51 protein-coding genes and 1 tRNA gene (2 of these 52 cut by a window edge) are annotated in these 57,671 nt (G+C 42.8%); 24 read left to right on the forward strand and 28 right to left on the reverse strand.

The window, feature by feature from the left end:
* The 8 genes from DWW52_RS17435 to DWW52_RS17470 all read right to left on the reverse strand — a co-directional run.
* Positions 1 to 1,686, reverse strand: partial view of a zinc-dependent metalloprotease gene (locus tag DWW52_RS17435; protein ID WP_118716774.1) — the 5' portion only. The gene continues 909 nt to the left of window position 1, outside the view; only the first 1,686 of its 2,595 coding nucleotides appear in the window; the start codon lies at positions 1,684 to 1,686; its stop codon lies beyond the left edge, outside the window.
* 26 nt (positions 1,687 to 1,712) lie between these two features.
* Complete coding sequence (locus DWW52_RS17440) at positions 1,713 to 4,367, reverse strand: zinc-dependent metalloprotease (RefSeq protein WP_118716776.1); 2,655 nt, start codon at positions 4,365 to 4,367, stop codon at positions 1,713 to 1,715.
* A 273-nt stretch (positions 4,368 to 4,640) separates the two neighbouring features.
* Positions 4,641 to 6,182: a PKD-like family lipoprotein gene (locus DWW52_RS17445; protein WP_118716778.1), complete on the reverse strand. Its 1,542-nt coding sequence runs from the start codon at positions 6,180 to 6,182 to the stop codon at positions 4,641 to 4,643.
* Between the two features lie 16 nt (positions 6,183 to 6,198).
* A complete protein-coding gene (locus DWW52_RS17450) occupies positions 6,199 to 6,891 on the reverse strand; it encodes a DUF4843 domain-containing protein (protein ID WP_118716780.1) in 693 nt (230 codons plus the stop codon).
* Positions 6,892 to 6,907: 16 nt separating this feature from the next.
* Positions 6,908 to 8,401 (reverse strand): RagB/SusD family nutrient uptake outer membrane protein, encoded by a 1,494-nt coding sequence (locus DWW52_RS17455; RefSeq protein WP_118716889.1) that lies wholly within the window; start codon positions 8,399 to 8,401, stop codon positions 6,908 to 6,910.
* A gap of 17 nt (positions 8,402 to 8,418) precedes the next feature.
* Complete coding sequence (locus DWW52_RS17460) at positions 8,419 to 11,859, reverse strand: SusC/RagA family TonB-linked outer membrane protein (protein ID WP_233556968.1); 3,441 nt, start codon at positions 11,857 to 11,859, stop codon at positions 8,419 to 8,421.
* Between the two features lie 106 nt (positions 11,860 to 11,965).
* Positions 11,966 to 13,120 carry a FecR family protein gene (locus tag DWW52_RS17465; RefSeq protein WP_118716782.1) on the reverse strand — a complete coding sequence of 385 codons (1,155 nt, stop codon included), beginning with the start codon at positions 13,118 to 13,120 and terminating at the stop codon, positions 11,966 to 11,968.
* A 104-nt stretch (positions 13,121 to 13,224) separates the two neighbouring features.
* Positions 13,225 to 13,785 (reverse strand): RNA polymerase sigma-70 factor, encoded by a 561-nt coding sequence (locus DWW52_RS17470; protein ID WP_158582653.1) that lies wholly within the window; start codon positions 13,783 to 13,785, stop codon positions 13,225 to 13,227.
* Between the two features lie 294 nt (positions 13,786 to 14,079).
* On the opposite strand from DWW52_RS17470, the gene DWW52_RS17475 reads away from it, so the two are divergent.
* Positions 14,080 to 14,153, forward strand: a tRNA-Asn gene (locus tag DWW52_RS17475).
* Between the two features lie 93 nt (positions 14,154 to 14,246).
* Here DWW52_RS17475 and DWW52_RS17480 read toward each other — a convergent pair.
* Positions 14,247 to 16,898 carry an ATP-binding protein gene (locus DWW52_RS17480; RefSeq protein WP_118716786.1) on the reverse strand — a complete coding sequence of 884 codons (2,652 nt, stop codon included), beginning with the start codon at positions 16,896 to 16,898 and terminating at the stop codon, positions 14,247 to 14,249.
* A gap of 414 nt (positions 16,899 to 17,312) precedes the next feature.
* Here DWW52_RS17480 and DWW52_RS17490 point away from each other — a divergent pair, with 414 nt between their 5' ends.
* The 5 genes from DWW52_RS17490 to kbl all read left to right on the forward strand — a co-directional run bounded on the left by DWW52_RS17490 (position 17,313) and on the right by kbl (position 22,268).
* Positions 17,313 to 17,630 (forward strand): TusE/DsrC/DsvC family sulfur relay protein, encoded by a 318-nt coding sequence (locus DWW52_RS17490; protein WP_118716790.1) that lies wholly within the window; start codon positions 17,313 to 17,315, stop codon positions 17,628 to 17,630.
* 11 nt (positions 17,631 to 17,641) lie between these two features.
* Entirely contained in the window at positions 17,642 to 18,304 is a 663-nt protein-coding gene (locus DWW52_RS17495) for a hypothetical protein (RefSeq protein ID WP_118716792.1), read from the forward strand.
* Complete coding sequence (locus DWW52_RS17500; protein ID WP_118716794.1) at positions 18,294 to 19,607, forward strand: (Fe-S)-binding protein; 1,314 nt, start codon at positions 18,294 to 18,296, stop codon at positions 19,605 to 19,607. Before DWW52_RS17495 ends, DWW52_RS17500 begins: the two co-directional genes overlap by 11 nt.
* Positions 19,608 to 19,687: 80 nt before the next feature.
* On the forward strand, positions 19,688 to 20,851 hold the full coding sequence (locus DWW52_RS17505; RefSeq protein ID WP_118716796.1) for an aminotransferase class V-fold PLP-dependent enzyme: 1,164 nt from the start codon (positions 19,688 to 19,690) through the stop codon (positions 20,849 to 20,851).
* 226 nt (positions 20,852 to 21,077) lie between these two features.
* The gene (kbl, locus tag DWW52_RS17510; RefSeq protein ID WP_118716798.1) at positions 21,078 to 22,268 is read left to right on the forward strand and encodes a glycine C-acetyltransferase; all 1,191 of its coding nucleotides are present in this window, start codon (positions 21,078 to 21,080) and stop codon (positions 22,266 to 22,268) included.
* Positions 22,269 to 22,459: 191 nt separating this feature from the next.
* Here the strand turns inward: kbl and DWW52_RS17515 are convergent, their stop codons facing one another.
* From DWW52_RS17515 to DWW52_RS17525, 3 genes are all read right to left on the reverse strand, one after another.
* Complete coding sequence (locus DWW52_RS17515) at positions 22,460 to 23,134, reverse strand: hypothetical protein (protein ID WP_118716893.1); 675 nt, start codon at positions 23,132 to 23,134, stop codon at positions 22,460 to 22,462.
* A 438-nt stretch (positions 23,135 to 23,572) separates the two neighbouring features.
* Positions 23,573 to 23,767: a hypothetical protein gene (locus tag DWW52_RS17520; RefSeq protein WP_118716801.1), complete on the reverse strand. Its 195-nt coding sequence runs from the start codon at positions 23,765 to 23,767 to the stop codon at positions 23,573 to 23,575.
* Between the two features lie 6 nt (positions 23,768 to 23,773).
* Entirely contained in the window at positions 23,774 to 24,673 is a 900-nt protein-coding gene (locus tag DWW52_RS17525) for an AraC family transcriptional regulator (RefSeq protein ID WP_118716895.1), read from the reverse strand.
* Positions 24,674 to 24,834: 161 nt separating this feature from the next.
* Here DWW52_RS17525 and DWW52_RS17530 point away from each other — a divergent pair, with 161 nt between their 5' ends.
* The 18 genes from DWW52_RS17530 to DWW52_RS17620 all read left to right on the forward strand — a co-directional run bounded on the left by DWW52_RS17530 (position 24,835) and on the right by DWW52_RS17620 (position 43,466).
* Positions 24,835 to 25,686 carry an aldo/keto reductase gene (locus DWW52_RS17530; protein WP_118716803.1) on the forward strand — a complete coding sequence of 284 codons (852 nt, stop codon included), beginning with the start codon at positions 24,835 to 24,837 and terminating at the stop codon, positions 25,684 to 25,686.
* Between the two features lie 75 nt (positions 25,687 to 25,761).
* Positions 25,762 to 26,289, forward strand: coding sequence for a flavodoxin (locus tag DWW52_RS17535; RefSeq protein ID WP_233556970.1), 528 nt, complete (start codon positions 25,762 to 25,764; stop codon positions 26,287 to 26,289).
* A 323-nt stretch (positions 26,290 to 26,612) separates the two neighbouring features.
* Entirely contained in the window at positions 26,613 to 27,539 is a 927-nt protein-coding gene (locus DWW52_RS17545; RefSeq protein ID WP_118716807.1) for an AraC family transcriptional regulator, read from the forward strand.
* A 263-nt stretch (positions 27,540 to 27,802) separates the two neighbouring features.
* Positions 27,803 to 28,447, forward strand: a complete 645-nt coding sequence (locus tag DWW52_RS17550) for a CoA transferase subunit A (RefSeq protein ID WP_118716809.1) — start codon at positions 27,803 to 27,805, stop codon at positions 28,445 to 28,447.
* 77 nt (positions 28,448 to 28,524) lie between these two features.
* Positions 28,525 to 28,911 (forward strand): hotdog domain-containing protein, encoded by a 387-nt coding sequence (locus DWW52_RS17555; RefSeq protein ID WP_027201909.1) that lies wholly within the window; start codon positions 28,525 to 28,527, stop codon positions 28,909 to 28,911.
* 14 nt (positions 28,912 to 28,925) lie between these two features.
* The gene (locus tag DWW52_RS17560; protein ID WP_118305606.1) at positions 28,926 to 29,753 is read left to right on the forward strand and encodes a 3-keto-5-aminohexanoate cleavage protein; all 828 of its coding nucleotides are present in this window, start codon (positions 28,926 to 28,928) and stop codon (positions 29,751 to 29,753) included.
* Between the two features lie 32 nt (positions 29,754 to 29,785).
* Entirely contained in the window at positions 29,786 to 30,829 is a 1,044-nt protein-coding gene (locus tag DWW52_RS17565) for an L-erythro-3,5-diaminohexanoate dehydrogenase (protein ID WP_118716811.1), read from the forward strand.
* A gap of 103 nt (positions 30,830 to 30,932) precedes the next feature.
* On the forward strand, positions 30,933 to 31,970 hold the full coding sequence (locus tag DWW52_RS17570) for an L-erythro-3,5-diaminohexanoate dehydrogenase (RefSeq protein WP_118716813.1): 1,038 nt from the start codon (positions 30,933 to 30,935) through the stop codon (positions 31,968 to 31,970).
* A gap of 141 nt (positions 31,971 to 32,111) precedes the next feature.
* Positions 32,112 to 33,356: a lysine 2,3-aminomutase gene (ablA, locus tag DWW52_RS17575; RefSeq protein WP_118716815.1), complete on the forward strand. Its 1,245-nt coding sequence runs from the start codon at positions 32,112 to 32,114 to the stop codon at positions 33,354 to 33,356.
* Between the two features lie 92 nt (positions 33,357 to 33,448).
* On the forward strand, positions 33,449 to 34,459 hold the full coding sequence (locus DWW52_RS17580) for a hypothetical protein (protein ID WP_118716817.1): 1,011 nt from the start codon (positions 33,449 to 33,451) through the stop codon (positions 34,457 to 34,459).
* A gap of 97 nt (positions 34,460 to 34,556) precedes the next feature.
* Positions 34,557 to 35,972: a DNA mismatch repair protein MutS gene (locus DWW52_RS17585; RefSeq protein WP_233556971.1), complete on the forward strand. Its 1,416-nt coding sequence runs from the start codon at positions 34,557 to 34,559 to the stop codon at positions 35,970 to 35,972.
* A gap of 15 nt (positions 35,973 to 35,987) precedes the next feature.
* Entirely contained in the window at positions 35,988 to 37,544 is a 1,557-nt protein-coding gene (locus DWW52_RS17590) for a lysine 5,6-aminomutase subunit alpha (RefSeq protein WP_118716821.1), read from the forward strand.
* 141 nt (positions 37,545 to 37,685) lie between these two features.
* Positions 37,686 to 38,474: an OAM dimerization domain-containing protein gene (locus DWW52_RS17595; RefSeq protein WP_118716823.1), complete on the forward strand. Its 789-nt coding sequence runs from the start codon at positions 37,686 to 37,688 to the stop codon at positions 38,472 to 38,474.
* Between the two features lie 92 nt (positions 38,475 to 38,566).
* On the forward strand, positions 38,567 to 39,226 hold the full coding sequence (locus DWW52_RS17600; RefSeq protein WP_118716825.1) for a 3-oxoacid CoA-transferase subunit B: 660 nt from the start codon (positions 38,567 to 38,569) through the stop codon (positions 39,224 to 39,226).
* On the forward strand, positions 39,223 to 40,428 hold the full coding sequence (locus tag DWW52_RS17605; RefSeq protein ID WP_087420718.1) for an acetyl-CoA C-acetyltransferase: 1,206 nt from the start codon (positions 39,223 to 39,225) through the stop codon (positions 40,426 to 40,428). The genes DWW52_RS17600 and DWW52_RS17605 overlap by 4 nt, the downstream gene beginning before the upstream one ends.
* 46 nt (positions 40,429 to 40,474) lie before the next feature.
* Positions 40,475 to 41,614, forward strand: a complete 1,140-nt coding sequence (locus tag DWW52_RS17610) for an acyl-CoA dehydrogenase (RefSeq protein WP_118716827.1) — start codon at positions 40,475 to 40,477, stop codon at positions 41,612 to 41,614.
* Between the two features lie 12 nt (positions 41,615 to 41,626).
* Entirely contained in the window at positions 41,627 to 42,409 is a 783-nt protein-coding gene (locus DWW52_RS17615) for an electron transfer flavoprotein subunit beta/FixA family protein (RefSeq protein ID WP_087420716.1), read from the forward strand.
* Between the two features lie 64 nt (positions 42,410 to 42,473).
* Entirely contained in the window at positions 42,474 to 43,466 is a 993-nt protein-coding gene (locus DWW52_RS17620; RefSeq protein ID WP_117722580.1) for an electron transfer flavoprotein subunit alpha/FixB family protein, read from the forward strand.
* A 226-nt stretch (positions 43,467 to 43,692) separates the two neighbouring features.
* On the opposite strand, the gene DWW52_RS21075 is transcribed toward DWW52_RS17620, so the two are convergent.
* From DWW52_RS21075 to DWW52_RS17690, 16 genes are all read right to left on the reverse strand, one after another.
* Entirely contained in the window at positions 43,693 to 43,869 is a 177-nt protein-coding gene (locus DWW52_RS21075) for a hypothetical protein (RefSeq protein WP_158582654.1), read from the reverse strand.
* Positions 43,870 to 43,891: 22 nt separating this feature from the next.
* A complete protein-coding gene (locus DWW52_RS17625) occupies positions 43,892 to 44,524 on the reverse strand; it encodes a hypothetical protein (protein WP_118716829.1) in 633 nt (210 codons plus the stop codon).
* Positions 44,525 to 44,689: 165 nt separating this feature from the next.
* Positions 44,690 to 45,295, reverse strand: a complete 606-nt coding sequence (locus DWW52_RS17630; RefSeq protein ID WP_118716831.1) for an N-acetylmuramoyl-L-alanine amidase — start codon at positions 45,293 to 45,295, stop codon at positions 44,690 to 44,692.
* 48 nt (positions 45,296 to 45,343) lie between these two features.
* The gene (locus DWW52_RS17635) at positions 45,344 to 45,718 is read right to left on the reverse strand and encodes a 3TM-type holin (protein WP_118716899.1); all 375 of its coding nucleotides are present in this window, start codon (positions 45,716 to 45,718) and stop codon (positions 45,344 to 45,346) included.
* A gap of 7 nt (positions 45,719 to 45,725) precedes the next feature.
* Positions 45,726 to 46,349, reverse strand: coding sequence for a DUF6266 family protein (locus tag DWW52_RS17640; RefSeq protein ID WP_118716833.1), 624 nt, complete (start codon positions 46,347 to 46,349; stop codon positions 45,726 to 45,728).
* Between the two features lie 294 nt (positions 46,350 to 46,643).
* The gene (locus DWW52_RS17645) at positions 46,644 to 47,048 is read right to left on the reverse strand and encodes a hypothetical protein (RefSeq protein ID WP_118716835.1); all 405 of its coding nucleotides are present in this window, start codon (positions 47,046 to 47,048) and stop codon (positions 46,644 to 46,646) included.
* Positions 46,984 to 47,262 (reverse strand): YvcK family protein, encoded by a 279-nt coding sequence (locus DWW52_RS20960; protein WP_148315397.1) that lies wholly within the window; start codon positions 47,260 to 47,262, stop codon positions 46,984 to 46,986. Before DWW52_RS20960 ends, DWW52_RS17645 begins: the two co-directional genes overlap by 65 nt.
* A 71-nt stretch (positions 47,263 to 47,333) precedes the next feature.
* A complete protein-coding gene (locus DWW52_RS17650) occupies positions 47,334 to 48,509 on the reverse strand; it encodes a DegT/DnrJ/EryC1/StrS aminotransferase family protein (protein WP_118716837.1) in 1,176 nt (391 codons plus the stop codon).
* A gap of 196 nt (positions 48,510 to 48,705) precedes the next feature.
* Complete coding sequence (locus tag DWW52_RS17655; RefSeq protein WP_118716839.1) at positions 48,706 to 49,800, reverse strand: hypothetical protein; 1,095 nt, start codon at positions 49,798 to 49,800, stop codon at positions 48,706 to 48,708.
* 310 nt (positions 49,801 to 50,110) lie between these two features.
* Positions 50,111 to 51,313 carry an NAD/NADP octopine/nopaline dehydrogenase family protein gene (locus tag DWW52_RS17660; protein ID WP_118716841.1) on the reverse strand — a complete coding sequence of 401 codons (1,203 nt, stop codon included), beginning with the start codon at positions 51,311 to 51,313 and terminating at the stop codon, positions 50,111 to 50,113.
* An 89-nt stretch (positions 51,314 to 51,402) separates the two neighbouring features.
* Positions 51,403 to 52,695, reverse strand: a complete 1,293-nt coding sequence (locus DWW52_RS17665) for an ATP-grasp domain-containing protein (RefSeq protein WP_158582655.1) — start codon at positions 52,693 to 52,695, stop codon at positions 51,403 to 51,405.
* A 102-nt stretch (positions 52,696 to 52,797) separates the two neighbouring features.
* Complete coding sequence (locus DWW52_RS17670) at positions 52,798 to 53,865, reverse strand: hypothetical protein (RefSeq protein WP_118716845.1); 1,068 nt, start codon at positions 53,863 to 53,865, stop codon at positions 52,798 to 52,800.
* A complete protein-coding gene (locus DWW52_RS17675; RefSeq protein WP_118716847.1) occupies positions 53,862 to 54,950 on the reverse strand; it encodes a hypothetical protein in 1,089 nt (362 codons plus the stop codon). The genes DWW52_RS17670 and DWW52_RS17675 overlap by 4 nt, the downstream gene beginning before the upstream one ends.
* Positions 54,931 to 55,599, reverse strand: coding sequence for a sugar transferase (locus DWW52_RS17680; protein ID WP_118716849.1), 669 nt, complete (start codon positions 55,597 to 55,599; stop codon positions 54,931 to 54,933). Before DWW52_RS17680 ends, DWW52_RS17675 begins: the two co-directional genes overlap by 20 nt.
* Before the next feature lie 2 nt (positions 55,600 to 55,601).
* The gene (locus DWW52_RS17685) at positions 55,602 to 56,798 is read right to left on the reverse strand and encodes a glycosyltransferase family 4 protein (protein WP_118716851.1); all 1,197 of its coding nucleotides are present in this window, start codon (positions 56,796 to 56,798) and stop codon (positions 55,602 to 55,604) included.
* 22 nt (positions 56,799 to 56,820) lie between these two features.
* Positions 56,821 to 57,671: the 3' portion of an EpsG family protein gene (locus DWW52_RS17690; protein WP_118716853.1), read on the reverse strand. 184 nt of this gene lie beyond the right edge of the window; 851 of the gene's 1,035 nt are visible here — the last part of the coding sequence; its start codon lies beyond the right edge, outside the window; it ends in the stop codon at positions 56,821 to 56,823.

Below are 57,671 nucleotides of genomic sequence, written 5' to 3' on the forward strand. Positions count from 1 at the left end.
AGCAAAAGACGTGGGATCATAGTAATAATAAGGCATTTTCCCGAAACGATAATTCGGGTTATCCCGTCCCTCTCTGATCCAACAATCCAGCGTAGCAAGCTCATCTTTAAAACTCACGGCTTCGGGAATAGGCGCATACAACCATTTAATCACGTAATGATCATATTCACCCAAACCGCCCGGCGTCATGCGTACACCTTTCTCTACATCGCCCGGCTGGGCTATATAATTACAAGGCACATGATCCATTACCGACGGGCTTAAACCATATTGCCGGGTAAACGACGGGGAGCGCAGGGAATCAACAGAGTAAGCCCCGGATGCGCCTGCATTATAAACCAGTCCTAAATTGATCCCGATTTCCCGCATGATCTCTGCCCGCACGAGTTCCCCGATCATCTGTTCGGAAAACCGATTCGTGCGCACACCGGGATCGGCTGCCATTGTCGTCATGATCCGATCGGTCTTTAATCCGGAAACCATCCCGTCATACACGTAAAGCGAAGCATTCAGTATCTCTCCCGTACGGGGATCAACGTGCATCGTGCTTTGCATATCCAACCACAGGGGAGCGTAACGAATGGTTGAATATTTGATATTATTCGCATTAAAATCCGGATCATTTCTCGGAAAATCCACCACTTGTACCACATTTTTAAACCCTATTTTCTCGAAAGCCGCATTCCAAGCCTCCGCACCTTCCCGGATATAAGATTTCCATTCCCGGGGCATTAAGGTATCCATGTAAAACACGATCGGCTTTTTCACCTCGACCAAATCCCCCTGACGAAAAGCGATTTCATCCACGGGTTCCAACCGCCACCGTTGCGTGTAGAATGTAGATTCCAATCCTTTTCGATCATGCTTGAAATGAGCGACTTTCATAAAAGACACCCCCAAACGAGGATCGGCAACCCGGGGACGCATCGGTTCTTCCGGCAACAACATCAACATTTTATTCGCCGTCACGGACACTTTTACATCTCCGGGTACCACTTTAAAAGCCCCGAACAAATATTGATTCATCAGGAAACCGAGTTCACAGGTTATCATGATATTATTATCAAAAGCATTCACGTCTTTCAAAAACGAACGTTCCTTTTTATACTCGTGATCGCGGGTGATATACCCGAAAAACGAATTCCCGGCATACGGGGAGAAAGGCGTCGTGTACGGGGAATACTCCATGAATAAAGAAGTCATATCTACCACAACAGCCGTGCTGTCCGGGGTATAAGCCTCTATTTTAAAAGAAGTATAAACACCCCCGGCATTCGAACGGGCTATTGCCGGGTTCAAGTTTGTCTCCGCACTATTATTTAATGGTTTATCCATCAGGAATAATCTTGCCTGTAATGTCGAATCCAGCCGGGTAAAACAGAAAGGCAGCGAATACCCGGCAAACTGACCGACAACCCCTTCTCCATTGTCACTGATGTCCTCGATTGAGGAAGTCAACATCATATCTTTTCCCAGCAAGGACAACGGGAACTCGACAAGCACTTTTTCCCCGACTTTGTGTACCGTCATCAAACCTTTCACGGTTTTTGCTTGTTTTCCGCTAAAAAGCTTCTCGTAGGGAGTTTGAGTTTCTTTCTTTACCTCCTTTTTCTTTCTCGCTTGCACCTGCCCCGAAAGTCCAATCATGAAAAAAGAAATAAAACAGATATATAATATATTTTTCATACCTAATAATTTACAATAAATCCGAACTACTTCAACGCCTGTTCAATCTTGTACAACAGCAAACGATAGTGCTGACGGGTATCCTCCGCCCCCGTATTCTCCTTACTCTTCAACAACGACTGAATCTTTTTCAGCATATCAAAATACAAGTGATCCAAAGGTTCTATTACCATATTGGAGTTCACATTTACCCAGTAACCGAAGCCCTGACGCTGCAAGACGCTTTCCGGCAAATGCCCCACAACGGGAGCATTCCCGCAAGATTCCAATTGTTCCGCATTCGTAAAACGTCCCATGATTTCTGCCGGAAGCACACCGTAACGTTCCCTGCTTTTCATTTTCACTTGTTCCGGAACATCCACCATCCGGCAGACATCCGTGATCGTCAACGGGCTTCCCGACATTCCCTTCTTTCCTAAACCGGAAAAAAGAAGTATCTGTCTCAATAACTCCATTTGCATCTTTTTCTCTTGTACCGTCAGCGTTTTCCCCTTTCGGGTCGGGGCAAAAACGTAATCCTGCACATCCTTTAAAAATTCTTTCGTCGTGTAAGTATCCTTATTATTGTCCTTTGCCGCGGCCAAGGCGACAGACCAAGAACGGGACATCAACGCTCCGAATATTTTCTCCTCCAATTCGGTAGAAATATCACTCATTAAAGGAAACTTCTGTTGTAATTCAGGCGCGTTCAACCACGCCAGATCACGTACCTGTCCCAGCAAGAAATCAAATGCGCTTTTCTGTTTTTCTTTCGGGACCACCGAGTAACTCGGCAACAGATCCCCGTCATAACGTTCATTCAAGTAAAGTCCCCCGATATTCAACAAGACATGGTTCACGTAACGTACATACTGGTAAATAATCTCGTTATACATGTTTTGACGGAAAGTATAATCCGGATCATCCTCACCGACCCAATCATTCATATTTGCCAACACGTATTTCAGATTTCTGATCCCGTAAGTAGCTGATTTTACAGCATCATCACCCAAATCTTCCTCTAAAGAACTCGGATCAAGTTTCCCGTTTATTTGTTGTTTCCCATAACGATAGACCGGATTCCCGGAAGTCTCCGTAATCCAACGATTCAACACGGGAACCTCCTCTCCCGCCGTTTTCGCATCCAACAAAGGAGTATACAGCCATTTAATCGTGAACAAATCATACTCACCCAAATCCGGCGGAGTTAATTTTACACCCCGCTCTTTATCGCCGGGCTGGGCCACGTAATTGTTACGGGCATAATCCATAATAGAATAAGTCGTTCCATACTTCCGCGTGAAAGAGGGGGAACGCAACGAATCGGTCGGAATTGCCGCCGAACCCGACATATTATGCATCAAGGCCAGACAATGACCGATCTCGTGTGAAACCACGTAACGAATACAATTACCTAAAGTCTCTTCATCAAAAATAACTTTTCTAACCTCCGGGTCTGCGGGAGAAGTCTGCAAAAAACGCCAGTCCTGAACCAACTGTACCAGATTATGATACAGATAAACCGAAGCATTCAGAATCTCCCCGGTTCTTGGGTCCGTCCACGAAGGTCCCATGGCATTCGCCACCCAGGAAGGAGAATAACGCACGCAAGAGTACTTCACGTTATCCGGATCAAATTCGGGATCATCCGTCGGGAAATCCCTAGCCACGATCGCATTCTTGAAACCAATTTTTTCAAAAGCAGCCTGCCACTCTTCAACTCCCGTCTTTATATATTTTTTCCAACTTTCCGGAAAAGCATGATCCACGTAGAAGATGATAGGCACTTTCGGCTCTACCAGCTTCCCGGCCCGATAAGCAGCCTCATCCGCAGGTTCCAAACGCCAGCGCTGAGCATAATAAATAGTCTTCAATCCCGTATCCCCATTTCTGAAATCGGACAATTCCTGATAGAATATCCCGATCCGGGGATCAGCCATTCTCGGCCTCATCGGTTCTTCCGGCAACAAAATAAAACTCCGGGTCATCAAAGAAGTAAACGGCATTTTATACACGTAATAATAACTCCCGTCTCGCACGTTTACCTCGTAACTTAAAGAAGTTTGCACGCTCACGTTATCCGCAAAAGCTTTCACCTTCCCCAGTTGAGACTTATCTTTCTTAAAATCTTTAACGAGCCACCACCCACCCCAAGTTATCGGGGCATAAGCGGAAAAAGGACTTAATTGTTCATCATCCGTCAAGAAAAATTCGGTCATGTCAAACACGACAGCCGTACTATCAGGCGAATAAGCTAACACCCCACTATTATACATCACGGCAGGTTTCATACTCTCCTGAATCCGGTGGGCAACATTCTCCAATTCCGTCGTGTAAGCATGATTCACTTGTCGTAAACTAATAATCGTATCCGTTTTCGTAAACTGCACGCACAAGGGTTCTGTCGGTTTCTCTCCCACGCTACCAAATAGATTATTTGTCGTTTCCGTGATCGTGGACCCCAGCAACATATCTTTTCCTAACACCCCCAACGGAATTTCAAAATACACCTTCCCATCCATCTTGTGAATAGTAAATAATCCCTTAACCGTCTCGTGGGCCTTATTCTTAAATAACTTTTGATAAGGCGTTTCTTTCTCCGCCTTTTCCGTTTTCTTCTTTTTTCTCGCATATCCCTCCTGTTCGAAACAGGTCACCAAAAGAACAGGGATTAAGAAAAAAATCACAGACAATTTCCTCATAATTAACTCATTTTAAATTTACACAAAACATCAAACTCCCAAATTATAGACAAAGAACATCTAGGAGACTGTGCAAAAAGTCCACATTCAAACTCCCTCCCGGCTTCGCCGTACTCCCTCTATAAACAGAGGGAGAGCTAAGTTACTCACAGTCTTCGAAAAGAGTCACCAGCTCCTCCTCTGTTTATAGAGGAGGTGGCGGCGAAGCCGACGGAGGAGTTTATTGAACTTTTAACACAGCCTATTAGCTATCAAATTATTAAAATCAACTTATCAATACCGACCGAACGCCCAATTATACGAACCTCCCCACTTCCATTCGACATCCACGATCTTTCCTAACCCGGAAACAGAGAACAACAATCCTTTCTCTCCCGGATTATCATCGGCCAAAACTTCGGTACTTAGTTTATAGATATAGAAATTACCGTCATCCAAAGCTACCCCGATACCTCCGGCATCTGCATCCTGCAAAATCTCGACAATATTACCGGTCGTGTAACTCGTAAACAGTTTCACTCTCTTCGTGTTCACATCATAGAAATACAAGCGATTTCCTTCTCCCATAAACAAATAAGAGCTATTCCGTATCCGGAAATACACCGTGTTATCAGAGATCACGTCACTCCCCGCGAAAACCTCCTGCGTGCAATTCATGATATTAAAATCAATCCAACTATCCATCTCCATATTCTGGTATAGATATTTACCGGTACTCTCCTCTTTCAACATAGCCATCAATCCGCTACCATCCCCGTAATCCCCCAGATACAACACTTTATAACCGGTCAGATCGTAAAATTTCACCACATCCGGCTCATCCGGGGTATAGATAAAGTTCAGCGGCCCGCTATCACTATTACTGTTGAAACTTGTAATACGTCCCACGATCCGGCTATTTCCCTCGTCATACATTAACACCGCCCCACAAGCTTTCGTATCCAAATCAAACAACTTGGTGATTTTCCCTCCATCCTGCGCACCTTCAAAATAAAGCGGGATATCAATAAAAGCGGATACATGTTGCGTTTCAGAACCGACATTTCGTCTCCAATATACTTCCCCGCCAGCACTCAACACGAAATCGTGCCAACCGCCATTCCGCACGTCAACAGGCTCAACGCCTGCCGGGTATGCCGCTCCCGGAAATTCTTCATGCAAGGCCGCCACTTTTTGAAAATCCGCCCCGCTCAGATAATAACATCCCCCGGTTCTTTGCACCACCATCACTTCATCTTCCTCCCCGCCCGTCATCACGTTTTCCAATTTTATCGGTCCCGTTCCCAAAGCATTACCCGGATAGAGGTCCGCGTAAATATCCGGATAAGCCACCCATTCATAATGGGTTTTCTTGTCCTCATCCTGCCAACTATCCCGCCGGATATAACTTAAACTCGTGCGATTATCTTTTTCCGACAAGATAAGCCACCCCACTTTATAGGGAGATTGAACCTCTATTGCCGTGTGACTCGCATGAGCCACGATCCCGGTCTTCTGATCCGTCATATAGAAATTCACATCAAACTGACCGCAACCCGTGGGAATATATTCAAAATTCCGCTCTGTAGAAACGACATTCCCCAACCCCATTTCCCAACGGTAATCAAAAGACAACGTATCCCGATCGGGGTATTTCCAGGTCATCTTAGGCACGATACGCACCGTATCGCCCAAAATTATATTCTTCTTTGTCAAAGAAGTTACCACATCTAACGTAACCTCATTATAATCAATCAGACTATATTTACCTTTATCTTCATAACACGCGTTCAACAAAAAACACGTGAACAAAGAGTATAATATCCATTTTCTCATAATCGTTTCGTTTAAATTATCCGACTTCTATCTCCACGGTCATTTCCGTTCCGTCATCCTCGCGCACCATTTCATCCGCATCTTTCTTTTTCTGCAAATAGTGCTTGAACATGATCGAGTAATAACGAAGTTCTTCGATATTATCGCTATCAATATCTGCCTTTCCGGTTTCCTGGATAAAAAGCCTATATTTTTTATCCGAATACACACCCAGATAATAAGAGGTCACGTTATCCGTCCACCAGTTGGGCTTAGCTATCACGTTAGAAACATAAATGATCGCTTCCCGGCACTCGGTCTGTCCCAATTGAAAATGATCCGTAGGCTCCAATCGTAACATCAGTTTCAAAGCTTTTGTCGATATTTCCGGGGTTTTAATAAATGTGATTTTACACGTATCGCACACCTTTCCCGATTTTATCGAAAACTTATCCGGCAATCTGTAATTGGCCGTCGTGGCACTCGTGTTCTCCTCGTCAACCGTGATCTTATATTCCACTTCCTGACCGGAAGGGATTCCGATAACCTCCACAACCACGGGAAACTCCAACTCGTTGTCATTCGGGTAAGCCAGAAACGAACAAACCGATGAATCCGTCACCAATTTCACGAATTGAAGGTAATTATGACTACTATATGTTTTGATATCATCCTTCGAACAAGCTCCCAGAACAATCATAAATCCCAAAAACAAATATATTTTTCTCATAGCTATTCGATTTAAATTATTGATATGCCGTTTCACTGTACGGGATTGGAACTACCCATTTCTCAGGGGTCATCTTGATACCCTCACGTCCGTTAAATATATCCCGGTTCAAACGTTTAAACATGAAAAACGTCTGCCCCTCCGTCAACGTTTCCCGGATAATATCATATTCCAGCTTCAACCTCAAATCGGTAACCGTCATATCTGCCGTTAACTTCGTTTTTGCCCCACGGCTTGTCCGCAAAGAATTAAACAACTCGATTGCTTCCGTTTTCCTGTTTTTGTTCAATAAATATTCGATCTGGATATGGTACATCTCGGAAGCCCGGATCACGGGCAATAACGGTAACTGGTCCAGCACCTCTGAAAAAGTTGCCCCGGAAAAACGTAACCACGTCGCATACCGCTGAGACCCGTACGTCAAAGTTGTTTTATTATAGAATCCCGTGTACCGGTAATCATCCAAGTCTCCGGCAAAAAGGATATCCATATTTTTCATCCGTAAAGAATACGTGTACCCCTTCAAAATATTCTCCACTTGGTCCACCACGTCGTTATTCGAGAAGCAAAGGAAGAGTTCATTATAGCGTTTCGGATAAAGGAAATTAATATTGGAAACACTTCCCTGATTCGAGTTCGATGTCCAACGGAACCACCGCTGGTGGTATTTGTACGCCACCACCGCATTCGTATAAGCATTCTCGTCATCTCCTTTATACATATATATCCGGGCAAGCAACGCGTTGACCGCAAAATAATTCATGCGACACGCCCGGTACAGGAAAAAATCATCCGGAGAATTTGATAAACTTCGATTTATACTCCTCACCCGGGAATAAATACTCGTGTTTTGTCTGCGATTAAACACCGTATCCACCACGGCTAACAAACTCTGGGCCCGGGTCATATCGGTGATAATCGAATCCATCACGGCCGGAGACGTCTGGTATTGAGGTTGCAGGTCCGGGTACTTCGTCACGTAAGGAATTGCCCTTCCCGTATGGTTCATCACCGGTGCCGGACAGAACAAACGGAACAATTCAAAATGCATCAGCGAACGCAAGCCATACATTTCTCCCAGAATCATATCTTTCTCCATCTTTCCCTCCCCGAAGAAACTTGTGTCCTTAGTCACGACATGCTGAATAATATCGTTACAACTGGCGATCACGTTATAAGCCTTGGACCATATCCTCTCGGCAAAGCTCTGCGCATCGGCACTCTCCCAGTTAAACGCAGCCGCTTCATACAAGCCGTAAGGTAAATATGAAGTTCCGTTGGATTGATAATTGTGCCCGATAGCACTTGCGAAACCCCAAGTCAGATTCTGACCGTACAAATCCATTGAAGAAAGATTCCGATACACCCCGTTCACCGCCATTCGCACCCCTTTATAGTCCCCGTAAATCTCGTTCTGCAGTAATTCATTATCAGCCGAGACATCCAGAAAATCATTACAGGATATCAACCAGAAGGCCGGCAACAAAAATATTAAATATAACTTTCTCATATTCTTCATCATAAATATTAGAAACTAGCATTTAACGTAAACGTAAATGTTCTGGCAAACGGATAATTCAACCCCATCTCACGTTTAATCGTCGACATCGTTGCAAGATCCTTCATGTTAAACTGTACTCTCAACGAACTCAGGTAAATCTTCCGTAACCATATCGGGTCAACGTCATACCCCACGGAAAGAGAGTTAAAGACCACATTATTGTTCTTTTGCACGAATCGGGAAGTTGAACGGGTCACGTACAAACGATCCTTGATATCTTTCAACGGGACTACATCTCCGATATTCAGCCAACGATCCGTGGTCACCCGATTATCCGCATTGTACTTGATCAGATTGGCATTTTCCACGTTATTCACCAACGTCGAATTGTATTCATCCCCACCACACTCGTAAAGGAATGTCGTGTAGAACGTGAAATTCCGAAAACGCAGATTCAATCCGAAAGCACCTTGAATTTTCGGTTCGGTATCCCCGATCTTCTGTTGCTCGCTCGACTCCCACGTGTAAGTGATCGTTCCGTCGCGTTTCATGTAAACCTCCTGACCGTTTGCCGGATTGATACCCAAAGACTTCATCCCGTAAATCGCTGTCAATGAACTTCCCTCCTCGTATTTCATAAACGTTTGGGAGAATTTGGAATCCTGAGCTTTCGAAGCATTCTGATTATATTCATCAAAATACTCGTCAATCCGCTCGTTATACTGCTTCAACGACTCGGAAATCTTCAATATCTTATTCTTGTTATGCGCCAAGTTTCCAAACACGATAACATCCCAGTCCTTATCACTATACGCACGCACGTTCAGATCCAACTCGATCCCCTCGTTCAGGATCTCACCGATGTTATCCGTGTACTTGCCGAAACCGGAGGAAGACGGGAGGGATACTTCAGTCACCAGATCAATCGTTTTCTTGTAATAATAATCAAACCCCAGCGTCAGGCGATCTTTCCAAGTCGTAATATCCGTACCGATATTCCAAGATAACTGTTTTTCCCAAGTCAGATCGTCATTTCCCATGTAAATCAGGTTGGCACCGATACCCGTCTGATACCAGTCATCCAACAAAACCTCATAAGTATTTCTTGCCATATAGGGTTGGAAATTCGATTTACCGGTTTGTCCTACATTCCCTTTTATTCGGAATTGAGTGATCCATTCGTTTCCTTTTATAAAAGCATAGTTATGAAGATTGATTCCCGCACCGACAGACCAGAAAGGAGCCCACTTATTATCGGAACCAAACTCCGAAGAACCGTCATAACGGAAAGACACGTCGGCCAGATAAATATCATTATAACTGTAATTCATCATCAGGAATGCCCCGAACAATCGGGTCTTGTTATCCGAGAACGTCGGTTTTTTCACCACCTCGTAAGCATAAGCCGGAGAATGTCGGTTAGCATCCGGAAAACCCCGGTAATGAGAATACGAATAGGCCGTGTTCGAATAGGTCGCATTAAATCCCAAAGAAAAATTCAGGTTATGTAACCCCAGCAAACGATTATAAGCGGCAAAAACATTCGTGTTCCAACGAGTTGTCGTTGTCTGGGATTGTGTCAACTCTCCCTTTAAAAAAGCCGTAAGGCCCGTACCGTATTTTGCAGATTCCGGGTCCGTGAACACGTTCGTTTTATCCTGTTTATAACTGATCGCAAACTGCCCTTTTACTAACAAATAATCATTCACGTACCAATTCATTGAAAGATTATCCGTGAATTCCTTGTAATCGCTCTTGTTAAAATTTCCCAATGTAGCCTCGTACAAAGGATTAATAAAACTATCCCCGTAATTCCGTTGCGGCAATTTCTTCAACAACTTTCCGTTTTTATCTTTCCAGTGTTCATAAGGATGCTTGTTCGTGTAATCCCCAAACGATCCGTAAGGCGAAGCCTTGGAACGCATCATGTCATAAGACACCTTATTCTGCATCTGGAACCCTTTGTAACGATATTCCAGCGTCAGCCCCGCACCTATCCGGTTACGGAAAGATTCTTTCATGACTCCATTCTGGTTATCGTAACGTAACTCTATACCAAAGCGAATCACATCGGAACCACCCTCCACGTAAAGGCTATGCTTGTGATTAAACATCGTTGTCAAAGGCTGGGACAACCAGTAATAATCACCTCCCGCCAGAATCGCATTCCTCTTATCCAGATATATACCGTACAAGTTGGCTTTTTCTCGTTCATAGTACTGGTAATCCGGATCCGAAGCATATACCCCTGCAGCCCACTCGGCTTCCAGATTCTCCCGCGCATTCATCATGTTGTAGCTACTAAGATCCGGAGCTGTAATCTCGTAATTACCACTATAAGACACCACGAAACGCCCCGGACGAGGAGCAATCGTCTCGATCACCACCACCCCGTTTGAGGCCCTTGAACCGTACATGGCGGTTGCAGCCGCATCCTTCAAGATCGTGATATCCTTAATCCGGTTCACATCGAAATCATACACTTTCTCCACCGATACCTCGAAACCGTCTAATATAAAAATAGGCGTGTTCGGATTATTAGTTATCGCAAATTGCGACACGTCAGCAGCTTCCAGCACGTCCAATTCCTTTATCCCCGCGATACCGGAACGACCCCGCACGTAAAACTCCGGCAAAGTATTCGGGTCCGACCCCATCAGATTATTCTTCATGATACGCAAAGAAGGATCAAACACCTGCAAGGCATCTATCACGTTTCGCCCGGCAACCTTCAAAATATCTTCCCGCTTCACCTGCGTGGCGGTTCCGGTAAAACTCGATTTCTTGATATTCGCGTATCCCGTTACCACGACATCCTCCAGCGCCACCTTATCCTCCCTCATCGTGATATTCAAATCCTTCAGATTTTTCCAATCCCAAACCTTCACCTCCTTATTCTCCATGCCGACAAACGTCAGTAACAACGTTACCGTGTCCCTAGGAATAAACTCAAGCCTGAAAACGCCATCATTATCCGTTGCCACCCCCAACTTCGTACCTTTTATCAAAACGGTCACGCCGGGTAACACCCCTCCTTTCTCGTCTCTCACCGTACCCTTGATAACAACCGGCTTTTGTTGAACCGTATCCCGGCCCACCACCGAAACAGGGCGCACGACAATCAATTTCTCCTTGAACTCGTAAGTCAGATTCCTAGGCCCCAACAGTTCCTTCAACACCTCTTCCAGACGCATATTCGTCACCCGGATAGAAACATTCTTTTGGGATTCGACCACATCATAATTGTACAGGAAATCATAGCCGCTCTTTTTCGTGATTTCTTTAAAAACCTCAGCGAGCGTGGCGTTTTTTACTTTCAGATCAAGAATCTCACTTTGAGAGTAAACATTAGCCGATAATGACATGGTTCCCAAGAGAATAAAAAATGCAATCCTACTCATCATAAATAACATTTTCTGTAGCCACATTTTCTTACGAAAGGTGGCATAGATCCACTTTTTTTTCATAGATTTGTAGTGTTTAAATTAAACATTTCACTCTTGCCAACGAATTGCAAGCAGTTAGCTTGAGTGGTTACCATAAAACTGAGAATGATAGGAGTCGTTCTCAGTTTTATTTATTAGTCACAAAAACAGTCCTATCTTTAATCTTAAAATCAACATCTTGTGTTAATTTTATGGTTTCAAGAAATTCCAAGATTTCACCGTACCGTTTTACCCGTCCGGAAAATCGGACATCCCTCACGGCATTCGTTTCATAAAATACATCAACATCATACCAACGAGCCAATGTGTTCATGATATCTTCCAAACGTTCTTTTTCAAACATGTAATACCCGTCTTTCCAGGAGGTGTACAACCGAACATCCACCTGTTGAACTTCCAGTTGTTTCGATTGAACGGTAAATATGGCCTGTTCTCCGGGTTTCAATACTTTTTCGACATGCTCGCCCTCCACCCGAACAACACCCTCAACTAACGTGGTCACAACTTGATGCAGATCTTCATACGCCGTTATATTAAAAGAAGTACCGAGAACCCGGACGTTTAGCTCCCCGCTTGTCACGATAAAAGGTCTCTTGGAATCCTTCACTACCTCAAAAAAACCTTCTCCCTCCAACACAACCCGACGCTGATCAGCAGCAAAAACAACCGGAAAAACCAAACGGGATTCCGCGTTCAACCATACTTTGGTTCCATCTTCCAAGATCAACCGGTACTCCCCTCCCCGCGGAATTTTCACCGTGTGAAAGGCCTCCTCTTTCACGAAAGAAAGCGTATCCGCCGTGTAGACCAATATTTCATTCTCGTTATTTATAATTCCGCCTTGTTCCTGTAACGTGATACTTTTCCCCGCACTCAACGGCACCTCTACCCCGGAAGCCATCGTCAGAAGCGCTTTGGACTCTCCGGCACGTATCGCCAAAATATCCTTCGGCTCCACGTCTCCCCGGTAATCCCAATACAATCCGGCAAATGTAAACACGATGGCGACAACCACGGCTGCAGCAAAACTAACATAACGATACAACCTCTCCTGTCGACGCTTCTTCACCTTCGACAGTCCCGCCAGATATTTCTCATAAGCGGCATCCACATCTATTTTACTTTCCGCACGACAAGCCCTGTAATACTTCTCCAATCGATGAAAAAGTAAGCGACGGTCCGGAGATTCATCCATCCATTGCAGCAATTCCTCTTCCTCCGATAAACTTAATAGTTCCCCGTTAATCTTGGCAGAAATTATTTCCCATACACGATCTTGCATCTTGTCACATTTTGTTTACAACCGTATGACACCAAATTTTCATTTTGATGTGACAAGAAATTTCATTTTTTTTAATCACATAAGAAAAAAAATACCCCCACCCCTTAACGGTGAAACAATATCATATATAATATCATCGTGAATGTCTTCCCGCTTAAAGAATCGCGCAAGGACTTAAACGCCCTGCCCATCTGCGTGCGCACCGTGTTAATCGAAATTCCCAACTGATTGGCAACTTCTTGATATTTCATGTTTTCCAGACAACAAAGCGTGAAGATCGCACGACATTGCTCAGGTAACTTATTTATCGCCCGTTGGATTTCTTCCCGTTCTTCCATCTCCTCCAGACTGAATTTAAACTCCTCAGCCTCCTCCACCACCATGTGAATCAAACGATCATGATGTCGTTTCTCGTTTCGCAAGTAATTCAAACAGTTATTTCGTACAGAACGGTACAAGTAACCTTCCAAACCTCCCACGATACTCTTATACTTCTTTTCGTACCAGAACGTGATAAAAAATTCTTGAACAACATCCTCCGAGGCCTCCCGATTTTTTAGAAAAGCATTAGCATAGAGCACTAAATTAGCGTAATACATATAAAACAAACGCTTGTATGCCCGTTCATCGCCCAGTTTTAGTTCTTGTAATTCTTCATCTGTCACGTACCTGCATTTTTTAATTGTACCACTCCAATATTAATTAAAATTCACAACACGAAAAAATATAATCCAGAATATTTACAATGACATCAACAAATATATAAAAAAACAAACTGTTTTTTACGAATATAGAAATAATAACTTGAACACTCAACCGACCCCACGTTTTACACCGATTTGATTTTCAAAGCCTCAGAACAAGTCTCCAAACAATTTTCAATTTTTCATTAAATTTTCTCCTGAATTATTTTGCATGATCCCCTAAAAACCCTATATTTGCATCGCTTTTGAGAAAATTCCTTAGTAGCTCAGTTGGTTAGAGCGGCGGACTGTTAATCCGTAGGTCGTAGGTTCAAGTCCTACCTGAGGAGCTTCAAAAACTAAGCCAGCAGAAATGCTGGCTTTTTTCTTTTATAAACTTGTTTTTACAGGTAATTTTAGCTTCTTGATCCAAGATTTTCAAATTACTCCTTCTTATCTTCCGGTTTCAGATAAGGTATTTTAAAATAAACAGTCGCTCCTTCCCCCAAGACAGACTCGACCCAAATCTGACCTCCCAAAAGCTCTATAATCGTCTTACAAATGGAGAGTCCCAACCCGGTACCTTGTACAAACTCGTTAACTTTATAGAACCGATCAAAAATATGCTCCAAGCCTTCGGGTGAAATTCCGATCCCGGAATCTTCCACGCAACACTCGATCCATTTTCCATCCGCAGAAACGTTAGCCCCCACGACAATACTCCCCCGCATGGTAAACTTTTTTGCATTCCCTACCAGATTCATAAACACTTTCGTCAACTTCGCCTCATCCGTCAGAACCAACAGTTCCTTCCGGGGACCTTTAGAGACGAACTTAACCCCTTCCGCCGCATTCAAATGGCCGATATCCAATATGAAATTCACCAGAAAATGAAAATCACAAACCGCAAAATGCACCTTTTCCATACCCGCCTCCAACCGGGACAGATCAAGCACGTCATCCAACAACCCCAATAACGCCCGGCTATTATTAGCAATCGTGTCACTAAACAACTTCCTCTCCTCTTCGGAGTATTCCCCTTCCACCATCAAATTTGCAAATCCGACAATACTGTTCAGCGGCGTTCGGATCTCATGCGAGATATTGGCCACGAAAGCCGATTTCAAGCGATCAGATTCCTCGGCCTTACGCATGGCGATCTCCATATTTTCTTCGGCAACCTTATAACGATTAATGTCGATGCCCATTCCATATACATATTTGACCTTCTGACCTTCGCTCATTTCCACGGTTTCCACAATCCCGCGACTTTCCAACCAAATATATTTGCCCGAATTATTAAAATCTACTCGAAACAAGGTAGTAAATTCACTGACATTCTGATTCGATATTTTATCGAAACACGCGAGCATTTCTTCCCGATCATCAGCGTGGACGTGAGCGATCAATTTTTCAATCGTGTTCAATTTATCCTTCAGCTCGTCACTCCCAAAGAACCCTTCACCAAACTTCAACACGTTCTTATCAACATCATACCACCACGAGTAAGCCTGCAAAGCATTAATCGATATACGCAGGAACGTCTGTTGTTGCCATTCGCGAGTGATATCCCGCAACATGAGTACCGCACCATTCACTTCATTCAAATCATTCATCAACGGTGAAACGTTCCCGGCTATCTGCTGAACGGGAGCCTTGCACGGGATCAGCACCGTGTTCATGGACAAATCCCGTCTTTTTCCCTCCCGTATCACTTTTAACAACAACTCTTCAATCCCCTCACCCCCGTTCCGGCTTATTTCACAAAGCTCTTTCAAAGGTCTCCTGATTACTTCGTTCCCGCATCCCAAGCCCTCCACGGAAGCCTGATTCAACTCGATTACTCGCAACTCCTTATCCACGACAATAATCCCCTCACTCATGGAAGACAACGTATTCGACAAAATTTCAGTCTTTTTCTTTAGCATCTCGGCAATCTGTTGCGTTGCTTTCTCTAAATAAACACTCCGGTGTAAAATCTTTCTATATCGCATTCGCGACAAGATCAAAAACAACACCAAGCACAACAACAACACGAATACTCCTCCCGCCATTAAAATATAACTCTTATAGGTATTCCAAAATGTTCCCCGTTCATTAAGCACCAAGCTGTTTTTCGGAAGCATCGCTTGCTCAACCCTCCACTTCTTCAATTGATTATCATCAAAAACCGGTATTGGGTGTACCGTATCAATCGGAATGGATCGCGCACGCTCTCCATTCAATATCCTCACGGCTATTCTCCCCGCCCGGTTCCCCTGTTGATCGGCAAACGCAACAATTCCCCCGAATATACCCTTACCCAACCCGTTATCAATTGCCGTGAAAATTGGCACCGGACACTCGTTAGCATACATCGAATAATACACGTCCGGATCAAGATAAGTCCCCTGTTTTCCCAGTTGCCACGTGGTCAATATCACGAACGACAAAGGATAAACATTCTGAAGCTCTTTCAAGAAATTATTCACCCCCGTGATTGTATCACCCCCGAAAACAATCGGGAATTTATCCCCGTACTTTGCCAATTGCTGTTGTGCCAACGTCTGGTGAGCTTGTCCTGCCCCCGTCCGATCTGAAAACACGTATACTTTTTGTGCTTCCGGGAATAACTTACGTCCTAGCAAAAATACCTTCTCGTAATCAACATTACAAATAACCCCCGTCACGTCCTCGAAACCTGCTCTCTTCTCGTAACAGGAAATACCACAAAACACAATAGGTGTCTCTTTCAATAGAGGAACGTCCAAAGAAAAAAGAGTATTGTTCGCCTCTTCATCCGAAACGATAATCAGATCCAACTTCCCCTGAATCTCCCGCAATTGTGTTTCCAATAATGATTGTCTTACCGTCAAATTTGTCAGCCGCTTGGAATCCAGATAAATGACTCTCAAGTCAACATTACAAGAAGTTTTGTTCAATTGTTTCGTCACGCCATTCAACACTTTCCGTCCCCAGACCTGTTCCGAATCATAAGAACTCACGAATAAAACCCGTTTGATCTCATGTTGAGGCACATTTTCCCCCATAACGTCTTGAACGGACGTAAACAATCCGTACAAAAGGAGTAATATGAACATTCGGAGGTTTTTCATATACACGTTTCAAACGTCTAGCACACTATATACAGCCGTAAAGATAATATTTTTATCACAAAACATTCGATTCACAAGCTATTTTGCACAACATTGACAATTTATATCTCCAAGATAAAAGCATTTTACAGGATCATTCTCCTTATCAATTCTTTTCATAATACAAAAAAACATAATATTTGCGACAAAAAATCCCTTCATTTCGTTTATATCAAATCTTTCACTTTCAGCCATCCCGCCACACACCCCTAAAAACCAGATAAATAACGTCCAATTCTCACCCCACAAGTACCTTTTTCACCTATTTGCATGCACAAAGACTTTATCAACCTTCTCCTCAAACCCAAACAAAAATCATTGTGATTATTGCAAATTATTATTATATTGCCATTCAATCTAAAACCAATAAACATTATGGCAACACTAGAAATTCAAGGAAAAACATTCGAAGTAGACGGGGACGGATTCCTCACTGATCCTTCAATCTGGAACGAAGACGTGGCAAAATTATTCGCGGCATCAGACGGAATCAATGATTTGACGGATAACCACTGGGCCGTGATCAAAATCATCCGCAATAACTTTGAAGAAAAAGGGAACGCTCCCATGGTTCGTACCATCTGCAAAGAAACCGGATTAAAATTGAAAGATATTTACGAGTTATTCCCGTTAGGACCAGCCCGGGGTGCGTGTCGGGTGGCAGGATTACCCAAACCTGACGGTTGCGTCTAATACCCATGACCATGTCTTGGTATATTTGGACCTCGTTAGCTGCACTTCTTTTTTGTGTAGTACTACTGGGGGGATATTTTCTACGGTTATTAAAAAAGGGTTCTCCCAAGGACCTTTCTCAAAAATCCGGGAATATTGCCCAAGCAGTCTGTTACTCTTGTATCGGAGCCATGTCACCTATGCAAAAAGAATCAGCATACTTACACCTGCCCACTTATACGGCAGGTATATTTTTTCATATAGGAAACTTTCTGGCTATAGCCGTGTACCTTCTATTCACGCTCGCGGTTATTTTTCAGTTCCAACTTCCTATTGAAAGCGCAACGAACCTCATCGTCATTTTAGTGGCGGCAGTCATTTTTATCGCGGCAGTTTGCGGGTTGGCTTTATTCATCAAGCGACTGGCAAAAAAAGAACTCCGGGAACTATCCTGCGCGGATGATTATATCTCGAATCTTCTCTGCACGGTGATGCTTTTCCTGACGACTTATTCCCTGTTGACGTTACAATTCGGGACCGCGTATTATATCATAATGGCGCTCCTTTTCGTGTGGATACCCCTGGGTAAAATCAAACACGTGCTTTACTTTTTCTTTGCCAGATATCATTTGGGCTTTTTCTACGGTTGGCGTGGGACATGGCCTCCTAAAAAAGCAGTACAATATGACAAATAATATCACCAACGAACAAAAAGCCAAAGCTCTTGCGATCCTCTCGAACACGAGCGACAGCAAACTGGAAACCCACCTGAACGCGTGTGTACGCTGCGGCTTGTGTGCATCCAGTTGCATGTACTACCTCACCATGAAAGAAGGTAAATACATCCCGGCCCGAAAAGTCGATCAGGTCAGTTCTATTTACAGGCGTTACCAAACGTGGCAGGGCGCCATGTTCCCCTCACTGTTCAACGCCCGGGAACTAAATGAAGAAACGTGCGACGAAATGATTGATTCCCTCTTCGGCTCATGCACCATGTGCGGCCGCTGCGTGAAACATTGCTCCATCGGCGTGGACATCCCGTTCATCGTGAAAAAAGGGCGAGAAATGCTTGCCGCCATGGACCTTGTCCCGAAAACCCTTCAGGCAACCGTGGATGCGGCCATCAACACCGGGAACAACATGGGCATTCCTACCGAAGAATTCGTGGACACGATACAATGGATGGAAGAAGAACTACAAGACGAGTTGGAAGACCCAAAAGCCGGGATATTCCTGGATCAACCCGACAAGAACGTCTTCTACACGCTGAACCCGCGGGAACCGAAATTCTTCCCCCTATCCATATCCGCCATGGCAAAAGTATTTTACGCTGCCGGCGAGGAATGGACATTGTCATCCAAGTACTACGACGTGACCAACTACGGGTATTTCAACGGTAATAACGCCGAGGCAACCCAAATTGCCCGCAACCTTTACGACGAGATCCACCGCCTGCACGGCAAACGTCTCGTGCTCGGGGAATGCGGACACGGTTCAAGAGCCATGCGCTGGGAAGGTCCCAATTATCTCAAAACCCAATACGATTTCGACACGATTACCGTGGTGGAACTCATCGGAGAATACATTCGTAGTGGAAAAATCAAGCTCGACAAAACCCTGAATGACAAAGTAGTCACCATACATGACCCGTGTAATCTAGTGCGCAACGGGGGACTACTCAACGAGATTCGTTTCGTGGTAAATTCAGCCGCCGCGCATGTCGTTGAAATGACACCTTACGGCACGGATAATTTCTGTTGCGGGGGTGGCGGAGGAGCTTTAGCTATGAGTGAATACAACGAACGTCGTCTCAAAATCGGCCAGATCAAAGCCGACCAGATCACCGCAACCAAAGCCGAGATTGTCGTAACCCCGTGCCACAACTGCGTGGATCAGCTAACCCAAATAAATCACACTTATAAACTGGGCATCACCATAAAAACGGTGGCAGAGTTGGTAGCGGATGCCTTAGTAATTGAAAATGAAATGATTCAGTGATTGACATCACTCATTTTAATGCGGTTAGCTTGTGCAGTTGGAATCTAAAATTTAAAATCTAAAATTATAACACGAGCATTATGAGCAAATTAATCTACTTAGACAATTCAGCAACCAGCTTCCCGAAGCCGGATGTAGTTTATGATTTCATGAACGATTTCTACCGTAAACATGGTGTAAACCCAGGACGTTCCGGTTTCGACGCCGCCGTTGAAACCGAGGAAGTAGTAAACTCTACCCGTAAAATGTTGACCAAACTCTTCAACGGGGGAACCGACCACAATCGTCTAACATTCAGTTACAACGCAACCGATTCTTTAAACCTGATCATCAACGGCCTGGTTGAAAAAGGGATTCACGTGGTTTCCACCATGCTGGAACACAACTCCGTGTTGCGCCCGCTTAACATGCATCATCAAAACGGCACCATAGACGTAACTTACGTACCTTTTGACGAAAATGGTTACGTGCATCCTGATGATATCAAGAAAGCTATCCAACCAAACACCAAGTTCGTGGTCGTAACCCATTGCTCCAACGTACTGGGAACCATCCAACCGCTGGCAGAAATCGGTAAAGTCTGCAAGGAAAAAGGCGTGATTTTCGTGGTTGACGGAAGTCAGGGTGCCGGGGCTGTCGATCTGGACATGCAAGCTTCAAATATCGACGTGTATTGCTTCACGGGTCACAAATGCCTCATGGGACCGACAGGAATCGGAGGTTCATACGTGCGTGAAGGAATCGAGATCAAACATACCCGTGCCGGAGGTACCGGAGTTCGTTCCGCTTACCCCGTACACTTGGACGAATACCCCTACCGTCTGGAATACGGAACGCTTAACTTGTTGGGTGTTGCCGGATTGAACGCCGGGGTTAAATGGATTCAGGAACAAGGCATCATGAACATCCATCACCGGGAAATACAGTTATGGGATAAACTCCGGAAAGCATTACAAGATATCGAAGGAGTTAAAACATACTGCGCTAACAGTCCTGAAAACAAGAACCCGGTTCTTAGCTTCAACATTAACGGTTTCGATTCCGCTGACGTGGGCACGATGCTCGACGTGGATTACAATATCGCCGTACGTACCGGGCTACAATGCGCCCCGAAAGTACACGAGGTTATCGGCACGTTCGACATTCACGGGACAGTTCGCATGAGTATCGGTGCGTTCACGACAGAAGAAGACGTTAACACCGCCATCGAAGCCGTGAAAGAAATCGCCGCAATCAAGAATTAAGGCAAGAAATATCCCCCCTGATACTAAAGTGTATCAAAAATCCCCCCTTTCCCTCCTACCCGGGAGGAAAGGGGGGTGCTTTTACATTTCCCTTAGTTCACGGGCTCAAAACCTAAAATTCATAACCGAAAACCTAAAATTAATTCGATATCTTCATTTTCGAATACATTGTTAGTAAAAAATCATTACTTTTGAGGCCATTAAAACAAACAAAAAAATTAGCTATATGTACGGAAAATTTCAAGACTTTTTAAAGACTGAAATCCAGTCAATAAAAGATGCCGGCTTATACAAGAGCGAAAGAATTATCGTTACCCCGCAAGATGCTGAAATTAAACTTGCCACGGGAGAAACTGTATTAAACTTTTGTGCAAACAACTACCTAGGACTTTCTTCTAACGCTGCCGTGATCGAGGGAGCCAAGAAAGCATTGGACAGCCGTGGTTACGGTATGTCTTCAGTACGTTTCATCTGCGGAACCCAAGATATTCACAAAGAACTGGAAGCTAAAATCTCTCAATTCTTCGGGACGGAAGACACCATTCTCTACGCGGCTTGTTTTGATGCCAACGGAGGTGTATTCGAACCATTATTCGGACAAGAAGATGCCATCATCTCCGACGAGTTGAATCACGCTTCTATCATTGATGGTGTTCGTCTTTGTAAAGCCGTACGTTACAGATATAAACACGCCAACATGGACGATCTGGAAGAGCAATTGAAAATCTCTCAGGCTCAACGTTACCGGATCATCGTTACCGATGGTGTATTCTCCATGGACGGAGATATTGCCAAAATGAACGAAATCTGTGATCTGGCTGAAAAATACAATGCCTTGGTAATGGTTGACGATAGCCACGCTGCCGGATTTATCGGTGAAACAGGACGTGGAGCCGCCGAATATCACCATTGCATGGAACGTGTTGACATTTTCACCGGAACCCTTGGTAAAGCTCTGGGTGGAGCCATGGGAGGATACACGACCGGTAAAAAAGAAATTATTGACATGTTGCGTCAACGCTCAAGACCTTATTTGTTCTCTAACTCTCTATCTCCGGCAATCTGCGGTGCTTCTATCGCCGTGTTCGATATGCTGACCAAGAGTACGGAACTGAGAGACCGGGTAATGGACAACGCTAACTATTTCCGGGCCAAATTAACGGAAGCCGGATTCGACTTGAAACCGTCTGAATCAGCAATCTGTGCCTTGATGCTTTACGATGCAGTTCTTTCTCAACAATTTGCTGCCGAATTACAGAAAGAGAACATCTACGTTACCGGATTCTACTACCCGGTTGTTCCGAAAGGACAAGCCCGTATTCGTATCCAATTGTCTGCCGCTCATACACGTGAACAATTGGATCGTGCATTGGCTGCCTTCATCAAGATTGGTAAAAAATTGGGTGTTATCAAGTAAACAAGATAATCACGATACCATAAAAAACAGTTTGAGACATGATCTCAAACTGTTTTTATTTTAATACACCTTTCTATCGTCTTTCCTGTTAACTTGTATTCCCACCCTAATATTTTTACCCCAGAAATCATAATTCGATGTTATCGAAATAGAGCACAATAAGTAACAGCAAGCCAATTAAAGCATTATTACTACGGGATAAAGGTAGTATTACCCTTAGACAACTCATAATATTTGCAATGCTTGTTCAACACGCATTCATCACACAAGGGGTTCCTGCTTTTACACACCAGCGCGGCATAATCCAGTATAGCCCAGTTCAATTCCTTGCATCGACGGACTTCCACGATATCATTGGCCAATTCCTGAATTTCCTTGTCATGGCGCACGTCGATAAAATCACCCGGTTTAAAATAGCGTTTCAGCAACCGGGACATATTCACGTCCAAAAGCGGTTTCCGGTTCCGCAGAATAAACAACTCGAAAGCATTCGTGACATACAACCCGATAAAACCGGAATCCCGCAACTCGTTCGAATTTCCCGGGATATTACCCCCTCTTCGCCGGATATCCTCCCCCAACTTGTAAAGTCGTTTCGCCCGATGCCGGTATAATCCCAAAGGTTTCATCACCTCCTCCAACTCTTCGAGTGAAGCATTTGCCAAAGCATTCCAATCGGAATATTTCGAGAAAAATGTATCAAAATACTTGGCCACAGTCTCTGCCTTCGTGCGCTGTAACAGGATTTCCGATACAATCTGCTGGTATTTGGTCGCCCCGTCTTCCCGCCACGGAAATACCCGCTGGTTCTCGTCGAACCACCGTAACAGACGATGTTGCAGATATTGTACCATGACTTCACGCATATACCCTATAAATTTATTCTAATAGTCTAAAGCCAACACTCCCCAATATACCAATTTTACGACAAAGATAATGAATTAAAGAAAGTCCCCATATTTTTCTCGATCATCCGTTAGGGCAAACACGTCAAAACTCGTGATGCATTTAACCTGACATGAATACCCCTTTTCAAGGAAAACACTTGAGATAAACTACATTTTTAAGCGACCATTGCCTCACGTCTAGGCCACCTCTAGGCGACTTGACCGCCATTTAGCCGCCACTTAACCGCCACCTAACCGCCATTTTAGTAGGAAATAAGCTTTTTTAACGCTTACAAAAAGTTGGTATTCCGGATCATAAAAGAAATCGCTAACAGGCTATTCCAATACCACGGGACGGTTTATCCCTTGTTTATCATCTTCCGTCCCCCTGTGAAATACATTTTTTACATTTTATCGCTATAAATCATTCAAGGCAAACGTATCAAAACGCTCCACTCTTCCGGGGATATATTCCTTCGGGACATTCTCGATCGTCAAGAACGGGAAATAGCAACCACATCCACACTCATCAGCATGAAAGGCGTCGGGAGTCAACCGCAGGCACACTTGAATAAATGTACAACCAATATAACGCAATCCCAAATAAAACAAGGCGGTCTAACTTAATGCCGCCCTGTATTCGTTAGGGGAACAACCGACTACTTTTTTAAACAGTCGACTGAGGTGATGAGGGTATTTGAATCCCAGCTCGTAAGCAATTTCACTCACCGATTTATCTTGATCGGCAAAACGTTCTTTCACCCGGTTAATAACCGTCAACTGGATATATTCCTGCGCTGATTTCCCGGCCTCCTTTTTTATCAGATCACCGAAATAATTGGCAGACAAATGAAGTTTATCCGCGCAATAGGCAACAGAAGGCAAGCCATAGGTCAGCGGGGCCTCCGAATCAAAATAATTGACCAACAAATCTTCAAAGCGAGAAAGAATATCCTTATTGACATCCTTGCGGGTGACAAATTGACGATCGTAAAAACGCACGCAATGATTCAGGAACACCTCGATATTAGCGGTAATAATCGCACGACTGTGTTTATCAATCGCGTGTTCCAGTTCCTCCCGGATTCCCAGAAAACAATTGATGACGATCTCCCTCTCCCGGTCGGACATGTGGAGCGCCTCGTTTGCCTCGTAAGAAAAAAACGTGTACTCTTTCATTTTTCGCCCTAGCGAAGTTCCAAGTAACAAATCAGGATGAAAAAGTAACGCCCACCCTTTTCCCTGCACACGGGTTCCGTCGTCATCAATTCCCGCTATTTGGCCCGGACCGATGAAAACCAATGTACCTTCCTGATAATCGTAAGTTTTACGCCCATACCGTAAATCCCCGCACTTGACATCTTTCAGGAAAACGGTATAAAAACCGGCATTCCGACGTGCATGTCTTACCGGGGGCACTTCAGAAAAGTTGAGCACGCTCACGAGCGGATTCAAAGTCTCCACTCCCAAGAATTCATGGTAATCATGAATCGAATCCATTTTCAATATTTCACCCATACGTTTAATAATTTTGTTTGATACAAATTTAATGATTCTCATTCAATTTGATACTACATGTACTCGAAATCAGTAATATTGGTATACATATCTGTAATCCGTCTAGTTCCTATTCAGCATTCAGTTCGTAATTTTGTCATACACAAAAAAAAGAATAACGCATGGAAAAAGTAGTATTAAATAATGGAGTGGAAATACCGGTTCTGGGATTCGGCGTTTACCAAGTGAGTGACGCCGAAGAATGCGAGCGCAGTACATTTGAGGCTCTCCAAGCAGGTTATCGTTTGATTGATACGGCTGCCGCTTACATGAACGAAGAGGCTGTCGGGCGAGCTATAAAACGTAGCGGTATTCCCCGGGAAGAGTTATTTATCACAACGAAACTATGGGTACAGGATGCCGGTTACGAGAAGGCAAAAGTAGCTTTCCAGAAATCACTCGATCATTTGGGACTGGATTACCTGGATTTATACCTGATCCATCAACCTTTCGGCGATTACTACGGGGCATGGAGAGCCATGGAAGAGTTGTACGCCGCGGGAAAGATTCGTACAATCGGGGTTTCGAATTTCTTCCCGGATCGACTGGTAGACTTGATTCTTCACAACAAAATTGTTCCGGCCGTGAATCAAATCGAAACGCATGTTTTCTTCCAGCGAAATGAAGACCAAGCCTTGATGAAAGCACACGGGGTACAAATCGAGTCGTGGGGGCCGTTTGCAGAGGGACGTAATGATATGTTTCACAATGAAATTTTGACTTCTATCGCCCGAAAATACAACAAATCCGTGGCGCAGGTTGTACTCCGCTGGTTAACGCAAAGAGGCGTGGTGGCTATCCCGAAATCCGTACACCGGGAACGAATCGTCGAGAATTTCCAGATTTTCGACTTCCAACTGGACGATAACGACATGCAACAGATCGCGTCTCTCGACATGAAGAAAAGTTTATTCCTCGATCACCACGACCCGGAAATCGTGAAATGGCTGGGGACTGTAAAATTTGAGAGTTAAGACAACACGAATTCATTACCATTCAATATGTATATAAATATGATCGCAAAATACCTTTTAATAATCGCAACAATCATGGGAACATTCAACATGGAGACAAAAGCACAGAAAAATACTTCCGGCAAAAAAGTATTAATCGCTTACTTTTCCCGTAGCGGGAACACGAAAGCTGTCGCTAATCATATCAAGAATCTGACAGGCGGAGATCTGTTCGAAATCGAGGTAGCCAAACCTTACCCGGCAGAATATCACGCTTGCACGGAAGTTGCCAAAAAAGAAAAAGAGGCAAACGCCCGACCGGAGTTGAAAACGAAAGTGAAGAACATGGAGGAATACGATATCATATTCATAGGGTATCCGAACTGGTGGGGAACGATGCCCATGCCTATCCTGACATTCCTGGAGAGTTACAAGCTGGACGGAAAAATCGTTATCCCCTTCTGTACTCACGGGGGCGGAGGCGAGCAGAATTGCTTCAAGGATTTCGTGAAAAACACGAATAAAGCCGTGAACAAAAAAGGATTTCTCGTTAGCGGCGGAATGGCAGAATCAGCCCGCCCGCAAGTGGAGAAGTGGTTACGAGAGATTGACGTGATAAAATAAACATACATTTTATCTAGGAGTGGTTGTTTCAAATCCACGTTCAGACTCCCTCCCTCTCCGGATACACCCTCTATAAACGAGGGCTCCGAAAAAGTCCTTTCCAAAGGAAACAACTACCTCCTCCAGCTCCCCCTTACACAGGGGGAGAGCTGATTACCAAGCAGCTTCCCCTCCTGTGTAAGGAGGGAACAGGGGTGGTAGTTCAAGATTATGGGACTTTTTCAGCGGCCTCGTTTATAGAGGAGGTGGCGGAGGAGTTTATGAAAGAGAATTGAACTTTTGGCTCCCTCTCCCTCAAATTATAAAACAACATCTTAATCCCTATGCCAGATAACGTGCTAAATATCGAAACGTTGCATCAATATAACACATTGATCGGACAAAGGACATTACATCCTTTAGTCAGCATCGTGGACACGTTCGAGGCAAAGCAATTCAAGAATTTATCTATCCGGGGTAATTTTTATGCCCTGCTTTTCAAACAAGTCCGGTGCGGGAATACCCGATTCGGACGTAAATGCCATGATTTTCAAACCGGAACTCTCGTGTTCAAGTCGCCCGGCGAAGTGGTTGAACTAAATAAAAAAACTATTTTCGGACAAAATCACATACTGGGAATCTTGTTCCACCCGATAGTGTTAAACGAAGCTCCTCTTATTCACAAAAAATCGGACTACTCATTCTTTTCTTACAGGGAAAACGAATCCCTCCATCTATCCGAACAGGAAAAACAAATTATCCTGAACTGTACCAACAATCTACAAAAAGAACTGTCACGGGATATTGACAAATTCAGCTTAAGATTAATAGCCGTGCATCTTGAACTACTCATGGATTACTGCCTACGCTTTTACGAACGGCAATTTATCACCCGCACGAATATAAATCAGGATATCCTCGCCCATTTTAACCGATGTTTAGAGAAATATTTCCAAAGTGAACGCCCCGAAAAGACAGAATTACGAGCCATCGAGTTCGCCCGGGAAGAAATTCCCCAATCACTCGCCTACTTAAATGATCTGATCAGAAGCGAGTCCGGCAAAACACTACGGGAATACACTCGTTTTAAGCGAATTGAGATGACGAAAGAACTGATCCGGACTTCCGATAAAACCCTCCCGGAAATCGCAACCGGACTAGGATTCACGGATTCACGCACGCTATTCTGTTTATTCAAAAAAATCGTCGGTTCTACCCCTGAGGAATACAAAAAGAAATGGGGATACCCCTCCAACGAACTCCCGTCATAAATTCAAAACAGAGAAAATCAACCACATACAAAATATTTTCCACGGGAAGTATTGATTTCTATCTTAAAATATTCTAATTTAATAGCGAAAATCTTACGGCGATAACGGGTATTTATTTTCAACTACGTAAAATGATTCTCAATAAAGAATTTTTTCCGTTTTTGTGTTGAAAATATTTCATTTATTGCCCGGAATGATATAAATTTGACAAATCAATGCGAATGTGTTAAATATTTAACTGAAACAATATAAAAATGCTTCCTATGAGTAAATTTATTTCTATCGAAGAGGCTGTATCAAAAGTAAAAGATGGCATGACCATCATGGTAGGCGGATTCCTCGCAAACGGAACCCCTAACAAAATCGTTGATGCGTTAGCAAAATCAGGCGTGAAAAACCTGACGTTGATCTGTAATGACACGGCTTACCCGGACAAAGGAGTCGGTCAATTGATTGCCAACAAACAAGTAAAAAAACTTTTCGTGTCACACATCGGGACAAACCCGCACACGAGCGAACAAATGAATAGCGGAGAACTGGAAATCGAATTCTGCCCGCAAGGTTCATTGGCCGAACGCGTACGTGCAGGCGGTTGCGGTCTGGGAGGAATCCTAACTCAAACCGGAATGGGTACCATCGTGGCTGAAGGGAAACAGATCGTCAACGTGGATGGCAAAGACTACTTGTTGGAAAAACCGTTGAGAGCCGATATCGCATTGGTTGGTGCCAGCCTTGGAGACAAAGCCGGAAATCTGGTTTACCGGGGAACATCTCAAAATTTCAACCCGTTAATGGCTTCTGCCGCCGACTTGGTAATTGCAGAGATTAACGAACTGGTTGAAATCGGTGAAATCGCCGCAGAGAACGTGAAGACCCCCTCAATCATGGTGGACTTCATCGTGAAATGATCTACGATTGACGATTTATGATTTTCTAATCAAAAATCATTACATCACCCAATTAATAAAATTCAAAATTCAAGGAAATGGAAAAATCAATGATAAGATTAAGAATGAGTGCAAAAGACGCTCATTATGGTGGTAACTTAGTTGACGGCGCACACATGGTACATTTGTTCGGGGATGTGGCCACGGAATTATTAATCATGCATGACGGTGACGAAGGGCTGTTTGTTGCTTATGACAACGTGGAATTCTTGGCTCCTGTTTATGCCGGAGATTATATCGAAGCTACCGGGGAGATCGTGAAAGTAGGAAACACCTCCCGCAAAATGGTTTTCGAGGCGAAGAAAGTTGTCGCTGCAAGACCTGACATTTCGGCTTCGGCAGCGGATGTACTAGAAGAACCGATCGTAGTTTGCCGTGCAAGCGGAACCTGCGTGGTGAAAAAAGAAGACCAGAGAAAGAAATAATCTAAATTATTATTATGGAGAAATTAATTATCACAGCAGCCATTTGCGGGGCAGAAGTTACCAAAGAACAAAACCCTGCCGTTCCTTATACAGTAGAAGAGATCGTGAGAGAAGCGAAATCCGCTGTAGACGCAGGCGCAGCTATTGTTCACCTTCATGTTCGTGAAGATGACGGTACCCCGACCCAAAGCAAAGCACGCTTCAAAGAGTGTATCGACGCTATTTATAAGGTATGCCCGGACGTTATTTTGATCCCCTCTACCGGAGGAGCCGTGGGAATGACCGCTGAAGAACGTCTTCAACCGACAGAACTTTTCCCCGAAATGGCAACTCTGGATTGTGGTACCTGTAACTTCGGAGACGAGGTTTTCGAGAACACCATGCCGATGATGAGAGATTTCGGCAAGAGAATGCTCGAAAACAACATCAAACCGGAATACGAATGTTTTGAAATGGGACATCTTGACACCGTATTGACCATGGCTAAAAAAGGTCAGGTTCCCGGAGCCCCGATGCAATTCAACTTCGTTCTCGGCGTTCCCGGATGTACCCCAGCCACGGTACCGAATCTTTGCTGGCTTGTAAACGCAATCCCCGCAGGTTCTACGTGGACGGCAACCGGAATCGGTCGTCATGCCTTCACTCTTGCAGCTCCCGCTATCGCAATGGGAGGTAACGTTAGAGTAGGCTTTGAAGATAATCTTTACTTGGAAAGAGGTGTACTGGCTAAATCCAATGGCGAATTAGTAGCAAAAGTAGTTCGTATCGCCAAAGAATTAGGGCGTCCGATCGCTACCTCCGCAGAGGCAAGAGAAATTTTAGGATTAAAACCGTTAAAATAATTGATTTATAAATTTTCAAATTTAATTATACTATGCAAAAGAAAGGAAATAAATACGGCACCCACCGTGTAATCGAACCCAAGGGAGTGTTACCCCAACCCGCCAACAAGATTGATAACAACATGGACGAGATCTACGACAACGAAATCCTGATCGACGTTCAGACTTTAAATATCGACTCGGCTAGTTTCACCCAGATCGAACAACAAGCTGGTGGCGATAAAGCAAAAATCGCCGAGATCATGCTGGAAATTGTTGCAAAACAAGGAAAACATCGTAACCCGGTAACCGGATCAGGCGGTATGTTGTTAGGTACGGTTGAAAAAATCGGTGATGCATTGAAAGGTAAAATTGATTTGAAAGAAGGTGATAAGATCGCAACTTTGGTTTCTCTTTCTTTGACTCCTCTTCGTATTGACAAGATCAAAGATATTCGCCCGGACATCGACCAAGTAGACATCGACGGTAAGGCTATCCTTTTCGAAAGCGGAATCTACGCTAAGATCCCGGCTGACCTTCCTGAAAACTTAGCATTGTCTGCATTAGACGTGGCCGGAGCTCCCGCTCAAACTGCTAAATTGGTTAAACCCGGTGACACCGTGTTAATCATCGGTGCTGGAGGTAAATCAGGTATGTTGTGCTGCTACGAGGCCAAAAAACGTGCAGGCGTTACCGGTAAAGTAATCGGCTTATGCCACAGCCAGAAGAGTACCGAACGTTTACAGAAACTTGGTTTCTGTGACTATGTATTCTCTGCCGATGCAACTCAACCTGTTCCGGTAATGGAGAAAATCGAGGAATTGACCAATGGCGAAATGTGTGACGTTACGATCAACAACGTAAATATCACTGATACTGAAATGACTTCTATCCTTTGCACGAAGAACACGGGTATCGTTTACTTCTTCTCTATGGCAACCAGCTTCACGAAAGCAGCCCTTGGAGCAGAAGGTGTTGGTAGCGACGTGACCATGATCGTTGGTAACGGTTACACGAAAGGACATGCAGAGATCACGCTTCAAGAACTGAGAGAAAGCGAGGCTTTGAGAAAGATCTTTACTGAACTTTACGCTTAATTAATTACATGATTCTGTGATTTCCGATTCCGAGATTACAATTCTCTGACCGGAGATCACGGAATCATCTAATCATAGAATCATTTAATCACAAAATTAATAAATGGACAAGGGTTGTAGATACGGAACACACAGGGTAATTACTCCGGAAGGCACACTTCCTCAACCGGCATTAAAGCTGGATAACACGATGAGCATTTATGACAACGAATTGTTGATAGATGTGCAAACATTAAACATTGATTCGGCCAGTTACACGCAGATAAAAAGCGCTTGCAACGGGGACGCGGACAAAATGAAAGAAATGATTCTTTCTATCGTGGCAGAAAGAGGTAAAATGCAAAATCCTGTTACCGGATCGGGTGGTATGCTTATCGGAACGGTAAAAGAGATCGGGCCTAATTTCCCGGACAAATCACTGAAAATCGGAGACAAAATTGCCACGCTGGTTTCCTTATCCCTGACTCCATTAAAAATAAACAAGATCAAACATCTTGATCCGGCATCGGATCAGGTTGACGTGGATGCACAAGCGATCCTATTTGAAAGCGGTTTATACGCCGTGCTACCGAATGATATTCCGGAAAAACTGGCATTAGCCGTGTTGGACGTGGCAGGAGCCCCGGCTCAAGTAGCCCGTCTGGTAAAAGAAGGAGATACGATATGTATCATCGGAGGGGGTGGAAAGTCTGGAGTACTTTGTTGCTACCAGGCCATGAAAAACGTCGGACCTTACGGAAAGGTCATCGTGGTGGAATACTCGGAAGAGAACGCCCGAAGAATTAAAGATATGAATCTCGCCACTCACGTTATTGTTGCCGATGCGACAAAAGTGATGGACGTGTATAAAAAAGTGACCGCGATTGCAGGGGAAAGAGGTTGTGAGGTAACGATTAACAATGTAAATGTTCCCTCAACAGAAATGACCTCGATTCTCGTCACAAAAGGACAAGGATGCGTTTATTTCTTCTCCATGGCGACCAGCTTCACGAAAGCGGCACTGGGAGCTGAAGGAGTAGGAAAAGATATAAATTTAATCGTAGGAAACGGATATGCCAAAGGACACGCCGAACTGACACTGAGTATCATTCGGGAGTCGGTGGAAATCCGGGAACTATTTAATAGACTGTACGTTAAATAAAATCGCAATGCGATTTTATAGATAAAAGATAAAAATTAAAAGTTGAAAAAAGCGTTGGCTGGTGCAGTTGAAAGCTAGAATTAAAAAAGCGCTCGCGCTTATGGCAATTTAAAATTTAGAATTTAAAATAAATAAACAGAGATGGCTGAAAGCAGACGAAAAGAATTTTTTCCAGAAGTAACAGATGAACAATGGAATGACTGGAAATGGCAAGTGAAAAACAGAATTGAGACTGTGGATCAATTAAAAAAATATCTTGATCTGGATCCCAGCGAAGAAGAGGGTATTCGCAACGCATTAAAAATGTTGAGAATGGCAATCACCCCGTATTATTTAAGTTTAATCGACAAGAACAATCCACATTGTCCTATCCGCAAACAAGCGGTTCCTTCTGCCTTGGAGCTACACAAAGCAAGTGCAGACTTGGAAGACCCGTTACACGAAGACAGCGATTCTCCCGTACCGGGATTAACTCATCGGTATCCGGACCGGGTGTTATTCTTGATCACGGACCAATGTTCCATGTATTGCCGTCACTGTACCCGCAGACGTTTTGCCGGACAAAAGGACAGTGCCTCCCCGACCGAACGCATTGATAAATGTATCGAATACATCGCCAAGACGCCACAAGTAAGAGACGTACTGCTGTCCGGTGGTGACGCATTGTTGGTAAGCGACGATCGTTTGGAATACATCATCAGCCGCTTGAGAGCCATCCCTCACGTGGAAATCATCCGCATCGGTAGCCGTACCCCGGTAGTATGCCCGCAAAGAATTACCCCGGAGCTGGTAAATATGCTGAAAAAATATCACCCGATCTGGTTAAATACTCACTTCAACCACCCGGATGAAATCACGGAAGAATCAGCTGCCGCTTGCGCTCGTTTGGCGGATGCAGGTATCCCGTTAGGAAACCAGACCGTATTATTGAGAGGGATCAACGATTGTACCTACGTGATGAAAAAATTGATGCACGGATTAGTAAAAATGCGTGTTCGTCCGTACTACATCTATCAATGTGACCTTTCCATGGGTATCGAGCATTTCCGTACTCCGGTTTCCAAAGGTATCGAAATCATCGAGAACTTACGCGGACACACTTCCGGATATGCCGTTCCCACGTTCGTGGTTGACGCTCCCGGTGGTGGCGGTAAGACCCCGGTAATGCCGAACTACGTGATCTCTCAATCTCCGAACCGGGTTGTATTGAGAAACTACGAAGGTGTTATCACCACCTACACGGAACCGACAGATTACAAGGAAGAGTGCCACTGCCCGGAATGTGAGCAAGCTCGCAAAGAAGGTGTTGCCGCACTGTTACATGGCGATATGCTCTCTATCGAACCGAAACATCTGGCTCGTAACGAGAGAAATCATCACGAATAAAATAATTAAGTGATTCCGTGATTTCCGATTAAGTGATTTAATCTCTTCTCCGAAAATCACAGAATCACTTTATCAATAATCATCAATAGCCAATGTTTATCGAGGAGATTCTAAAATACAACAGTATAGCAATCGTGGGTCTGGCCAAAAATGCCGGAAAAACGGAATGCTTGAACTATATTCTTCGGAAAGTGAAGAATACGGGAAAGCGTTTCGCCCTTACCTCAATAGGCATCGACGGGGAAAACAGAGATCAGGTTTGCCAAACGCCCAAACCGGAAATTGAAATCTTCGAAGACATGATTTTCATCACGTCTGAGATGCATTACCGGTCCAAACGTCTGGTGGCAGAGATCATGGATGTCAGCACACAACAAACCTCGTTAGGACGTCTGGTAACCGCCAGAGCTGTCAGTTCGGGGAAAGCCTTGTTATCAGGGCCTGCCGACACGGGATCATTAAAAGCCCTCATCCAAGGGATGAAACGTTTTGACGTGGACACCACCATCGTCGACGGGGCTCTCTCCCGACTTAGTCTCAGCTCTCCGGCCGTGACGGAAGCCATGGTGTTAGCCACGGGAGCCGCGGTATCCTGTAATATACCTCAACTGGTTAGAAAAACAAAATACGTGTATGACCTCATTTGCTTGGAGACAGCAGAACCGGAGATGATCCGGCAACTGATTGACATCGAGCAAGGCATGTGGTCCATTGACGAAAACGGGAAAGTTCACGATCTGAACATTCCTTCCGTGTTTATGCTTGAAAATAACAAAGACGAAGTTTTCAAGTACGGGAACACATTATACGTGGCAGGCGCCATCAGTGACAAATTATTGCAATTCCTACGGCAACAGAAACAAATCAAGGAGATCACACTGATCATCCGTGATTTCACCAAAATGTTCGCCTCCATGGAAACATACTATGCTTTCCTCAAAAAAGGCGGAACCATGAAGGTATTGCAAAAAAGTAAACTATTGGCTGTTTGTATCAATCCCCAATCCCCGGAAGGATATTGTCTGGATTCCGACGAACTGAGAGTAGCCATGCAAGAGTGCTTGGGTATCCCTGTTTATGACGTCAAGAGAATTGAAAATTGAAAATTGAAAATGAATTTAGATTGAAGGAATTAAAAAGCGACCGCCCCGTGCGGCTGGAATCTAAAATCTAAAATCATTAAATCTAAAATTAAAAAAGGTGTTTTTAAGAAGTGCCATAGAAGAAATTAACGGGTTCAGATTCATGATCGACAAACTGGAAATTCAATCCGGTCTGGCGAAACGAATCTTGAATACACTACCTTATTTGCATACCCCGGAAACGATTGCCCAGGAATTGGACAAAACCGAGGTCATGCGCAATATTCTACAAACCTCCGAACTAACAGACACCATTACCAAGATCAAAGTCAAACTGATGCAAGTGAAGGACATCCGGGGAACAGCAAACCGGGTGACGGAATCACAGATACTGGATGACATTGAACTATTTGAATTAAAAGCCTTTTCTTTGCTGGCCATGGAGATACGGGAATTACTCCTATCAGCAAATATCACGGTTGTTTCACTCCCGGACTTGGAACCGGTAGTAAACATTCTGGATCCCGAAAAGATGCGTATCCCTCATTTTTACGTGTACGATGCCTATTCCCCGGAACTGGCAGCCCTGCGGGCAAAAATGAAAACGCTTAAAATGGATGAAAAAACAGAAGAACGAGTACTGGACCAACTTCAATTCGAACACACGGAACTAGAAGACCGGATTCGGGAAAAGTTATCCGAACAGATTCATCCCTATAAAAAAGAAATTAACGAAGCCCTGGTAAACACGGCTACTTTAGATATCCTGTTGGCAAAAGCCCAACAGACCATTGATATGCAGTTGTGCAAACCGGAAATTTCCACTAGCACGACTCGCTATATAAAAATATTCAACCCACAAGTAAAAGAGGTACTTTGGCAAGAAGGTAAGAAATTCCAGGCAATTGACATTGACATCGAGCAAGGAGCCTGTTTGATTACCGGAGCCAACATGGCCGGGAAAAGTGTTATACTGAAAACAGTGGCACTGGCACAAACGCTATTCCAATTCGGCTTTTACGTTCCGGCAGAACAAGCCGAGATTGCCTTGGTTGACGAAGTTCTCCTTTGCATCGGGGACGAGCAATCCGAATTAAGCGGCCTATCCTCGTATGCCTCAGAAATGCTACGGGTAAATGCCATCGTTCAAGACGTGAAAGCAGGTAAAAATGCCTTGATCCTAATTGACGAGCTGGCAAGAACCACCAACCCCACGGAAGGAAAAGCGATCGTGAATGCCATGCTTGACTTCCTGACGGATAAAGGAGCCCGTTCCTTGATTACCAGCCATTACAGCGGGATCAAAGCCCGTTGCAAAAAGATGCGGGTAAAAGGATTTGTCAAAGAATACGTGAAAGGTCAATTGACCATCAACAATATAAACGAGTTTATTGATTACTCGCTAATCGAAGATACTCATGACTCCGTGCCGCAAGAAGCCATGCGCATCGCCCGCATTCTGGGCGTTGACGAAGAATTGTTGGACAAAGCAGAGGAGTTTTTAGATGACGAAGAGAAGAAGAACAGAAATTAATAACAGAACAAAGATATGCAGAACAGTAAACTAGGGCTTGATTTCACCAAAGTGGCACACGCGAAGGACGTGGCCCGGAAGATAGCCGACGATGTACAGAAATTCGTGGAACAATACTCTACCGTTGCCGTTGAGCGTACGCTATGCCGTTTACTCGGTATTGACGGGGTCGACGCTAACACCGTGCCCCTACCCAACGTGCTGGTAGACGAGATCAAAGACAAAGGCGTGTTAGGTGAAGGTATTCTATTCTTCCTCGGAAACGCTATCGTGGAGACCGGTATGAACCCGCAACAAATAGCAGAGAAAGTTGCAGTGGGAGAACTGGATATCACCACGTTACCCGTCCACCCGACAGATAAGATTAAAGCCGCATTGAAACCTCACGTTGACGCAAGTATCAAACGGATCAGTGATCGCCGTGCCAAGAAGGAAAACTACTTAAACACGATCGGGGAAGGTCCGAAACCTTACCTCTACGTAATCGTGGCAACCGGAAACATCTATGAAGACGTCGTACAGGCACAGGCTGCCGCACGTCAGGGAGCTGACATTATTGCCGTAATCCGTACAACAGGGCAGAGTTTGTTGGATTACGTACCTTATGGAGCTACCACAGAAGGATTCGGGGGAACATTCGCTACACAGGAAAACTTCCGCATCATGCGTAAGGCCTTGGATGAAGTAGGCGAAGAAGTAGGCCGTTACATCCGCTTATGTAACTATTGTTCCGGTCTGTGTATGCCGGAAATCGCGGCTATGGGAGCATTGGAAGGATTGGACGTGATGCTGAATGACGCTCTTTATGGTATCCTGTTCCGGGATATTAACATGCAACGTACACTGGTTGACCAGTTCATGTCAAGAGTAATCAACGGATTCGCCGGAGTAATCATCAACACCGGAGAAGATAACTATCTGACAACCGCTGATGCCGTGGAACAGGCACACACCGTGCTGGCATCCGACTTGATCAACGAGCAATTAGCCTTGATCGCCGGACTGAAAGAAGAACAAATGGGATTAGGACACGCTTTCGAAATGGACCCGTCTCTTGAAAACGGTTTCTTGTTGGAATTGTCTCAGGCTCAAATGACCCGTGAGATTTTCCCGAAAGCCACGTTAAAATATATGCCTCCGACCAAATTCATGACGGGAAATATTTTCCGCGGACATATTCAGGATGCACTTTTCAACATGATCGGAATCTGGACTTCACAAGGAATCCAATTATTGGGTATGCCAACGGAAGCGATCCACACGCCGTTCATGTCCGACCGTTACCTTTCTATCGAAAACGCCAAATATATCTTCGGTAACATGAAGAACATCGGCGACGAAGTAGAATTTAAAAAAGACGGTATCATCCAAAGTCGTGCCAAGGAAGTATTGAACAACGCTATCGCATTACTTGAAAACATTGAACGTGAAGGCCTTTTCACCGCTTTGGAAAAAGGAATCTTCGGTGACGTGAAACGTCCGAAGAATGGTGGTAAAGGACTTGACGGAGTTGCTGCCAAAGGCACCAACTACTACAACCCGTTTATCGAGTTAATGCTGAAAGGCAATTGAAAATTGAGAATTAAAAATTGAAAATGAAAGGGGCTGCCTTATCATTTTCAATTTCAGATTTTCAAGAGAGTGAATAAAAATAAAATTTAAACCGATGCGATTGATGATTTTCAATTTTGCATTTTCAATTTTCAATTCATTATGAGTGGAGGATTATATTCTACTGAAAAAAATGATTTCGACCAGACGCTGGATCTGAAAAAAATAAAACCCTACGGGGACACGATGAACGACGGGAAAACTCAGTTGAGTTTCACGTTACCCGTGCCTGCCGGGGATGAAGCTATCGAAGCCGCAAAACAATTGTTGAAAAAAATGGGCTTCGAAAACCCGCAAGTGGTATTCCACAAAGAATTGACCAAGGGCTACACCTTCTTCAACTGTTACGGTAGTTGCACGCACACCGTGGACTTCACGAGCATCCATGTTCCGAAAGTAGAAGGAACGAAATGGGATATGCACGAAACGGACGAGTTTATCCGTGAAAACATCGGGCGTCCTTTGATTGTTGTAGGAGCAAGTACAGGAACCGACGCTCACACCGTGGGAATCGACGCCATCATGAACATGAAAGGCTTTGCCGGACACTACGGACTGGAACGTTACGAAATGATCGAGGCTCACAACTTGGGAAGTCAGGTTCCTAATGAAGAGTTTATCGCAAAAGCTATCGAGCTGAAAGCCGACGCTCTTCTGGTATCCCAGACCGTTACCCAGAAAGATGTTCACATCAAGAACCTGATCGAACTCGTGGAAATGCTGGAAGCTGAAGGTTTGCGGGATAAAGTAATCCTGGCTTGCGGAGGTCCTCGTATCTCTCACGAGTTGGCAAAAGAGCTAGGTTACGATGCAGGATTTGGCATGAACACCTACGCGGATGACGTGGCGTCATTTGTTGCACAAGAATTTGTTAGAAGAAAAAATAAATAGCATTTTAAATTTTAGATTTTAAATTTTAAATTACAGGACTCATCGGTAATCAATTTACAATCTAAAATTTACAATTTAAAATTGAAAACGGTATGGATAAAGATCAAGTAAGAGAAGTTATCGCAAAACGGGTAGCTCTCGAATTAAAAGACGGCGACGTGGTAAACTTGGGTATCGGACTGCCAACAATGGTTCCGAACTACTTGCCCAAAAACGTACACGTGATCCTACAATCCGAAAACGGATTATTAGGTATGGGTCCGAAACCGGAAGAAGGTAAAGAAAATCCGGAATTGACGGATGCCGGTGGTGGCTACATCTCGGCGATCGAAGGCGCCTGCAGCTTTGACAGCGCAACCTCTTTCGGACTTATCCGCGGCGGACACGTGGATGTCACCATTCTCGGTGCTTTACAGGTAGACGAGAAAGGAAACTTGGCAAACTGGATCATCCCCGGTAAAAAAGCCCCGGGTATGGGTGGAGCCATGGACCTTCTGGTAGGTGCTAAAAAAGTGATCCTTGCCATGGAACACACGGCAAAAGGGAATCACAAGATTTTGAAAGAATGTACGCTACCGTTAACCGCCGCCGGGGAAGTTGACATGATTATCACCGAAATGGGTGTTATGAACATCACCCCTGCCGGAATCGAACTGGTAGAATTAAACCCTGAATTTACTTTAGATGACATCAAAGCAGCTACAGGCTGTGAATTAATAATTTCCAAAAACTTAAAAGCAATGCCTCAATGACAAAAACCTATATCGTAGCAGCAAAAAGAACAGCGATCGGCAAATTTTTAGGAACAACTCTTTCAATGACAGCAGCAGACTTGGGAGCCGCCGTAATAAAAAACATTATCGCGGAGACCGGAGTCAATCCCGCCAATATTGATGAGGTGATAGTCGGCAACGTGCTATCCGCCGGACAGGGTCAAGGTGTAGCCCGTCAGGCATCCATCAAAGGAGGGATCCCACAAGAAGTTCCGGCTTACGGAATCAACATGATATGCGGGAGCGGTATGAAAGCCGTGCTCAATGGTGTAACCGCTATCAAATCGGGACTGGCGAACCTGATCATTGCAGGAGGAACCGAATCCATGTCCAATGCGGGCTATATCCTCCCGGCGCGTGTACGTGACGGGCACAAGATGGGCGACGTGACAGTAGTGGACCACATGGTGTATGATGGCCTGACGGATGCCTTCGAAGGATACCACATGGGCATAACGGCTGAAAACATCGCGGAGAAATACGCGATCAGCCGGGAAGAACAGGATGAATTTGCTATCGAATCGCAACAACGTGCTATTGCGGCTATCGATAACGGTAAATTCAAGTCAGAGATCGTGCCTATAGAGTACAAGGTGAAGAAAGAGACTCACGTGTTCGACACGGATGAATTCCCGAACCGGACGACCTCCCTGGAGAAATTATCGACCTTACGTCCCGCTTTCAAAAAAGAGGGTTCCGTCACGGCCGGTAACGCTTCGGGCATCAACGACGGGGCATCATTCGTACTGATCGCATCGGAAGAGGCCGTTAAACAATACAACTTAACTCCTCTATGCGAGATCATTGGTGTCGGACAAGGCGGTGTGGATCCGGCCATCATGGGTATGGGTCCCGTGCCTGCCATTGCCAACGCACTCAAGAACGCCGGAATCAAACTATCCGATATCGACGTGATCGAGCTAAACGAGGCTTTCGCAGCACAATCACTGGGAGTCATTCACGAACTCATGGCACAACACGGCGTTACGAGAGAATGGATAAATGAACGTACGAACATCAACGGTGGCGCAATTGCACTGGGACATCCCATCGGGGCATCAGGAAACCGCATCGTTGTATCATTAGTACATGAAATGATAAACAATGAAGCAAAATTAGGTCTTGCATCCCTCTGTATCGGAGGGGGCATGGGGACGGCCTTAATTCTGAAGAAATGTTGATTTAGAATTAAAAACTAGCTTCGATCAATTAAAACATTTAATAATAATGGATTTCAGTCTATCAAAACAAGACCAACTCTTCTTACAAATGATAAGAGAGTTTGCAGAGAAAGAGGTAAAACCTCTGGCGGCGGAAGTGGACGAATCAGAAAGATTCCCAATGGAAACCGTTCAAAAAATGGCAAAACTTGGTATTATGGGTATCCCATTCCCGGTTGAATTCGGTGGTGCCGGTGGTAACAACATCCTTTACACGATGGCGGTAGAGGAGTTATCCCGTGTATGCGCCACGACCGGAGTAATCGTGTCGGCACACACCTCTTTGTGCTGTGCACCGATCATGGAACACGGTACGCCCGAACAAAAAGCCAAGTATCTTCCCAAGTTGACTTCCGGTGAATGGATCGGAGCATTCGGTCTGACAGAACCGAACGCCGGAACCGACGCATCCGCACAACAGACTTTCGCGGTAAAAGAGGGAGATCATTACGTGCTGAACGGATCTAAAATCTTCATCACCAATGCTGGCTATGCACACGTGTATATCATCATGGCGATGACCGATAAATCCAAAGGAACCAAAGGGATTTCCGCCTTTATCGTGGAAAAAGACTTCCCGGGATTCTCCATCGGTAAAAAAGAGAAGAAAATGGGTATCCGCGGTTCGGCTACTTGCGAGCTGATCATGGAAAACTGTATCGTTCCGGCCGAGAACTTACTCGGACAAGAAGGTAAAGGTTTTGGTATTGCCATGAAAACACTTGACGGCGGACGTATCGGTATCGCTTCTCAAGCATTGGGTATCGCTCAAGGAGCTATGGACGAAACCGTGAAATACGTGAAAGAACGTAAACAATTCGGTAAATCCCTTGGCCAATTCCAGAACACTCAATTCCAATTGGCAGACCTGCAAACCAAGGTGGAAGCTGCCCGTTTGTTAATAAGACAAGCTGCTTACAAAAAAGACCAGAAAGTGCCTTATTCCACAGATGCAGCTATGGCGAAACTATTCGCGGCAGAAACGGCCATGGAAGTAACCACGAAAGCCGTACAATTCCACGGAGGATACGGATATACCCGTGAATATCCTGTTGAAAGAATGATGAGAGATGCCAAGATTACTGAAATCTACGAGGGTACGTCAGAAGTTCAGAGAATGGTGATTGCAGCAAATTTATTAAAGTAAAAGACAGTTGACATGAAGATCGTTGTTTGTATTAAACAAGTTCCGGATACCACGGAAATCAAACTGGACCCCGTTACAGGAACCCTTATCAGAGACGGTGTACCCAGTATTATGAATCCCGATGACAAGGGAGGACTTGAATTTGCCCTTCAATTAAAAGATCAATATGGAGCACACGTAACCGTGATCACCATGGGACCTCCTCAGGCAGAAGCTATTTTGAGAGAGGCATACGCCATGGGAGTGGATCGTGCCATCCTGTTAAGCGACCGCAAATTCGGTGGAGCCGATACGTTGGCCACTTCTAATACAATTGCCGCAGCCTTGAGATCTCTGGAATTCGACTTAGTGATCACCGGACGTCAGGCTATCGACGGGGATACCGCTCAGGTTGGTCCGCAGATCGCCGAACACTTGGATTTACCGCAAGTAACCTACGTGGAAAGCTTAACTTTCGACGGGAACAAGACTTTCACGGTGAAGAAATCCATGGAAGACGGTTACCAGATGGTACAGGTTGACACACCTTGCGTGTTCACGGCATTAGCTTCCGGAGTGAAACCCCGTTACATGTCTGTAAGAGGAATCGTTGAGGCTTACAATCACCCCATCGAAACCTGGACCTACAACGACATCACCGTGGATGACCAGAAGATCGGATTGAACGGATCACCGACCCGCGTATTCAAATCATTCACCAAGGGAGTAAAAGCTGCCGGACAAATCTACGAAGTAGACCCTGCAGAAGCTGTAGACATTATTATCAGCAAATTGAAAGAAAAATTTATTATCTAATGAAAGAGGATAGATTTAGAGTATTTCAATCTAAAATCTAAAATCATTAAATCTAAAATTAGAAATGGATAAGGCACAATATAAAAACGTTTACGTCTTCGTTGAACAAAGAGAAGGCGTTATCCAAAACGTGGGTCTGGAATTGTTAGGTAAAGCCAGAGAATTAGCTGATGCTTTAAATGAGAAAGTATATGCCATGTTATTGGGACATGACCTGACGACGCAGGCTCAGGAATGTATTGCTTACGGAGCTGACACCGTGTTACGTGTGGATGCACCGGAATTGGCAACCTACGTTACCGAACCTTACGCGCAGGCTATTTACCAAATCATCCGTGACAACAAACCGAGCATCGTGTTGATCGGGGCAACTACCATCGGTCGTGACCTCGGTCCTCGTTTGTCTGCCCGTGTAGAAACCGGATTGACAGCCGACTGTACCGGATTGGAAATTTCCGAGGATCGGGATCTTCTGATGACCCGTCCTGCATTCGGTGGTAACTTGATGGCAACCATCATTTGCAAGGAACACCGTCCGCAAATGTCAACCGTTCGTCCGGGTGTAATGCGCATGGGCCAACGTGACGAGAACCGGAAAGGAACTATCGAAGATGTAAAAATAAACTTCGACAAATCTAAATTCCGTGTACGGGTTCTTGAGACGGTTAAACAAACCAAGAACTTGGTTGATATTACCGAAGCTCACGTATTGATCTCCGGAGGTCGTGGAGTTGGTAACGCTGAAGGATTCGATATGTTGCGTGCTATGGCAAACACCATCGGCGCTGAAGTATCTGCATCTCGTGCCATGGTTGATGCCGGAGTATTAGGCCACGAACGTCAGGTTGGGCAAACCGGTAAAACCGTACGTCCCGACTTGTATTTCGCCATGGGTATCTCCGGAGCCATCCAGCACTTGGCCGGTATGGAAGAATCCGAATACATCATCGCGATCAACAAAGACAAATTTGCCCCGATCTTCAACGTGGCAGACTTGGGTATCGTCGGCGATGTCCGCAAGATCGTTCCGCTTTTAACTGAAAAGTTGAAAAGATAAGATAAAAAGAGACTGAATCAAATCAGTCTCTTTTTTTTACCAAACCTTCATTAAGAAATCACGAATTCCCAGAAAAAGTTTTCATCATACTGAAAACTCACCTATCCTCTCTAACACAAGTTGGGTAAACACCTAATAATCATCATTCCCCCTGTGCAAGGGGTAGTTGAAGGGGATCGTCCCCCCATTATAACCCAAAAGGGGCAGCCGAAGCCACCCCTTTTTCTCATTTCTCGAAACGTTTCCGTTTCCATCGCTCTTTAAACCAAGCCACCACCACCGAACTTATCACCCCTCCTACAATACTTAACATCCCGGCGATAAAATGATCCGCCACTTGTGAAAGGAAAGCATTAAAGCCCAGCGTGAAAAATATTCCGGTAAAAAAATAAATGCTAGCCATAAATCTGTTTTTTAATCGTTAATCACTCTATCGTCAGGAAACGACTATCCGAAGCCGCACTTCCATTCTTCAACGTTGCGAAACAGTACGCTTTCACGTTCGCATGATCCCAATCTTCAGGAAGATTAAAAATCGTACTTCCACTTTCGCCCCGACTTCTTAACGTCACGATCTTCGCCCTACTCAACACGGTTTCGAACAACACACCATACACTTTATCATCCGTGAAAGCGTATCCATCCTCCTCTTCTTCGATCTCCTGCTTAAAAGAATACATTTTATTCTCCGGCTCATACGTCACGGTCACTTTGGCCGGATAAAGCATTCCGGAAGCTACTTTCATCTGATCAAACATAATCGTTGCCACATGTTTCTCATCCACCTCTACCGCAACTTGATTTAACTTCACGAAAGCATTGGAAGTTGTTCCACGCCCGCTCCCCACGAATCCTTTCCGAATCACGGGCAGTAATCGTCGGGATAATTGAACCAACGCCTTCATCCTTGCCCGTTGACCAAGTATTTCCGGTGTCGGGTTATCCTTTCTTGCAAAAATCTTCGCTTTCGCGATATTTTGCTTGTTCACGTAACACATGGTCACGTTACCAACGGACCTGGTTACCTTACCTAATAAATAAGAATTAAATTTTGCCATAACTAAACAAATTAATGATTAATAATTGAAAATGAACTTTACATCCCTCGTATGGGCCCTACACGACAAATGCAACTCACTTCATCATAAAATAAATGCGAGTTCGCCTGCAAAAGAAACAACCTGTAACTTGCAAACCTGTAACCTGCAACTCGCCGCAGGCGCTCAATAATATTTCATCCAATCACACAATTGTAACGCCGGTCCCGGATCCACCTTTCTTGATGTCACGTCCGAATGTCCCACGATATCCCGGATCTGGTAACACCCCGTCAACAAATCACACACCTCTTCCAACACTCGCATCTGCACATCGGTGTAACGATGCCAGTAGGTTGATTCGTTCCCCGAATCTTCCGTGTATACTTCCCTCACGGGAACTTTCCGGCCACACTCTGCCACGAATTGCCCACCCTCCAAACGCAATTGCCCCAAGTTATCCAGTTCAATCCCGATAGAATAGTGATTCAACTCGTTCCTTCCCTCGTAACAACTCTTCCCGGCATGCCACGCCTCGATGTTAAACGGTACTAATTGAATCACCTCCCCCTTTCGACCAATCACCAAATGTGCCGAAGCCTCCACGTCCGAGCGAGCCAAGAATTTTGCTGAAGACAGGGCATCCCGACCGGCCGTGTAATGTAAAATAATCATGTCCGGTCCTGCTACCCCTCGTCTATTCTTCGGACACTCCAGTTGAACAACTCCCTCCCCGACCAACCTGTGCTTTACTATTAAAAATGGAGAATTAGAAATTGAAAATGAATCCATAACACAAAAATTTAAAGTTTAAAATTTAGAGTTCTAAGTGACGATCTTTTAGTTTTTACCTTTTATCTTAAAAATGGCTTTTGCCATTTTTTCACCGCTTCTCCCCACCACGTATCCACCCAACCCGATCTCCAACAAATCCCAGAACCGGGAGGTATCAGCGAGTATCGGCAAACTGGTAAACGTCCCGATCAGGATAATAACCGCAAACACCAACATCACCAAAGGTCGCCACGAACGCTGTAACCAATTCCCTTTTACCTCATCCCGCACCACGCTTGCCCGAGCTCGTGTTAATTCTCGCTCCCATTCTTGAATTAATTTCAACAATCCGGCTTCCAACTCTTTTCTCTCCCGTGCTGGGAGTGTCAATTGACCAACTAACTCGCTGACCGAATCAACAATTCCACTTATCGGTTTCATCTCCCGTTCACAATTTAACGTATTGTGAATTCGAAAACCGTTTTCCATCCGAGGAAACAAAGAAACAATACAAATGCAGTTTCACCCCTTTTTTACACGTCAACGGGAAGATTGCTTTCTCTGCTTCCCGCACCACCTCCAATCCTTCCAGCAACTCCGGGCTAAACGAACGATTCGAACGAAGCACCACAACATTCAAACGATCCTCCTCCTCGTGAGGGTATAGCCCCGCACCATTCTCCCAACACAACGTGACCATCCCTTGATCATCCCTTGTCCCCATCAGGTTATACGCCTGTTGTCTTTTCCCGGCAGCAAAATGCAACTGCGAAAAATCACCGATCTTCCCGTTTGCCCGAAATGCTTTCAGATTCTTCTTCATGAAAAGCACGTAACCACTACTACAAATCCCGTCAGCAGAAAGATCCAAAATTCTCTTCAAAGGAGTATCCTTTATCTTCTGGTAAAAACGCACGGTAACCCGGAACCGGGATCTCACCTCCTGCTGTTTCGGCGTGTTGGAATCATTCTTCACGGGTACAGTCCTCATGTAAGACTTCCCGTTCAATTTACAAAAAACGACATTCCCGACTCGTCCTCTTATTCCAAGAACATTACTAAATGAAGCCATAACTCATCTTTTTTAATTAATACTACTTTCATGCTCTCAACCTTTGTTGATTTCTGAATGCAATATTACAACACCCTGAAAACCTTATTATTATACGTAACAGTTACATCAAATAAAATATTTTACAACACGCTGATTACCAACAGCAAAAAAATCACATATTCTACCTCAAAGACATTAAAAAAGGGTGGCAAAAGTCCAAAATACTTTTTACCACCCTCAAACTCTCTTCATCTCTTTGTAATCACAGAATCATAAAATCGGCAATCACAGACTCATTTCATCTTTTAGTTTTCATTTGTCCATTCCATCCCTCACCTGTTCTATCAATCTCTCCAATTGCTTCAACAGCACGACACTTTTTCCCCGATCCAAAACCGTTTTCTTCAACTGCCTGAAATTCTTGATTCGTATTCCCAACACTTGCTCTGCAATCGCCACGAGTTCATGAAACTCCAGCAAAATTCCTCTAGGAGAATAAAACTCCTTGAGAGCCTCGAATGCAATCAATAATTCCACCACCTTCGTCTGCACGTCTTTCGTCTGCCAGTACAGCAAAGGTTCCCTTTTCTCTCCTCCAACCCGGAACCTTTCCGGATTGCACGCCCTCTCCCGAAAAAGCCGCCACTCATCTTCAACCACTTGCTGTCCCCTCTCGATAAAACATAACCGGCACAACCCGTTTTTCCCCCGACCCATCACCGACTCGACACGTTTCCCGCAAAGCCTGTAATCGGTTTTTCGTGTAATTTAATGTGCGACATGTGGATAAATAATCCTCCCCCATATCGCACACTTCTGCTACTGCCTCGGAAAACTTTCCGGACTCTTCTTCCAATTCCGCTCTCATGTTACCAGCCAATGATTCCCCCGCCAATAATGCGAAGAACCTTGTTTCAATCAATTCTTTCATCATTTCAAAATTTTATATTATAAAAAAAGCCCCGGGATTTCCCGAGGCATATCATCAATCCAATTTAAAATCTAAAATTTAAAATCAGCAAGTTGTTTCACAACTTGCACAACTCTTTCAACATCTTGATTAGTCAATGTCGGCCCCGACGGCAAACACAATCCGATCTCGAACAAACGTTCGCTCGTACCGTTTCCGTAAAATGGTGCGTTCTTAAACACCGGCTGCAAATGCATCGGTTTCCATAAAGGTCGACTCTCTATATTATCCGCATCCAAGGCCAATCGCACATCCTCTCTCGTGAATCCGGCCACTTCCGGCTCCACCGTGATACACGTCAACCAGTAATTCGAGTTAAAATCACCTCCCGCCGGCTGGCACATCACCTTCACTCCCTTCACCCCATCCAACAACCGTACATACAAATCATGAATCTCCCGTCTCCTCGCCACGTGTTCCTCCAACACGAACATCTGTCCCCGTCCGATTCCTGCACATATATTACTCATCCGGTAATTATAACCGATCTTCTCGTGTTGGTAATGTGGCGCCTGTTCCCTCGCTTGCGTGGCGTAAAATAACGCTCTTTTCGCCCGCTCTTCACAAGGACAAACCAAAGCCCCACCACCCGATGTCGTGATCATCTTGTTCCCATTAAAAGAGAGTGCCGCAAATTCCCCGAAAGTTCCACACTTCCGTCCCTTGTATTCCGAACCCAACGCCTCCGCCGAATCCTCCAACACCGGAATCCCATAACGATTCGCCACCTCCATGATCTCATCCATACGCCCCGGCATCCCGTACAAGTGTACCGGGATAATCGCCTTCGGCAATCTTCCGGTCTTCTCTAACCGATCTTTAATGGCCATCTCCAACAACTCCGGATCCATGTTCCAAGTATCCCCCTCACTATCCACAAAAACAGGAGTTGCACCCTGATAAGCAATCGGATTCGCCGAAGCCGAAAACGTGAAACTCTGACAAATCACCTCATCTCCCTCTCCAACACCTAAAAGTATCAACCCCAAATGCAACGCCGCCGTCCCCGCACTCAACGCCACCACCCGCTTGTCTTTATTTTCAACTTTCAATTCTCCATTTCCAATCAAAAAGTCCTGCAAGGACTTTTCAAAAGCGTTCACATTCGGCCCTAACGGTACCACCCAATTGGTATCAAATGCTTCTTGTATAAACTCCTGCTCCCGACCACTCATGTGAGCTAAGGAGAGCCAAATTCGATCTTTCATAAATTCTAAATGTATTTCGGTTTTGTATAAGACTACACGAAAGAATATACAATTCTTATTTTAACAGTTCATTCATTGTTCTATACATTGCTGGCTGATTGCATACATTCAAGTTTTTGGATTCTGTAGCAAATATCACGATCATAACATATTGTTACAAAACGTCAAAATTAAACGCATCACCTAAATAATGTTATTAAAGAATAATTGTATTACAACAACCGTATCGAAGACGCCATAAATTTTGGTCAGATGCATCTTTAAATTGCTCTTTTTTATCTTTAAAACTCATTTGAAAATTACCATGACGAATAAATCCTAAAAGTTTTAATCGCTTTTCCGTATTTTTATCACTAGTCACAGTCGCAATATGAAATGTATCCGGCGAAAATGTAGACATCGCCATCAAAATAATATCAGCCTCGCTGAGTAAATCCGCATCAGTAGTAGCCCATTCTACAATAGTACCTCGAATAATATTTTGGTATCGCCCAGCTCGCTCTTCAAAACGTTCCTTTGTCATAAAAAAACCTTGCGGTTCCCCTTCTTTATCATAAACCGCATAAAATGATTGTTTATCACGCATATGCCCCATCAAATTATAATCAAGATTCCATTGCAACCATGATCTATCGTGTAATTCCATATATTTATGACCATCGTTTGTTGCCATCCGACCTGCCCACTCTGGAATAATTGTTTCTTTTTTCGTGTTGAATTTCTTCTTTAATTTATTAAGTCTAGAACGATTCATAAAATCAATGCTCTTAATTGGTAGATTGGCTATAGCAGAACACAATTCTAATAATACGCCTTTCATTCCCATTGATTTTAATATTGCGCGCAAATTGCAGAACTTTACAAATTGAGGAATCTCAAAGATGTAATTATTCAATTTTCTGAATATAGGCAATGCCATTGTTGAATAAAGCGAACCTATATATACGTCATATTCAGCATTGGTCATACAATTCATAATAAGCTCAACACCAAGGCCTTTACGTCTATATTCATTATGTACCTCAATTGCACCTCCAGTCTGTACCATGATAATCTCATCCCCGACTTTTATTCGAGTCCCTAACATCATCATTCTTCCCACAGCGATACCATCATATAATTTGAGGTACATAGCCGTTTTTGAATCATCATTGTTATTGGGACAAGCCAAAAGTGTTTGTCGTACCGATTCTGTCATAAAAGCGGCAATGCCATAGCGGTCATCTTTTATGACATATGATCTATCACGAAGTTCCTTGTAGGTTATTTTTTGCGATATTATCTCTGACATAATTTTAATCTGATGTTTACAACCCCAAAGCGGATTTCCCACATTTACTTATACAAGTATATTCCAGTTTTCTTATATCAACTCAATATTAGAGGGAGTTGTCACCAAATAGATTTCTCCATGAATCTTTTCAAACAATCACAAAGCGTCTTTTGAATACTTGTTTCTATTAAAGGTGGGAAGATCATCTTATCAATAGTAAAATTTCAACAGACTATTCCAAATTGAAAAACATTGTATACATTTTCATCATCATATCAATAATAATCGGTAAATGTCCAATCTTGCAATTTTTAAATTTACATTTTTATTAATCAATACAATCTTCAATAGTATTAAAACCATAAAAGCATGGAATACCAGCTTTCAAGGGCTCATTCAGATCGGGGCTATTTAACATCAAATGATTATCATCATCAATAATATTTTCCTGACGAATTATCTGAGCCCAATGAAGAATTTCGTCAATAGTAGGAGTAACTATATTCAATTGTTCTGCCATCCATTTTGCAATACAATTACCATAATAGATATCATCCAGAAAAAAACGATGATTACGATCGACCTCCCAAGTTCCTTCACTATTTTGAATAACAGGTGTCTTGATCGAAACTAATGTCTGAGAAGTTACAAATGACTCTTTTATGTCAGTATTATGTGAATGATAAGAAAAACGTTCCAATGCAAGGTAATCAAGCATATAACTGTAATCCTTTTCCGGATGCAATTTTTTTATTGCATTACGAATATTTGTATAATCAGTATCAAGATCTGCCAACAACTTTGCTGAAATATCATCATAATCTTTATAGAACCACGGAACACTCTCTTCATTTTTCCAAGTCGTTCCATATACCTTATACAGTCCTAAACAACGAGATGTATGAATGATCTGATTATCAACAGATAACGTCAAAGACAAGAAATTATCACTCTGTTCAACCTTTCCTTTACCGAACCATTTATAACAAATATATTCTAAAAGTTCCTCATTAACTTGGTTAAAATAATCCATGGGATAAGTTGCTGCATAGTTTACAGCTTTGCATCCATAAGTAACACCAGTATGTCCATATTCTATAATACGACAAATCCAAGGAATCAGCCCAAAAGCAAAGGTTACAATTTTAGTTAACCCATACTGCTTCTTAATTTCATCAACCATCCAATTCCATCCTCCTTGACCATAAACCGTACCTACAAATACCGTTTTATCTTTATTAATGAATGGTGCAATTTTTTGAAGTGCAACTCTGTATTTATGAACAGGCATACAAAACACAATATAGTCCGCATCCGGGAATAAATCTTCTGGATTATTGGATATCGTTTTTAAATCACCAGAATAAGTTCCTAATACCTTACCTGAAGGATCATGCCATTCCAAATTAATTGTTTTTGCCCATCGCTCAGGGCGTGAAGTATACACTGACACTTCAAATATTGAATCTTTCAAAAAAGGAATTAAAGCGTGAGCACTACTACCTCCACCACAAATTACTAGTTTCTTCATATGATATAATATATAAAATTTCTAATTATTATTCTCTATAAACAAGATTGAGATTTTTTGAAACTTGATTATAGCTTATATAACTTTATTCAATCAAATAATTGTTCCGGATCAAACTTATTAATAAGGATTGACTCCCCCCTCTCATTAAGAACGTCAAATACATTATTTATATACGCAACATCTTCTTTTACTTTTATCACATTATCCACTACTATTTCAGCAGTAAAAATAGGTTTGTCAACTGTTTTATCTTTAGTATAATGATAACCCACTTCGTGGTATTGAATAGTCGAAATACACGATGGAAGCTTCTTGACTTCTTCTATCCCTTTAATTTCAGAAACAGTTTCATCAGAACCTTTTAACAGATAATTACAATCCAAAGCGTACTTATGATTATATTTTGCGATATCTTTATCTATCACATTTATATCATAAACCATTTTCCCCGCAAGAGCATACCTAATAATCATATCCACAGGATCATATCCAATACATTTTTTCTCGTGATTATAAAAAGAACCACCTAATCTACAACCCATTTCAAAAAAAGTGATTTGATTACCTTCAGTATATCCTTGCATAAATAAAAGCCCATCTTTAAAACCTAAATCTTTAAACATATTAATGACCTTATCATTAATACGATCAAGATAAATATCAATTGCTTTTGATGGAGCCATACTAATATTTGCATAATTCACTGCACTCCCTCTATCAGATGTCACATACCTATCAAACATAGAGAGTAATCTAAATTCTCCATCAACGGCAATATAATCCAATAAAAAATCTCTCCCCGTTATATAATCTTCAATAATCGCTTTGTTTGTTGAAGAATAACTAACTGCCTCTTTGAATTGAATCTTCAATTCTTCTTCATCATTACAAACACCAGCACCACGCGAACCACTCCCATCTAACGGCTTCACAAAAACAGGATAATTAATCTTGTCATACATTTCGACAGGAATTAAATCTCCAACAAGATAAGTTTTAGGAACTGGTACATCATACTTGTCACAAGTATCTTTAAAATCTATCTTGTTAGTCGACATAGTTAACATTTTAGGCGTAACATAATAAGGTAATCCCAAACGTTTGCATACTTCATAACAAGGAGCCAAAAGAATATCAACAAACCCTGTTGTTACGCCATCAATATTTTCTAGTTTACACAATTCAACTATTGCATCGACATCAAGTGCATCAATTAATACCGCCTTATCTGCTATTTTTTTTGCAGGAGAATTTCTATCATAATCAGCAACGACCACATAGACACCCATAGCTTGAGCATGCCTGACGATATCACAAGCAAGTGTTATGCCACCTAACACTAGCAATTTTTTCCCTCTAAATTCTTGATTGTTTTCCATTTTCATTTTTTGTTACTGTAATTTGTCACAGATACATTACAATAAGCTACATTATTGATAGGTTTTACTTGAGAAGTTGTGATAACTTATTAATTTCTTGATTTATTGACGATAAAATATATCTTCACTTTCCAGAACGATAGGCTCTGTATCAACGTCTCGAAGAAAAATATATGGTGAGTCATAATGAAAAAATGGTGCTTTTTTTACACTATGTACACCCCCATTTTCCATAATTCTAATTGTATCTTCAATCAAATCAAAACCGACTTGAGCCATAACGCCCGTGTATGCCATATGTCGAATATTCACTTCTGTAACCTTCATATTACCATTTCTATCCTCTTTCAGATCAAAAGATAAAACCCCATGAGCTACCACATTCAGTTTCTTACACAAATACTTTATACAATCATCGCAAAATTTATTAATACGATCCTCGTTCAAAAATCGGCCAAATGCAGTATTACCTGTCACATGAGATGGAGCGGTATTTGCCATCACATATTCGGCACACTCTAGTGCTGCACCTTTCACGTATTCATTATTATAATAAAGCATTTCATTGGCTAAATGTCGACCTGGTAAAAATTCACTAACAGTAAACTCAGGTATCTGATTATTGATAAAAAGCCAACTCTTGTAACTACTGAGGTTTTCCAATTTAAGAGACCCTAACCCACCAGTACCTTCAGTTGCGCGAATCCAACAGGGGAAGCCTATCTCTTTTTCCACTTCTTCAAACCGGGGATCATCCTGTGTTACCTTAATGGTTTTAGGAATAAAATTCGTATCTCGCAATAATTCAGCCATGATAGACTTATCTCTCAACGATTCTGATAATAATTTACATCCCATAAAAACAGGACATGGAAAAACCTTATGTTTTTCAAAATAATCTCCCCACATAATAATTTCACTCTCTGGCTGAACAAATGCATAATCAACTTTTTTTTCTGCCACCAACTTCTCTATGAAAAAAAAGTATTCTGGATCAGTACATTTGGGACATACCGAATAATCGTCCAATAGACCTTTTATGAAAAAGCCAATAGCTTTTTTATTTACATCTATCCCGATTAACTTGTAATCAGGATGATTTTTCCGGATTATCTTCGCTATTGAACGAGGAGTTAACCCACCAATCCCCGTTATCAAAATTGTTTTCATATGTTAATTCTATTACAATAATTCTTTATCAATTCCACAACCCTTTTCATTTGCCCCTCATCATACCGTTGATCACAAACCAGTGATAATTCACTATCATAAAAAACATCTGCTTGTATCGAATTAGATAATAATTGGCTTTTAGACCAATGAACAGGACAATAAACGTTATTATCAATCAGGTATTTTCTTAACGAATTTCGAATCTCTTTTTTGACAAGAATTGGCACAAATAAAGGTACACACCCATTACCATATTGAAACATCATTGATATATGATCTAATCTAGATAACTCTTCATATAGCAATACAGCATTTTGCTGACGACAAATTTTTATTTGCTCCAAATCTTGTCTGTTCAATAACTGTAATGACGTTTTATCTATCAGGTAATCTTGGTAGTCACTCGACAAATTCTTATTGAAAGAAGCGAATAGACGCAAGAAATCTTCTTTTACAATAGCAGTATCACCATGTATATAAAAATATTTCTTTCTCATTCCCTCACGTTTATCTTCCACGAAATCACACTCTTTCAACAATGATTTAAAGAAATATCCATTCTTTTTAGAAACAATAGCCCCAGTAGGGATTCCCATCCATTTTCTAAGACTACAGAAGCAATAATCTGAAATCAATACAAACGGCTCTCCATTATTAAAAAAGTCATGCGTCTTATCGTAAAGAATGATTACGCCTTTTCTCCGCATATTTGCAACAACCTCAAAATCAACGCCTGTACTAAAACCAAAATAATTACAGATGTATAAAATATCTATTTCTAAAGTTGTATCTATATCACACTTAATATTTCCCTTCTCATATCTAATATCATAGAAAATAACATTAACATCTCGATTTTTAAAAGGATATATCATTGAATCACAGCAATAGGCAGGCATATATACTGTGGCTATTTTTCTATCGCATGCAATATCTTGACAAATATAATCTATGGCAGTTCTCCCCGATAACACCAATCGATTATCCCCACCAAAGCCATTCTCCTTAAAATCATGATATATATCATTACTTTCATTGGCTACATCATCAACCCAAAATTCACTACCTATTTCCTCTTTCACGTGCCTTATCCACTAAATCTTGTCTACCCATTGCTTGCCATTGAGCAATTCTATAGTCATCAAAATCAATAACATCTACCCCCACACCCACATTCTCTCTTTTAAAAACTTTATAAACGGTAAGAAAAAATATTTTCGCATCCATCCACAAACTCATGTTACTAACATAATCAATATCATAAGCTAATTTCTGTTCCCACGTAATAGATTTTCGACCGTTTACCTGTGCCCAACCCGTAATTCCAGGACGGACATCATGTCGATGTTGCTCTTTTTCATCATAATAAGGAAGATATATTGTAGCAAGAGGCCTCGGCCCGATCAGAGACATATCTCCTTTTATCACGTTGAACAATTGTGGCAACTCATCCATTGAAGTAGAACGAATGAAACGTCCTATTTTTGTCAATCGCTGATTATCAGGAAGTAATTTTCCATCTTTATCTCGTTCATCCGTCATAGACTTGAACTTGATCACTTTGAATATTTTATTATACTTCCCAGGTCTTTCTTGAAAAAAGAAAACTCCAGCTCCTTTATTAGCAAAATGAAGCCCAACCATAATGACCAAAAACAATGGCCAAATCACCAACAACACGCAAAATACTATGATAAAATCTAACCAACGTTTTAAAAATCTTCGATACATGATTACTTCTCAAAAATTTCTACAATACTTTCATAAGTTTTTCTACGATCGAAACGTTCCTCCGCAAGCACCCGGGATTGCTTACCCATTTGTAGCCTAATTTTTTCATCCAAAACTAATTTTTCTATAGCTAACGCCACATCTTCCGAATTTCCCACTTCACAATTTATTCCACAATTATACTGATCAATAAGCATACGATACTCCTCACATTCTTGGGTATTAATAACAGGAAGTCCAGACAAAGCGTAATCACCTACTTTATTAGTTATACTTTGTGCAGCCCCTTTGTTTATAGGGTTTACAACAATATCACAAGAACACAATAATCCAACCATCTTTTCATACGAGAGTCTCCCCGTAAATTCTGCATAAATTTCTTTTTCATTTGCATAACAAGTAAATTTTTCTCGCAAAGGCCCATCTCCAATTATCATAAATTTAATATTACGATTTACTTGGCCCCTCTTTTTCACAACATCCAAAGCATCTATAACACACTCGATATCATAACTATAACCCAAAGAACCTATATAACATAACCAAATCTCATCATCAGGTTTATCAACATGATATTTCAATTTTGCAGAATCAAAAACGACCTTATCATTTCCTAAGTAAATACCCAAACCTGCACCATTATTTCCCCGTACAGACATAGCTCTATTTTTATAGGTCTCTGAAACAGCTATCACCTGATCTGCAAGTTCATAAATACGATTAGCATATAATTTAAAAGGAAATAGCAACACATTTCGTAAAAAACGATTTTTTATAACCAATCCAAAAGCTTCCGGCCACAAATCTTGGACATCTTCAATAAACTTCACATTATGCCGACGAGCATATTTTCCTGCTTTCAGTGCAACTGTTAACGAAGGTATGGCACAATAAATATAATCAGGAACAGGATGCGAATTTAGATACTTTCCCACATTCATTCCCCATTTCCAATGACTATACAATCTTTTAAAACTAATATTAGACTGATAACCAGGCTCATGTACATAAGTAATTATAGATTTATATGCATCCACGGGTGCTTCTTTAAACTTTTTCATCCCATGACTGAAATCACTTGTGATCAACTCAACACAGAATCCTCTATTGGCCAACATTTCTGCTAAATAAAGAAAACGTCCATTGATAGTTCCATCAAACTTACGGCAAAAATTTGCTATAATATAAATTGTTTTCATTTAAAAAAATTAAATTTAAAATCTATTGAAATAACATGTTTTTATAGGGCAATACCGTAGCTGAATTATTTAATAAAAAGATAAAGAAAAAAATTGCCATAGCCGTATTTATTAAAAAGATAGGAACAAATTTATATTCCATACGGTTATGCAGAATAAAAATTGGAAATACGATAACCTGAGCAATACTAAACAAAAGTACCACTCTTAACCCTAATTCTGCTCTAAATGTCAGATTAGTTACCAATATTGAAAAGAAATATATTTTTAACCAAAGATTCTGTCTGTATTCTTTCTTGATCAAAGAATAAATACAAACAAACAAAACGGACCAATATACTGCAAGCATTGCTGCCTGTAGAACTCGTTGTCCAACACGCAAACCATTATCTCCAACTGTTAAATATTTACCATACGAACCCATCAATCTAATGAATAACGAATTATTAAAAATAAAAAAACCAATTACAAAAGAAATTAAGAGACATGACAAAACAAACACAGGAGAACGTAGATCGATTCTTCTTAACCACAACATTGCCAAAGCCAATACAGAAAGTGTATGACACAACGTTGCTAATATTACGCAAATCACAAAGCCTGTAATACGTTTTTCATTTAATAAAGAATAAGCATAGAATATGATTGAAATTGCTATTAATTGTCTAAAAATATTCATTGCATAAAATACAAAAAACAACGCAAATAACACAAAGAAAGAATATCCATAATTGGGGCTACATTTTATGATGGTTTTACCAAATAACCCCATCATTATCAAACTTAGTACCCACTGAGAAAAATGGAAACTACATCCTAATCTAAAACACAATAAATTTAAATAGCCGAATAATGGTTCTGGATAACCTAAAT

The organism is Odoribacter sp. AF15-53 (genome assembly GCF_003479425.1).
Taxonomy (GTDB): Bacteria; Bacteroidota; Bacteroidia; order Bacteroidales; family Marinifilaceae; genus Butyricimonas.

What these genes read in the sequence shown, in the direction of transcription:
- DWW52_RS17440 (WP_118716776.1), bottom strand. Translation starts at nt 4,367, where the DNA reads ATGAGGAAATTGTCTGTGATTTTTTTCTTAATCCCTGTTCTTTTGGTG.
- DWW52_RS17445 (WP_118716778.1), bottom strand. Translation starts at nt 6,182, where the DNA reads ATGAGAAAATGGATATTATACTCTTTGTTCACGTGTTTTTTGTTGAAC.
- DWW52_RS17450 (WP_118716780.1), bottom strand. Translation starts at nt 6,891, where the DNA reads ATGAGAAAAATATATTTGTTTTTGGGATTTATGATTGTTCTGGGAGCT.
- DWW52_RS17455 (WP_118716889.1), bottom strand. Translation starts at nt 8,401, where the DNA reads ATGAGAAAGTTATATTTAATATTTTTGTTGCCGGCCTTCTGGTTGATA.
- DWW52_RS17460 (WP_233556968.1), bottom strand. Translation starts at nt 11,859, where the DNA reads ATGAAAAAAAAGTGGATCTATGCCACCTTTCGTAAGAAAATGTGGCTA.
- DWW52_RS17465 (WP_118716782.1), bottom strand. Translation starts at nt 13,120, where the DNA reads ATGCAAGATCGTGTATGGGAAATAATTTCTGCCAAGATTAACGGGGAA.
- DWW52_RS17480 (WP_118716786.1), bottom strand. Translation starts at nt 16,898, where the DNA reads ATGAAAAACCTCCGAATGTTCATATTACTCCTTTTGTACGGATTGTTT.
- DWW52_RS17490 (WP_118716790.1), top strand. Translation starts at nt 17,313, where the DNA reads ATGGCAACACTAGAAATTCAAGGAAAAACATTCGAAGTAGACGGGGAC.
- DWW52_RS17495 (WP_118716792.1), top strand. Translation starts at nt 17,642, where the DNA reads ATGTCTTGGTATATTTGGACCTCGTTAGCTGCACTTCTTTTTTGTGTA.
- DWW52_RS17500 (WP_118716794.1), top strand. Translation starts at nt 18,294, where the DNA reads ATGACAAATAATATCACCAACGAACAAAAAGCCAAAGCTCTTGCGATC.
- DWW52_RS17505 (WP_118716796.1), top strand. Translation starts at nt 19,688, where the DNA reads ATGAGCAAATTAATCTACTTAGACAATTCAGCAACCAGCTTCCCGAAG.
- kbl (WP_118716798.1), top strand. Translation starts at nt 21,078, where the DNA reads ATGTACGGAAAATTTCAAGACTTTTTAAAGACTGAAATCCAGTCAATA.
- DWW52_RS17515 (WP_118716893.1), bottom strand. Translation starts at nt 23,134, where the DNA reads ATGCGTGAAGTCATGGTACAATATCTGCAACATCGTCTGTTACGGTGG.
- DWW52_RS17525 (WP_118716895.1), bottom strand. Translation starts at nt 24,673, where the DNA reads ATGGGTGAAATATTGAAAATGGATTCGATTCATGATTACCATGAATTC.
- DWW52_RS17530 (WP_118716803.1), top strand. Translation starts at nt 24,835, where the DNA reads ATGGAAAAAGTAGTATTAAATAATGGAGTGGAAATACCGGTTCTGGGA.
- DWW52_RS17535 (WP_233556970.1), top strand. Translation starts at nt 25,762, where the DNA reads ATGGGAACATTCAACATGGAGACAAAAGCACAGAAAAATACTTCCGGC.
- DWW52_RS17545 (WP_118716807.1), top strand. Translation starts at nt 26,613, where the DNA reads ATGCCAGATAACGTGCTAAATATCGAAACGTTGCATCAATATAACACA.
- DWW52_RS17550 (WP_118716809.1), top strand. Translation starts at nt 27,803, where the DNA reads ATGAGTAAATTTATTTCTATCGAAGAGGCTGTATCAAAAGTAAAAGAT.
- DWW52_RS17555 (WP_027201909.1), top strand. Translation starts at nt 28,525, where the DNA reads ATGGAAAAATCAATGATAAGATTAAGAATGAGTGCAAAAGACGCTCAT.
- DWW52_RS17560 (WP_118305606.1), top strand. Translation starts at nt 28,926, where the DNA reads ATGGAGAAATTAATTATCACAGCAGCCATTTGCGGGGCAGAAGTTACC.
- DWW52_RS17565 (WP_118716811.1), top strand. Translation starts at nt 29,786, where the DNA reads ATGCAAAAGAAAGGAAATAAATACGGCACCCACCGTGTAATCGAACCC.
- DWW52_RS17570 (WP_118716813.1), top strand. Translation starts at nt 30,933, where the DNA reads ATGGACAAGGGTTGTAGATACGGAACACACAGGGTAATTACTCCGGAA.
- ablA (WP_118716815.1), top strand. Translation starts at nt 32,112, where the DNA reads ATGGCTGAAAGCAGACGAAAAGAATTTTTTCCAGAAGTAACAGATGAA.
- DWW52_RS17580 (WP_118716817.1), top strand. Translation starts at nt 33,449, where the DNA reads ATGTTTATCGAGGAGATTCTAAAATACAACAGTATAGCAATCGTGGGT.
- DWW52_RS17590 (WP_118716821.1), top strand. Translation starts at nt 35,988, where the DNA reads ATGCAGAACAGTAAACTAGGGCTTGATTTCACCAAAGTGGCACACGCG.
- DWW52_RS17595 (WP_118716823.1), top strand. Translation starts at nt 37,686, where the DNA reads ATGAGTGGAGGATTATATTCTACTGAAAAAAATGATTTCGACCAGACG.
- DWW52_RS17600 (WP_118716825.1), top strand. Translation starts at nt 38,567, where the DNA reads ATGGATAAAGATCAAGTAAGAGAAGTTATCGCAAAACGGGTAGCTCTC.
- DWW52_RS17605 (WP_087420718.1), top strand. Translation starts at nt 39,223, where the DNA reads ATGACAAAAACCTATATCGTAGCAGCAAAAAGAACAGCGATCGGCAAA.
- DWW52_RS17610 (WP_118716827.1), top strand. Translation starts at nt 40,475, where the DNA reads ATGGATTTCAGTCTATCAAAACAAGACCAACTCTTCTTACAAATGATA.
- DWW52_RS17615 (WP_087420716.1), top strand. Translation starts at nt 41,627, where the DNA reads ATGAAGATCGTTGTTTGTATTAAACAAGTTCCGGATACCACGGAAATC.
- DWW52_RS17620 (WP_117722580.1), top strand. Translation starts at nt 42,474, where the DNA reads ATGGATAAGGCACAATATAAAAACGTTTACGTCTTCGTTGAACAAAGA.
- DWW52_RS21075 (WP_158582654.1), bottom strand. Translation starts at nt 43,869, where the DNA reads ATGGCTAGCATTTATTTTTTTACCGGAATATTTTTCACGCTGGGCTTT.
- DWW52_RS17625 (WP_118716829.1), bottom strand. Translation starts at nt 44,524, where the DNA reads ATGGCAAAATTTAATTCTTATTTATTAGGTAAGGTAACCAGGTCCGTT.
- DWW52_RS17630 (WP_118716831.1), bottom strand. Translation starts at nt 45,295, where the DNA reads ATGGATTCATTTTCAATTTCTAATTCTCCATTTTTAATAGTAAAGCAC.
- DWW52_RS17635 (WP_118716899.1), bottom strand. Translation starts at nt 45,718, where the DNA reads ATGAAACCGATAAGTGGAATTGTTGATTCGGTCAGCGAGTTAGTTGGT.
- DWW52_RS17640 (WP_118716833.1), bottom strand. Translation starts at nt 46,349, where the DNA reads ATGGCTTCATTTAGTAATGTTCTTGGAATAAGAGGACGAGTCGGGAAT.
- DWW52_RS17645 (WP_118716835.1), bottom strand. Translation starts at nt 47,048, where the DNA reads ATGGGTCGGGGGAAAAACGGGTTGTGCCGGTTATGTTTTATCGAGAGG.
- DWW52_RS20960 (WP_148315397.1), bottom strand. Translation starts at nt 47,262, where the DNA reads ATGAAAGAATTGATTGAAACAAGGTTCTTCGCATTATTGGCGGGGGAA.
- DWW52_RS17650 (WP_118716837.1), bottom strand. Translation starts at nt 48,509, where the DNA reads ATGAAAGATCGAATTTGGCTCTCCTTAGCTCACATGAGTGGTCGGGAG.
- DWW52_RS17655 (WP_118716839.1), bottom strand. Translation starts at nt 49,800, where the DNA reads ATGTCAGAGATAATATCGCAAAAAATAACCTACAAGGAACTTCGTGAT.
- DWW52_RS17660 (WP_118716841.1), bottom strand. Translation starts at nt 51,313, where the DNA reads ATGAAGAAACTAGTAATTTGTGGTGGAGGTAGTAGTGCTCACGCTTTA.
- DWW52_RS17665 (WP_158582655.1), bottom strand. Translation starts at nt 52,695, where the DNA reads ATGGAAAACAATCAAGAATTTAGAGGGAAAAAATTGCTAGTGTTAGGT.
- DWW52_RS17670 (WP_118716845.1), bottom strand. Translation starts at nt 53,865, where the DNA reads ATGAAAACAATTTTGATAACGGGGATTGGTGGGTTAACTCCTCGTTCA.
- DWW52_RS17680 (WP_118716849.1), bottom strand. Translation starts at nt 55,599, where the DNA reads ATGTATCGAAGATTTTTAAAACGTTGGTTAGATTTTATCATAGTATTT.
- DWW52_RS17685 (WP_118716851.1), bottom strand. Translation starts at nt 56,798, where the DNA reads ATGAAAACAATTTATATTATAGCAAATTTTTGCCGTAAGTTTGATGGA.